Origin of the sequence: Streptomyces sp. NPDC090106, from assembly GCF_044747265.1 — a bacterium.
Classification (GTDB): domain Bacteria; phylum Actinomycetota; class Actinomycetes; order Streptomycetales; family Streptomycetaceae; genus Streptomyces.
Genome location: NZ_JBIVDS010000001.1, coordinates 1 through 55695, shown reverse-complemented (window position 1 = coordinate 55695; position 55695 = coordinate 1). Strand labels below are relative to the sequence as shown.

The 55695-nt window shown below is 71.3% G+C and carries 54 protein-coding genes and 1 tRNA gene; 31 read left to right on the top strand and 24 right to left on the bottom strand.

Going from position 1 to position 55695, the window contains the following annotated elements; all coding sequences use genetic code 11:
- The first annotated feature begins 985 nt into the window (after positions 1 to 985).
- The 6 genes from ACIPSE_RS00275 (at position 986) to ACIPSE_RS00250 (ending at position 8232) form a co-directional block, all read left to right on the top strand.
- Complete coding sequence (locus tag ACIPSE_RS00275) at positions 986 to 2032, top strand: LacI family DNA-binding transcriptional regulator (protein ID WP_401655715.1); 1047 nt, start codon at positions 986 to 988, stop codon at positions 2030 to 2032.
- A gap of 190 nt (positions 2033 to 2222) precedes the next feature.
- Positions 2223 to 3227, top strand: a complete 1005-nt coding sequence (locus ACIPSE_RS00270) for an ABC transporter substrate-binding protein (protein WP_401655713.1) — start codon at positions 2223 to 2225, stop codon at positions 3225 to 3227.
- A 204-nt stretch (positions 3228 to 3431) separates the two neighbouring features.
- Positions 3432 to 4982 (top strand): sugar ABC transporter ATP-binding protein, encoded by a 1551-nt coding sequence (locus ACIPSE_RS00265; protein ID WP_401655711.1) that lies wholly within the window; start codon positions 3432 to 3434, stop codon positions 4980 to 4982.
- Positions 4979 to 6067: an ABC transporter permease gene (locus ACIPSE_RS00260; protein ID WP_401655709.1), complete on the top strand. Its 1089-nt coding sequence runs from the start codon at positions 4979 to 4981 to the stop codon at positions 6065 to 6067. Before ACIPSE_RS00265 ends, ACIPSE_RS00260 begins: the two co-directional genes overlap by 4 nt.
- Positions 6067 to 7092: a galactofuranose ABC transporter, permease protein YjfF gene (gene yjfF / locus ACIPSE_RS00255; RefSeq protein WP_401655707.1), complete on the top strand. Its 1026-nt coding sequence runs from the start codon at positions 6067 to 6069 to the stop codon at positions 7090 to 7092. Before ACIPSE_RS00260 ends, yjfF begins: the two co-directional genes overlap by 1 nt.
- A gap of 156 nt (positions 7093 to 7248) precedes the next feature.
- The gene (locus ACIPSE_RS00250; RefSeq protein ID WP_401655705.1) at positions 7249 to 8232 is read left to right on the top strand and encodes a hypothetical protein; all 984 of its coding nucleotides are present in this window, start codon (positions 7249 to 7251) and stop codon (positions 8230 to 8232) included.
- A 71-nt stretch (positions 8233 to 8303) separates the two neighbouring features.
- On the opposite strand, the gene ACIPSE_RS00245 is transcribed toward ACIPSE_RS00250, so the two are convergent.
- Positions 8304 to 8738: a MarR family winged helix-turn-helix transcriptional regulator gene (locus ACIPSE_RS00245; RefSeq protein ID WP_401655703.1), complete on the bottom strand. Its 435-nt coding sequence runs from the start codon at positions 8736 to 8738 to the stop codon at positions 8304 to 8306.
- A gap of 101 nt (positions 8739 to 8839) precedes the next feature.
- Between ACIPSE_RS00245 and ACIPSE_RS00240 the strand changes: the two genes are divergently transcribed.
- Together ACIPSE_RS00240 and ACIPSE_RS00235 are read left to right on the top strand one after the other, a co-directional pair.
- On the top strand, positions 8840 to 9838 hold the full coding sequence (locus ACIPSE_RS00240) for an NADP-dependent oxidoreductase (RefSeq protein ID WP_401655701.1): 999 nt from the start codon (positions 8840 to 8842) through the stop codon (positions 9836 to 9838).
- 116 nt (positions 9839 to 9954) lie between these two features.
- Complete coding sequence (locus ACIPSE_RS00235; RefSeq protein WP_401655699.1) at positions 9955 to 10374, top strand: organic hydroperoxide resistance protein; 420 nt, start codon at positions 9955 to 9957, stop codon at positions 10372 to 10374.
- A 265-nt stretch (positions 10375 to 10639) separates the two neighbouring features.
- On the opposite strand, the gene ACIPSE_RS00230 is transcribed toward ACIPSE_RS00235, so the two are convergent.
- Positions 10640 to 11791, bottom strand: coding sequence for a serine hydrolase domain-containing protein (locus ACIPSE_RS00230; protein ID WP_401655697.1), 1152 nt, complete (start codon positions 11789 to 11791; stop codon positions 10640 to 10642).
- Between the two features lie 377 nt (positions 11792 to 12168).
- Between ACIPSE_RS00230 and ACIPSE_RS00225 the strand changes: the two genes are divergently transcribed.
- Together ACIPSE_RS00225 and ACIPSE_RS00220 are read left to right on the top strand one after the other, a co-directional pair.
- The gene (locus ACIPSE_RS00225) at positions 12169 to 13032 is read left to right on the top strand and encodes a hypothetical protein (protein ID WP_401655695.1); all 864 of its coding nucleotides are present in this window, start codon (positions 12169 to 12171) and stop codon (positions 13030 to 13032) included.
- 57 nt (positions 13033 to 13089) lie between these two features.
- Positions 13090 to 13899, top strand: coding sequence for an EI24 domain-containing protein (locus ACIPSE_RS00220; protein ID WP_401655693.1), 810 nt, complete (start codon positions 13090 to 13092; stop codon positions 13897 to 13899).
- A gap of 48 nt (positions 13900 to 13947) precedes the next feature.
- Here ACIPSE_RS00220 and ACIPSE_RS00215 read toward each other — a convergent pair whose 3' ends face one another.
- Positions 13948 to 15138, bottom strand: coding sequence for a pyroglutamyl peptidase (locus ACIPSE_RS00215; RefSeq protein WP_401655691.1), 1191 nt, complete (start codon positions 15136 to 15138; stop codon positions 13948 to 13950).
- A 168-nt stretch (positions 15139 to 15306) separates the two neighbouring features.
- The gene (locus ACIPSE_RS00210; RefSeq protein WP_401655689.1) at positions 15307 to 15897 is read right to left on the bottom strand and encodes a TetR/AcrR family transcriptional regulator; all 591 of its coding nucleotides are present in this window, start codon (positions 15895 to 15897) and stop codon (positions 15307 to 15309) included.
- 139 nt (positions 15898 to 16036) lie between these two features.
- Between ACIPSE_RS00210 and ACIPSE_RS00205 the strand changes: the two genes are divergently transcribed.
- Positions 16037 to 18466 (top strand): beta-glucosidase, encoded by a 2430-nt coding sequence (locus tag ACIPSE_RS00205; RefSeq protein WP_401655687.1) that lies wholly within the window; start codon positions 16037 to 16039, stop codon positions 18464 to 18466.
- Positions 18467 to 18603: 137 nt separating this feature from the next.
- On the opposite strand, the gene ACIPSE_RS00200 is transcribed toward ACIPSE_RS00205, so the two are convergent.
- Both ACIPSE_RS00200 and ACIPSE_RS00195 read right to left on the bottom strand, forming a co-directional pair.
- Positions 18604 to 19578: an aldose epimerase family protein gene (locus ACIPSE_RS00200; RefSeq protein ID WP_401655685.1), complete on the bottom strand. Its 975-nt coding sequence runs from the start codon at positions 19576 to 19578 to the stop codon at positions 18604 to 18606.
- Between the two features lie 15 nt (positions 19579 to 19593).
- Positions 19594 to 20499: an SGNH/GDSL hydrolase family protein gene (locus ACIPSE_RS00195; RefSeq protein ID WP_401655683.1), complete on the bottom strand. Its 906-nt coding sequence runs from the start codon at positions 20497 to 20499 to the stop codon at positions 19594 to 19596.
- 283 nt (positions 20500 to 20782) lie between these two features.
- Here ACIPSE_RS00195 and ACIPSE_RS00190 point away from each other — a divergent pair, with 283 nt between their 5' ends.
- Positions 20783 to 21277, top strand: a complete 495-nt coding sequence (locus ACIPSE_RS00190) for a DUF3145 domain-containing protein (RefSeq protein WP_401655681.1) — start codon at positions 20783 to 20785, stop codon at positions 21275 to 21277.
- Positions 21278 to 21358: 81 nt separating this feature from the next.
- Here ACIPSE_RS00190 and fabF read toward each other — a convergent pair whose 3' ends face one another.
- From fabF to fasR, 5 genes are all read right to left on the bottom strand, one after another.
- Entirely contained in the window at positions 21359 to 22630 is a 1272-nt protein-coding gene (gene fabF, locus ACIPSE_RS00185; protein ID WP_401655679.1) for a beta-ketoacyl-ACP synthase II, read from the bottom strand.
- A gap of 82 nt (positions 22631 to 22712) precedes the next feature.
- Complete coding sequence (locus tag ACIPSE_RS00180; protein WP_401655677.1) at positions 22713 to 22961, bottom strand: acyl carrier protein; 249 nt, start codon at positions 22959 to 22961, stop codon at positions 22713 to 22715.
- 59 nt (positions 22962 to 23020) lie between these two features.
- A complete protein-coding gene (locus ACIPSE_RS00175) occupies positions 23021 to 24022 on the bottom strand; it encodes a ketoacyl-ACP synthase III (protein ID WP_401655675.1) in 1002 nt (333 codons plus the stop codon).
- Positions 24023 to 24041: 19 nt separating this feature from the next.
- Entirely contained in the window at positions 24042 to 24956 is a 915-nt protein-coding gene (locus ACIPSE_RS00170) for an ACP S-malonyltransferase (protein WP_401655673.1), read from the bottom strand.
- 89 nt (positions 24957 to 25045) lie between these two features.
- A complete protein-coding gene (fasR, locus tag ACIPSE_RS00165; protein ID WP_401655671.1) occupies positions 25046 to 26251 on the bottom strand; it encodes a fatty acid biosynthesis transcriptional regulator FasR in 1206 nt (401 codons plus the stop codon).
- 74 nt (positions 26252 to 26325) lie between these two features.
- On the opposite strand from fasR, the gene ACIPSE_RS00160 reads away from it, so the two are divergent.
- Positions 26326 to 26976, top strand: coding sequence for a pirin family protein (locus ACIPSE_RS00160; protein WP_401657600.1), 651 nt, complete (start codon positions 26326 to 26328; stop codon positions 26974 to 26976).
- A 30-nt stretch (positions 26977 to 27006) separates the two neighbouring features.
- Here ACIPSE_RS00160 and ACIPSE_RS00155 read toward each other — a convergent pair whose 3' ends face one another.
- A complete protein-coding gene (locus ACIPSE_RS00155) occupies positions 27007 to 27828 on the bottom strand; it encodes a serine hydrolase domain-containing protein (protein WP_401655669.1) in 822 nt (273 codons plus the stop codon).
- Positions 27829 to 27846: 18 nt separating this feature from the next.
- On the bottom strand, positions 27847 to 28317 hold the full coding sequence (locus ACIPSE_RS00150; RefSeq protein ID WP_401655667.1) for a GNAT family N-acetyltransferase: 471 nt from the start codon (positions 28315 to 28317) through the stop codon (positions 27847 to 27849).
- A gap of 98 nt (positions 28318 to 28415) precedes the next feature.
- On the opposite strand from ACIPSE_RS00150, the gene ACIPSE_RS00145 reads away from it, so the two are divergent.
- On the top strand, positions 28416 to 28886 hold the full coding sequence (locus ACIPSE_RS00145; protein WP_401655665.1) for a MerR family transcriptional regulator: 471 nt from the start codon (positions 28416 to 28418) through the stop codon (positions 28884 to 28886).
- A complete protein-coding gene (locus tag ACIPSE_RS00140) occupies positions 28883 to 29899 on the top strand; it encodes an aldo/keto reductase (RefSeq protein ID WP_401655663.1) in 1017 nt (338 codons plus the stop codon). Before ACIPSE_RS00145 ends, ACIPSE_RS00140 begins: the two co-directional genes overlap by 4 nt.
- 10 nt (positions 29900 to 29909) lie before the next feature.
- On the opposite strand, the gene ACIPSE_RS00135 is transcribed toward ACIPSE_RS00140, so the two are convergent.
- From ACIPSE_RS00135 to ACIPSE_RS00125, 3 genes are all read right to left on the bottom strand, one after another.
- The gene (locus ACIPSE_RS00135; RefSeq protein ID WP_401657598.1) at positions 29910 to 30758 is read right to left on the bottom strand and encodes a DUF4429 domain-containing protein; all 849 of its coding nucleotides are present in this window, start codon (positions 30756 to 30758) and stop codon (positions 29910 to 29912) included.
- 58 nt (positions 30759 to 30816) lie between these two features.
- The gene (locus ACIPSE_RS00130; protein WP_401655660.1) at positions 30817 to 32034 is read right to left on the bottom strand and encodes an alpha/beta hydrolase; all 1218 of its coding nucleotides are present in this window, start codon (positions 32032 to 32034) and stop codon (positions 30817 to 30819) included.
- An 82-nt stretch (positions 32035 to 32116) separates the two neighbouring features.
- Entirely contained in the window at positions 32117 to 32743 is a 627-nt protein-coding gene (locus ACIPSE_RS00125) for a TetR/AcrR family transcriptional regulator (protein WP_401655658.1), read from the bottom strand.
- 66 nt (positions 32744 to 32809) lie between these two features.
- On the opposite strand from ACIPSE_RS00125, the gene ACIPSE_RS00120 reads away from it, so the two are divergent.
- Together ACIPSE_RS00120 and ACIPSE_RS00115 are read left to right on the top strand one after the other, a co-directional pair.
- Positions 32810 to 34426: an MFS transporter gene (locus ACIPSE_RS00120; protein WP_401655656.1), complete on the top strand. Its 1617-nt coding sequence runs from the start codon at positions 32810 to 32812 to the stop codon at positions 34424 to 34426.
- 252 nt (positions 34427 to 34678) lie between these two features.
- Positions 34679 to 34954: a small hydrophobic protein gene (locus tag ACIPSE_RS00115; protein ID WP_401655654.1), complete on the top strand. Its 276-nt coding sequence runs from the start codon at positions 34679 to 34681 to the stop codon at positions 34952 to 34954.
- Here the strand turns inward: ACIPSE_RS00115 and ACIPSE_RS00110 are convergent.
- Both ACIPSE_RS00110 and aceE read right to left on the bottom strand, forming a co-directional pair.
- On the bottom strand, positions 34951 to 35784 hold the full coding sequence (locus ACIPSE_RS00110) for a potassium channel family protein (protein ID WP_401655652.1): 834 nt from the start codon (positions 35782 to 35784) through the stop codon (positions 34951 to 34953). The two genes, ACIPSE_RS00115 and ACIPSE_RS00110, sit on opposite strands and share 4 nt — an antisense overlap.
- Positions 35785 to 35870: 86 nt before the next feature.
- The gene (gene aceE / locus ACIPSE_RS00105) at positions 35871 to 38618 is read right to left on the bottom strand and encodes a pyruvate dehydrogenase (acetyl-transferring), homodimeric type (RefSeq protein WP_401655649.1); all 2748 of its coding nucleotides are present in this window, start codon (positions 38616 to 38618) and stop codon (positions 35871 to 35873) included.
- A gap of 386 nt (positions 38619 to 39004) precedes the next feature.
- Here aceE and ACIPSE_RS00100 point away from each other — a divergent pair, with 386 nt between their 5' ends.
- The 6 genes from ACIPSE_RS00100 to ACIPSE_RS00075 all read left to right on the top strand — a co-directional run bounded on the left by ACIPSE_RS00100 (position 39005) and on the right by ACIPSE_RS00075 (position 43604).
- On the top strand, positions 39005 to 39436 hold the full coding sequence (locus ACIPSE_RS00100; protein WP_401655647.1) for a DUF3052 domain-containing protein: 432 nt from the start codon (positions 39005 to 39007) through the stop codon (positions 39434 to 39436).
- A 121-nt stretch (positions 39437 to 39557) separates the two neighbouring features.
- Positions 39558 to 40016: a peroxiredoxin gene (locus ACIPSE_RS00095; protein ID WP_401655646.1), complete on the top strand. Its 459-nt coding sequence runs from the start codon at positions 39558 to 39560 to the stop codon at positions 40014 to 40016.
- A 113-nt stretch (positions 40017 to 40129) separates the two neighbouring features.
- Positions 40130 to 40705: a TerD family protein gene (locus ACIPSE_RS00090; RefSeq protein ID WP_401655644.1), complete on the top strand. Its 576-nt coding sequence runs from the start codon at positions 40130 to 40132 to the stop codon at positions 40703 to 40705.
- Between the two features lie 133 nt (positions 40706 to 40838).
- On the top strand, positions 40839 to 41414 hold the full coding sequence (locus ACIPSE_RS00085) for a TerD family protein (protein ID WP_401655642.1): 576 nt from the start codon (positions 40839 to 40841) through the stop codon (positions 41412 to 41414).
- A 215-nt stretch (positions 41415 to 41629) separates the two neighbouring features.
- The gene (locus tag ACIPSE_RS00080) at positions 41630 to 42772 is read left to right on the top strand and encodes a DUF475 domain-containing protein (RefSeq protein ID WP_401655640.1); all 1143 of its coding nucleotides are present in this window, start codon (positions 41630 to 41632) and stop codon (positions 42770 to 42772) included.
- Between the two features lie 94 nt (positions 42773 to 42866).
- Positions 42867 to 43604 carry a Tellurium resistance gene (locus tag ACIPSE_RS00075; protein WP_401655638.1) on the top strand — a complete coding sequence of 246 codons (738 nt, stop codon included), beginning with the start codon at positions 42867 to 42869 and terminating at the stop codon, positions 43602 to 43604.
- A gap of 15 nt (positions 43605 to 43619) precedes the next feature.
- Here ACIPSE_RS00075 and ACIPSE_RS00070 read toward each other — a convergent pair whose 3' ends face one another.
- A complete protein-coding gene (locus ACIPSE_RS00070; RefSeq protein ID WP_401655636.1) occupies positions 43620 to 44423 on the bottom strand; it encodes a TerD family protein in 804 nt (267 codons plus the stop codon).
- A 196-nt stretch (positions 44424 to 44619) separates the two neighbouring features.
- Here ACIPSE_RS00070 and ACIPSE_RS00065 point away from each other — a divergent pair, with 196 nt between their 5' ends.
- Genes ACIPSE_RS00065 through ACIPSE_RS00055 form a run of 3 tightly spaced genes read left to right on the top strand, consistent with a single transcriptional unit; the run spans position 44620 to position 49064 of the window.
- Complete coding sequence (locus tag ACIPSE_RS00065) at positions 44620 to 45786, top strand: HpcH/HpaI aldolase/citrate lyase family protein (RefSeq protein WP_401655634.1); 1167 nt, start codon at positions 44620 to 44622, stop codon at positions 45784 to 45786.
- A 24-nt stretch (positions 45787 to 45810) separates the two neighbouring features.
- Entirely contained in the window at positions 45811 to 48243 is a 2433-nt protein-coding gene (locus ACIPSE_RS00060; RefSeq protein ID WP_401655632.1) for a phosphoribosyltransferase, read from the top strand.
- On the top strand, positions 48243 to 49064 hold the full coding sequence (locus tag ACIPSE_RS00055; protein ID WP_401655630.1) for an HAD family hydrolase: 822 nt from the start codon (positions 48243 to 48245) through the stop codon (positions 49062 to 49064). The genes ACIPSE_RS00060 and ACIPSE_RS00055 overlap by 1 nt, the downstream gene beginning before the upstream one ends.
- 8 nt (positions 49065 to 49072) lie before the next feature.
- Here ACIPSE_RS00055 and ACIPSE_RS00050 read toward each other — a convergent pair whose 3' ends face one another.
- From ACIPSE_RS00050 to ACIPSE_RS00035, 4 genes are all read right to left on the bottom strand, one after another.
- The gene (locus tag ACIPSE_RS00050; RefSeq protein ID WP_401655628.1) at positions 49073 to 49720 is read right to left on the bottom strand and encodes a DedA family protein; all 648 of its coding nucleotides are present in this window, start codon (positions 49718 to 49720) and stop codon (positions 49073 to 49075) included.
- Positions 49721 to 49775: 55 nt separating this feature from the next.
- Positions 49776 to 49994, bottom strand: coding sequence for a zinc ribbon domain-containing protein (locus ACIPSE_RS00045; RefSeq protein WP_401655626.1), 219 nt, complete (start codon positions 49992 to 49994; stop codon positions 49776 to 49778).
- Between the two features lie 18 nt (positions 49995 to 50012).
- A complete protein-coding gene (locus ACIPSE_RS00040) occupies positions 50013 to 51386 on the bottom strand; it encodes a hypothetical protein (RefSeq protein WP_401655624.1) in 1374 nt (457 codons plus the stop codon).
- A gap of 158 nt (positions 51387 to 51544) precedes the next feature.
- A complete protein-coding gene (locus ACIPSE_RS00035; RefSeq protein WP_401655622.1) occupies positions 51545 to 52312 on the bottom strand; it encodes a DUF4097 family beta strand repeat-containing protein in 768 nt (255 codons plus the stop codon).
- Positions 52313 to 52540: 228 nt separating this feature from the next.
- Here ACIPSE_RS00035 and ACIPSE_RS00030 point away from each other — a divergent pair.
- Positions 52541 to 52612, top strand: a tRNA-Val gene (locus tag ACIPSE_RS00030).
- Positions 52613 to 52703: 91 nt separating this feature from the next.
- Here ACIPSE_RS00030 and ACIPSE_RS00025 read toward each other — a convergent pair.
- Positions 52704 to 53033, bottom strand: a complete 330-nt coding sequence (locus ACIPSE_RS00025; RefSeq protein WP_401655620.1) for a hypothetical protein — start codon at positions 53031 to 53033, stop codon at positions 52704 to 52706.
- A 137-nt stretch (positions 53034 to 53170) separates the two neighbouring features.
- Here ACIPSE_RS00025 and ACIPSE_RS00020 point away from each other — a divergent pair, with 137 nt between their 5' ends.
- The 4 genes from ACIPSE_RS00020 to ACIPSE_RS00005 all read left to right on the top strand — a co-directional run.
- A complete protein-coding gene (locus ACIPSE_RS00020; protein WP_401655618.1) occupies positions 53171 to 53821 on the top strand; it encodes a TetR/AcrR family transcriptional regulator in 651 nt (216 codons plus the stop codon).
- Positions 53818 to 54729: an SDR family oxidoreductase gene (locus ACIPSE_RS00015; protein ID WP_401655616.1), complete on the top strand. Its 912-nt coding sequence runs from the start codon at positions 53818 to 53820 to the stop codon at positions 54727 to 54729. The genes ACIPSE_RS00020 and ACIPSE_RS00015 overlap by 4 nt, the downstream gene beginning before the upstream one ends.
- A gap of 56 nt (positions 54730 to 54785) precedes the next feature.
- A complete protein-coding gene (locus ACIPSE_RS00010; protein WP_401655614.1) occupies positions 54786 to 55370 on the top strand; it encodes a GNAT family N-acetyltransferase in 585 nt (194 codons plus the stop codon).
- An 80-nt stretch (positions 55371 to 55450) separates the two neighbouring features.
- The coding region (locus ACIPSE_RS00005; RefSeq protein ID WP_401655612.1) for a transposase at positions 55451 to 55695 on the top strand (245 nt) is incomplete at its 3' end.

Below are 55695 nucleotides of genomic sequence, written 5' to 3'. Positions count from 1 at the left end.
TCACGTTCGAAATGCTGGCCTGACGGTAAGGATCCGTCGGTCGGGGTGTCAATGGGTCGGGTGGTCGAACGGCGTAACGGTTTCACCCCGCCGACCAGCCCACCCCGCCCCGATGCCCCCTACACGGACCGGGCCCCGACTCTACGGCGCCGTGAACTCGCCCCGGGGTGGCGGGGCTTGGGTTCCTGACGCCGACCGCGATGGCGTGAGGTCGTGGCCGGGGCCGCCGCGCGGGACGTGACTCGGCGCGGGGCGTGGCTCGTTCGGACCGGTCGCCTTCCCCGCGTGCGAGGCCCCGCGCGTGCTCCCCGCGTGCTCCCCGCGGGTCCGGCGGCGCTCCCGAACCGGGTCGCCTCGTCCTGAACCGGCCCGTCCTGAACCGGCCCGTCCTGAACCGGCTCGTCCCGAACCGAGTCGTCCCGAACCGGGGCATCCCGAACCGTCCCGCCCGCCATCCGAGGCGAACCGGCCGTCATCGCGGCCCGCGTCCGGCTCCGCGGAGTGCCCGCGAGCCCGAACTGAGCATATTGCCAAGCGAGTTGTGATGTTCGCCATCGCCGGGCGGGTCCGGGCGGGTCCGGGTCGTCCGAAGCGCCGGAGATCCCTCGCGGGCCAGCGGGCGGGTGGTCGTGATCGGGGCCGTCACGGGTGTGGCCGGAGAGGGCGCGGAGGTCTGCGGTCCGGTCTCGGGAGGCGGGGTGGGGCGGGCGGGTCTCCGTGCTGGTGAGGGGCTGTCCGGGGGTGTCCGCAGTAGGCTTCGGGGGGTGGGCGGAGTGGGGTCATTTGGGCCGGGGTGTTCTCAACTCGCCCGCCACGCTGCGTTATTGAACCGTGACGACTTCCCGATGCAGCCCTCTTGACCGCCATGAATTGTTAGCGCTCACAATGACCTCCGCATTCACCGATCGATGTCGGCCGACCGCCAGGGAGGCGCGGGCGTCGTGCCGGTGGTGCTCCCGTCAGCGAACGCCGAGGAGGTGCGGCCGTGAACCACCTGGAGCTCCGGCCGCCCACCATGGCGGACGTGGCACGCCTGGCCGGTGTGTCCCACCAGACCGTGTCCCGCGTACTGGGCGATCACCCCAACGTGCGGGACGAGACCCGGGCCAAGGTGCTGCGCGCGATCGAGGAGATGGGCTACCGCCGCAACTCCTCCGCACGTGCCCTGGCGACCCGCCGCACCCGCACCCTGGGTGTGGTCGCCTCCAACACCACCCTCTACGGCCCCGCCAGCACCCTGTTCGCGCTGGAGGAGGCCGCCCGCGCCGAGGGGTACACCGTCTCGACGGTCAGCCTGCGCAGGCTGGCGGTGGAGACGCTCTCCGAGGCCCTGGCCCACCTCAGCGAGGGCGGGGTGGAGGGAGTGATCGCCCTCGCCCCCCAGCGCTCGGCGGTCGAGGCGCTCGCCGAACTCCGCCACCCCTTCCCGGTGGTGGTCGTCGGCACCGGGTCCGGTGCGGAGATCCCGAGCGTCAACGTGGACCAGCGGCTCGGCGCCCGGCTCGCCACCGGTCACCTGCTGGCCGCCGGTCACCGCACGGTCTGGCATCTCGCCGGCCCCGAGGACTGGCAGGAGGCGGCCGACCGGGTCACCGGCTGGCGGGCGACCCTCGAAGAGGCGGGCATCGAGCCGCCCGTCCCGCTGCGGGGGGACTGGAGTCCGCTGTCGGGCTACCGGGCGGGCCAGGAACTGGCCGGCTGGGTCGGCCGCGGACTGACCGCCGTCTTCGTCGCCAACGACCAGATGGCACTGGGGGTGTTGCGGGCCCTGCGCGAAGCGGGCGTGCGCACACCCCAGGACGTCGCGATCGTCGGCTTCGACGACATCCCGGAGTCCGAGTTCTTCGCACCGCCGCTCACCACCGTCCGGCAGGACTTCGCGACGGTGGGCAAGCACAGCATCGCCCTGCTGCTGGACCTCATCGAGGGCCGGGCTCCCGCCGGGGCGCCCGGGACGCCCGGCAGGCCGGGGGTGCCGGGGGTCGTCGTCGAACCCCAGCTCGTCGTCCGGGCCAGTACGGCTCCGGACTGATCCGGCACGAGGCCGCCGACGTCGGCACCTGGAGCCGGCGCCGGTACCAGCACCGAACAAGCCAAATTCGCACACCAGTATGACCGAGATTTCGAATAATGATCGACAGGCTGGACGCAGTGTGGTCGGTCCCCGAGCAACCGAGTACCAGCGGTCCTTCCCCGGGCCGGCTCTTCAAAGGAGAAGAAACATGCTCAACAGAAGGAACTTCCTCACTGCGGCGATCGGCGTGGCGGCGGCGGGCACCCTGGCGGCCTGCGCCAAGGAGGACGACAGCTCCTCCGGCTCCTCCTCCGGCGGCAGCAAGGCGATCACCCTCGGTTTCTCGCAGGTCGGTTCGGAGAGCGGCTGGCGCACCGCCAACAGCGACTCGGTCAAGTCCGCGGCCAAGGAGGCCGGTTACACCCTGAAGTTCTCCGACGCCCAGCAGAAGCAGGAGAACCAGATCTCGGCCATCCGCAGCTACATCGCGCAGAAGGTCGACGTCATCGCCTTCTCCCCGGTGGTCGTCACCGGCTGGGACGCGGTGCTCAAGGAGGCCAAGGCCGCGAAGATCCCCGTGGTCCTCACCGACCGCTCGGTGGAGACCTCCGACGAGTCCCTCTACGTCACCCTGGTCGGCTCCGACTTCACCGACGAGGGCCGCCGCGCCGCGAAGATCCTGGAGAAGGTCATCGAGACGGCCGGCCTCAAGGGCGACGTGAAGATCGCCCAGCTGGAGGGCACCACCGGTGCCGCCCCCGCCATCGAGCGCGCCAAGGGCTTCAAGGAGGTCATGGACGCCGACCACGCGGACGACTGGAAGATCGTCGTCACGCAGACCGGCGACTTCACCCGCGCCGGCGGCAAGCAGGTCATGGCGGCCTTCCTCCAGTCCAACCCGGACATCAACGTCCTCTACGCCCACAACGACGACATGGCCATCGGCGCCATCCAGTCCATCGAGGCGGCCGGCAAGAAGCCCGGCAAGGACATCCTGATCGTCTCGGTCGACGGCGTGAAGGACGGCTTCGTCGCCATGTCCGAGGGCAAGATCAACGCCATCGTCGAGTGCAACCCGCTGCTCGGCCCCCAGCTGATGGAGGTCGTCAAGACGGTCCACGAGGGCGGCACGGTCGAGCGCTGGATCAAGACCGAGGAGGGCGACTTCCTCCAGGACCAGGCCAAGGACGCGCTCCCCACCCGCAAGTACTGACCCACGTACCGACCGCACGCACCGGTACCGGCCGCGCACCCGCACCGGTACCGGCCGCACGCACCGATGGGGAGCCTTCGGCGGCCGAGGACACCTCGGCCCAGGAGGCTCCCCGCGGGCCTGTCCCCGTGCGGGTCCGGGCTCCCCGCGGGCCCGGCCCCCGGCGGGCCCGAAGCGAATCGACGATCCAAGAGGAGCGCTGCCATGGCAGAGCCGCGGCCCGTCCTGGAGATGACGGGCATAGTCAAAGAGTTTCCGGGGGTAAGGGCTCTGTCGGGCGTCGACTTCCGGCTCTTCCCCGGCGAGATCCACGCCCTCATGGGGGAGAACGGCGCCGGCAAGTCCACCCTGATCAAGGTGCTCACCGGGGTGCACCCCCTGGACGGCGGCACCGTCACCCTCGACGGCGAGACCGTGCACATCGGCAGCCCGCTCCAGGCGCAGCACGCCGGCATCAGCACGGTCTACCAGGAGGTCAACCTCTGCCCCAACCTGTCGGTGGCGGAGAACATCTTCATCGGGCGCGAACCCACCCGCGCGGGCCGCATCCAGTGGAAGCGCCTGCGCAAGGAGGCCGCCGAACTCGTCGACCGCCTCGGCCTCGACATCGACGTCACCGCCCCGCTCGCCTCCTACCCCCTGGCCGTGCAGCAACTCGTCGCGATCGTACGGTCGGTGGGCACCGGCGACAGCGACGGCGAGGGCTCCGGCACCAAGGTCCTCGTCCTGGACGAGCCGACCTCCAGCCTCGACCGCGACGAGGTCCTCGAACTCTTCCGTCTCATGCGGCGGTTGAGGGACGAGGGGGTGGCGATCCTGTTCGTCTCCCACTTCCTCGACCAGATCTACGAGATCTGCGACCGGATGACCGTCCTGCGCAACGGCGCCCTCGTCGGCGAGCATCTCGTCCGCGACCTCGACCAGGTCCAGCTCATCGAGCTGATGATCGGCAAGGCCCTGGACCAGCTGGAGGAGCTCCACGACCACCAGCTCCACGCGGACGTCGGCGAATCGCTGCTGACGGCGGAGGGCCTCGGCCGGGGCGGCGGCATCGCCCCCTTCGACCTGGACATCAAGAAGGGCGAAGTAGTCGGGCTCGCGGGCCTGCTGGGCTCCGGACGCACCGAACTGGCCAGGCTCCTCTTCGGCGCCGACCAGCCCGACTCCGGCAAGGTGAGCATCGGCGGCAAGCAGATCGCGATGAACGCCCCCAACGACGCCATCGCCGCCGGGGTCGCGTTCTGCTCGGAGAACCGCAAGACCGAGGGCCTGGTCCCCGACCTGACCGTCCGCGAGAACATCATCCTCGCCCTCCAGGCGGCCCGCGGCTGGACCCGCCCCCTGCCCACCGCCCAACGCGACGAACTGGTCGCCAAGTACATCAAGGCACTCGACATCCGCCCCGCCGACCCCGAGGCCCGCGTGGGCCAGTTGAGCGGCGGCAACCAGCAGAAGGTGCTCCTCGCGCGCTGGCTCATCACCCAGCCGAAGCTCCTCATCCTGGACGAGCCGACCCGCGGCATCGACATCGGTGCCAAGACCGAGATCCAGAAACTCGTGGTCTCCCTCTCCGAGGACGGCATGTCCGTCCTCTACATCGCGGCCGAACTGGAAGAGGTGCTCCGCCTCAGCCACACCATCGGCGTCCTGCGCGACCGCAAGCTCGTCGCGCGGCTCACCAACGGCCCCGAGATCACCACCAGCAAGATCCTCGAAACCATCGCGAGCGGAGAGCAGAGCGGAGAACCCCAGTGACCACCACCGACTCCCGCCTGCGAGCACTGACGCGCCACCACCTCTTCTGGCCCGTCGCGGTCCTGGTGGCGCTGCTGCTCGTCAACGTCCCCTTCACGCCGGGCTTCTTCGCCGTCCACATGACGGACGGCCACCTCTACGGCAGCCTCGTCTCGATCGTCCTGTTCGGCTCGCCCCTCATCCTGGTGGCCGTCGGTATGACCCTGGTCATCGCCACCGGCGGCATCGACCTGTCCGTCGGCGCGGTCGTCGCCATCACCGGCGCCCTCACCTGCTCCTACATCAGCGACCAGGCCGATCAGGGCGCCCTGGCCGGCGTCCTGCTGGCGATGGGCCTCGGCCTGGTCGCCGCCGTCGTCTGCGGCCTGTGGAACGGCTTCCTCGTCGCCCGCATGGGCATCCAGCCGATCATCGCGACCCTCATCATCATGGTCGCGGGCCGGGGCGTGGCCCAGCTCATCACCGACGGCCAGATCATCACCGTCAACAGCGAGCCGTACAAGCTGATCGGCGGCGGCTACTGGCTGACCCTGCCCTTCTCCATCTTCGTGGTGGCCGCGGTCGTGGCCGTCACGGTCCTGCTGACCCGCCGCACCGCCCTCGGCCTCCTCGTCGAGTCGGTCGGCGGCAACGCGGAGGCGAGCCGCCTGGTCGGCATCCGCTCCCGCCGCATCAAGATCATGGTGTACGTGTTCTGCGCCCTGTGCGCCGGCATCGCCGGACTCATGATCAGCTCCAACACCTCGGCCGCCGACGGCAACAACGCCGGCCTGTGGATCGAGCTGGACGCGATCCTCGCCGTCGTGATCGGCGGCACCTCGCTGCTGGGCGGCCGGTTCTCCATCGGCGGCACCGTCGTGGGCGCCCTCGTCATCCAGACGCTCACCACCACGATCTACACGATCGGCGTCCCGACCCAGACCAACCTGGTCTTCAAGGCCGCCGTCGTCATCGTCGTCTGTCTCCTGCAGTCCCCGAAGTTCCGCGCCAAGGTCTTCGGCGCCCGCGCCAGGACGACGGCCCCCGCGGACGCGGCGCCGCCCGTGCGCCCCGCCGAGCCCGCACCGAAGATGGAGGTGTCGTGATGAGCACGACGACCGAGACCCCCACGGCACAGCAGCCCCGGCGCGCCCCGTCCAAGGCGGCGCGCCTGCTGGCGGACCGCCGCCTCCCGGTCCTGGTCACCGCGGCCCTGTTCCTGGCGATGTACATCGCGGGCCTCAGCCGCTACCAGAACTACGGCTTCGGCGACTCGCAGGTGTTCCTCAACCTGTTCATCGACAACGGCTATCTGCTGGTCGCCGCCGTCGGCGCCACCTTCGTCATCCTCTCCGGCGGCATCGACCTCTCCGTGGGCTCGGTGATCGGCTTCACCACCATGCTCACGGCGTGGCTGGTGCAGGACGTGGGCCTGCCGCTGCTCGTGGTCATCCCGATCTCGCTGGGCGTCGGCGCGTTCGGCGGCTTCCTCATGGGCTATGTGATCCACAACTTCGAGATCCAGCCGTTCATCGTGACGCTCGCGGGCCTCTTCCTCTTCCGCGGTCTGTGCCTCGTCATCAGCAAGGAGTCGATCGCCATCGACGACTCCTCGGTGAGCAGCCTCGCGGAGACCCGTATCCCGCTGGGGATAGGGGAGTTGTCGATCGGCGCGGTCGTCGCGCTGCTGGTCCTGGCGGCGGCGTTCCACATCCTGCACTACACCCGCTTCGGCCGCCGGATCCACGCCATCGGCGGCAACGAGCAGTCGGCGCTGCTGATGGGCCTCCCGCTCGGCGGCACGAAGATCGCGGTCTACACGCTGAGCGGCTTCTGCTCCGCGCTGGCCGGCCTGTTGTTCATGCTCTACATCCAGTCCGGCGACCCGCTGCACGCCGTGGGCATGGAACTCGACGCGATCGCCGCGGTCGTCATCGGCGGCACGCTGCTGACGGGCGGCTCCGGCTATGTCCTCGGCACGCTGTTCGGTGTCCTGGTGCTGGGCCTGATCAAGAGCATCATCCAGTTCGAGGGCACGCTCAGTTCCTGGTGGACGAAGATCGCCACCGGTGTGCTGCTCTGCGCGTTCATTCTGATCCAGCGTGTGATGACCACTCGCAAGAGCACCTGATCCGTGCCGTGAACGGCCGTTCCGGCGCGATGTCGGGTTGGCGGCGAAGCGTGAGGATCATCCTCAACTCGCCATGCCGGAACGGCCAGTTCCCCACACAACATTCACAGCCGCCTCTAGGATCGTTACGCCCCGGGAACTTAATCTTCCCGCGTCATGGACTACTGCCCCCCGTGCCGAAGGCACCTCAACGGAGCCCTCGCCTGCCCGGGCTGCGGCACCCCGGCCGAACACCTCCACGCCCCGGCGCAGGCCGAGCCGCGCGTCCCGGAGCAGGGAGGCCACGCCCGGACCCACTTCCGGCCCGAGCCGCAACCGCAGCAGGTGAGCGTCACCGCCGGCGCGTACGAGGCACGGCACCAGGAGCACCCCGCACCCGAGCCGCACGAGCCGTACGGCGCGCACCAGCCGTACGCCGCGTACACCCCGCAGGCCGACGACACGGCGTACGACGACGTGAGCGGCGGCGCGGGCGGGAACGAGGACGAGCCCGACGAGGCGACCCCGGCCGAGCCCCCCGTCGGCGGCGGCAGGGCGGCGCGCCGCCGCGCCCAGGGCAGGCGTGGCAGAACCGCGGAACCGGAGGAGCACGACACCTCCGAGGCCGCGGACGACCACGAGGACGACGAGGACGCCGACGACGAGAACGTCGGGAGCCGCCGCGACCGCAAAGCGGCGGCGCACCGAAGACGGCGGCGCCGGACCCTGCTCGTCACGGCGGGATTCATCCTCGCCGCGGGTGGTCTGAGCCTCGCGGAACTCGGCATGGACGCCCCTGGCTCGCCCAGCACCCCCGCCGCCGCGGGCGACGCGTCCGCGGAAGGGTCCGCCACGGCCGAGGCCGGCGGGACGGCGGCCCCGGCCTCCGGCACGAACGGCACCGCCCCTTCGGCGTCCGCCTCCGCGTCGGCCTCGAAGTCCCCGTCCCCGTCGGCGTCCGAGAGCGCCGAGGACGAGGACGACAAGGACGAGGAGGCCCAGTCCGCCACGGCGACGGCCTCCGGCGGCGTCACCACGACGGCCCCCACGGCCACCGCGGACCCCACCACCGAAGCCCCCTCGGCCACCCCCACCACGGCGGACCCGAGCCCGTCCCCCTCGGAGTCGGAGTGCAGCCGCTTCCTGTGGTGGTGCACCTGACGGCCTCGGCGGCGCCCTCCGGGGCGCCCGGCCTCTGACGCCGAGGCCCCTCCGGGGGAGTCCCCGGGCCCCTACTCCGTCAGCATCCGGCGCAGCAGATCCCGCAGAGCGGTCCGCTCGGCCTCCGACAGCCCCGCGAGCGGCTCCCGCGCGAAGCGCAGCCCCTCCCGCAGCTCCCGGGCCAGCGCGCGCCCCTCCTCCGTCACCGCCGCGACCTTCACCCGCCGGTCCCCGGGATCGGCGCGCCGCTCCACCAGACCCCGCGCCTCCAGCCGGTCCACGATCCCGGTCACGTTCGACGGCTCGCACTTCAGCTTCTGCGCGAGCTTGCGCATGGGCAGCGGCTCCAGCGACAGCAGACTCAGCAGCCGCGCCTGCGCCCCGGTCAGCGCGTGCTCGCCGGCCGCCTCCTCGTAGTCCGCGTAGAAGCGGGCCACGACGTCGCCGATCAGCTCGACGACCTCGACGGTCAGCGCGTCGGGACGGGTCCTGGGTGAAGTGGCCATGACCTGATCGTACCCCGATTACTTGACAACATGAAATATTCAGGAGCATGGTTGTTTCAGGTACTGAAGTAAATTGCAGCAGATCCTCGAAAGGTCCCGTCATGATCAACCGCGAATGGCACCTGCTCAGCCGTCCCGTCGGCTGGCCCAAGTCGGAGGACTTCGCCCTGGTCGAGGCGGAGGTCCGGCAGCCCGCCGAGGGTCAGATCCTCGTCCGGAACACGCATCTGTCCGTCGACCCGTACATGCGGGGCCGCATGAGCGCCGCCAAGTCGTACGTCGCCCCCTTCGAGCTGGGCAAGGTCATGCAGGGCGGCGCGGTCGGCGAGGTCGTCGCCTCCGCCGCGGAGGGCTTCGCGCCCGGCGACCACGTCCTGCACTTCGGCGGCTGGCGCGAGTACGCCACCTTCGACGCCCGCACCGCCGTCAAGGTCGACCCCGACGCCGCGCCCCTGTCCGCCTACCTCGGCGTCCTCGGCATGACCGGCCTCACCGCCTACGCCGGCCTCCTGCGCACCGCGTCCTTCAAGGAGGGCGACAGCGTCTTCGTCTCCGGCGCCGCCGGTGCCGTCGGCAGCCAGGTCGGTCAGATCGCCCGGCTCAAGGGCGCCTCCCGGGTCATCGGCTCGGCCGGCTCGGACGAGAAGGTGAAGCTGCTCGTCGAGGAGTACGGCTTCGACGCGGCCTTCAACTACAAGAACGGCCCGGTCTCCCAGCAGTTGCGCGAGGCGGCGCCCGACGGTGTCGACGTCTACTTCGACAACGTCGGCGGCGACCACCTGGAGGCCGCGATCGGCTCCCTGAACGAGCGGGGCCGGATCGCCGTCTGCGGCATGATCTCGGTCTACAACAACACCGAGCCCGCCCCGGGCCCGCGCAACCTCGCCCGTCTCATCGCGACCCGCGGCCGGATCGAGGGCTTCCTCGTCGGCGACCACTACGACCTCCAGCCGCAGTTCGTCTCCGAGGTCGGCCCCTGGGTCGCCTCCGGGCAGCTCAAGTACCGCGAGACGGTCGTCGAGGGCATCGAGAACAACCTGGAGGCGTTCCTCGGGGTCCTGCGCGGCGACAACACCGGGAAGATGATCGTCCAGCTGTAGCCCTCCGAAGGTGTTCAGGGCTTCCGGACCGTTTCCGGGATGCGGTAACTTCTTTCCATAATCCGCCGTCGATCGTGGGCGCGAGTCATGGCGGACCGACGAGGAGAAGACACCGCATGTCCATCCAGCAGTCCGAAGTCCTGTACACGGCCGTCGCCACCGCCGAGAACGGCCGCGACGGCCGCGTGGCCACCGACGACGGCCGACTCGACGTCGTCGTCAACCCGCCCAAGGAGATGGGCGGCAGCGGCGGGGGAACCAACCCCGAGCAGCTCTTCGCCGCCGGGTACAGCGCCTGCTTCCAGGGCGCCCTCGCCGTCGTCGCCCGCCGGACCGGTGCCGACCTCACCGGCTCGACGGTCACCGCCAAGGTCGGCATCGGCAAGAACGCCGACGGGTTCGGGCTGATCGTCGAGATCTCGGCGAGCGTCCCGAACGTGGACCCGGCCACGGCCGCGTCGCTGCTGGCGGAGGCCCACCAGGTGTGCCCCTACTCCAAGGCGACACGGGGGAACATCAGCGTGACGCTGGTCTGACAGCGACAAGGCACGGTGCCACATCCTGCGAAGGATGCGACACCGTGCCCCCTTTTTTTCGCTCGGTCGCCTCCGGGGCGCTCTCTGCCGGTGCCGACAGGCCGACCGTGCTCACCCCTTCGGGCCTCCGCGCGCTCGGCCTGTCGGCACCGGCGCGCCCCTGCGGCTCCCTCGCGGCCGGTGGCCGGGGGTGCGCCTCCGTGACACGGCCTGTGCTGTGGGGCCCGCCTGCGCAGGCACGGATCGTGAGCCGGCGATGGGGCCGTCAGGACTTGAGCGCTGCCCTGTGTACGGCGAGGGCCAGCTTGTCGTTCTCCGGGGCCGCGCCGCCCGGGAAGGCCAGGCGGCGGCGGGTGTAGCCGTAGGCGAGACCGGAGCGGGGGTCGGCGAAGCCCTGGGAGCCGCCCGCGCCGCTGTGGCCGAAGGTGCCCGCGCCGAGGAAGGGGTGCCACACGTCGGCCGTCGCCTGGAAGCCGAGCGCGTAGGAACGGTGGCCGCGGGCGACCAGGTCGTAGCCGGTGGAATGGATCTGCCCGACCTCGGCGATCGTGTCGGGCTTCAGGAGCGGCGGGCGCTCGCCCAGCTCGCTGATCGCCGCCGCGTACATGCCCGCGATGCCGCGCGCCGCCGCCACCCCGCCCGCCGACGCCGGTCCCTTGGCGCGTACGGCACGGGAGTTGATGTAGTCGGTCAGGCTGCCGCTGCCCGGGACATGGGTGTTGAAGGCGATCGACGCGAGGGTGTGCGGGCCGGTCGGGGCCGCGTCCATGAGGGCCTGCTGCTCCGGGGTGGGCAGCATCGGCTGGACGGGACGGTAGCGGTCGTCCAGGGCGGCGGGCAGACCGAGATGGAAGTCGAGGCCGTAGGGCGCCCGGACGCGCTCCTCGAAGAGCTCCTGGATCGTCCGGCCCGTGGCCCGGCGCACGACCTCGCCCGTGAGCGCCCCGATCACCAGCGCGTGGTAGCCGAACGCGGTGCCGGGACGCCAGAACGGGCGCTGGTCGGCGAGGCGTTCGGCCAGGGCGCGGTCGTCGGAGAGCTCGTCGGTGCTGAAGCCCGCGTCCAGACCGATCAGCCCGGCGCGATGGGTGATCAGCTCGCGCAGCGTCAGCGCGCCCTTGCCCTCGGCCGCGAACTCCGGCCAGTAGTAGGTCACCTTGCGGTCCAGCTCCAGCGTGCCGTCCTGCACGAGCAGCGCGACGACGAGATGGGCGGCGCCCTTCGTCGACGAGAACACGGCGTGCAGGGAGTCGGCGTCGTTGCCGTCACCCGTCCACAGGTCGACGACCCGACGGCCGTGCACATGGGCACACAACTGCCCCTCGTAGTCGGGGCGTTCACCGGCCACGAACGCGGCGAACTCCTCGCGCACCGCTTCGAAGCCGTCGGCGACCGTGCCGTGTATCTCCCGCGTCATCCGCTCTCCTCGACCGTTGTCGTACCCATGCCGAACCATGCCGGTGCCGTCCGCCGCGGGACGCCAGTGCCCGGAGAGCAGGAGGTTCCCGGCCGCGTACGCGAAACCGTATCCCGGGGTTCCGGTGGTGACCGCGCCCGCGTTCACCATGCGGACGACCCCGTTCGGCGGTCTCGCGGTGCGCGCGGGGCGTACCTCCTCCGGGAGCTTCCTGAGATCGGTACGGCGACATGTACCTGTTCGACTCAACCGGAACAGGAAGGAGTTGGTGTCACACGATTCGCGAGCCGGGCCGCGAATGCCCTGGACGGACCGGCCGGGAGCGCCCGAAGGGAGCATGCTGAGGGCGTACGAGCCAAGGACGAGGAGAGCCACGCATGGCAGCCATCCCTTCGCTCCCCAGCCGGGACGACGTACTGCGCATGGCCCGCGCCACCACCGACATCACCGGCCAGCTCCTGGACACCGCGGGCAACATCACGAGGATCGCGATCAACACCTTCGACCCCAGGGACGGTTCGGGCCAGGAGGTCCTGCGGGTGCTGCGCCGCACCACGGCCGAACTGGCCGAGGCGAGCGCGTCCCCCGAGGCGCAGGAGGCCTTCTACCGGATCGTCGACACCCTGACGAGACTCGGCACGAGCGGCGCCCCGCTGGCCGTCCACCCGGTCAGCGAACCCGCCCAGGCCCTGCTGACCGCGCTCGGCGACAGCCTGCTGCCCGTCCTGGACGCGGTGGAACCGGCGGTGGAGGAGTTCGCCACCGCCCTCGGGGACCTCGTCGAGGCGCTGTCCCCGCTGCTGCCGGCCGGGGCCGGGCTCGCCGCCGGAGTGCTGCTCGCCCTCACCCCGTTCCTGCGCGCGGCGGCCGGCGTGCTGCGGGACTCCACGCCCGAACTGCGCCGCGCCGCGGACGCGTTGACCGCCGCGCTGGCCCCGCTGATGCCGCTCCAGGTGGCGCTGGCCGAACGGGCCGCCGTCGCGGGCGCCGAGGCCGTCCGGGCCGCCCTTCCTCCGCTCGCCGACCTCACGGAGGCCGCGGCGGCCACCGCGAAGGCCGCGGGACCGGTGCTGATCGCCGGGGAGGAACTGGTCGTCGCGGGCCTCGAACAGCTCCAGCCGCTGCTCCTCGCCTCCGCGTCCCGGGCCGGGCGGGTGGCCCGGGGCGTGGCCGTGCGGGTGTCGGCGGCGGTCAGTCCGGCGGGCGGGCGGGGCACGGTCGTGGCGGTTTTGGCCGGCTGAGCGGGGAGGAGGGAAGCGGGGGAGGGGGCCGATCCGCGCGGCGGATAGAGTGCGGCCATGCGAGATCTCGGGGTGGGCTTCAACTTCCTGCTGAAGGGCCAGCGATGGGTGGCCCGGCACGGCAGACAGTACGGTTTCGGCCTGATCCCGGGCCTGATCACCCTCGTCCTGTACGCGGCGGCGCTCGTCGCGCTCGCGGTGTGGGGCGAGGACTTCGTCACCTGGGCCACCCCGTTCGCCGACGACTGGTCCAGCCCGTGGGCGGGCCTGTTCCGCGGCTTCCTCACGGTGGTCCTGTGGGCGCTGGCCCTGCTCCTGGCCGTCCTCACCTTCACCGCGGTCACGCTCCTGGTCGGCCAGCCCTTCTACGAGAGCCTCTCCGAACGGGTCGACCGCGACGTGTCGCCCGACGGCACGGCCCCCGAGTCCGGGCTGCCGCTCTGGCGGGAGCTGTGGATCTCGGCGCGGGACAGCCTGCGGATCCTGGCCCGGGCGCTGGTGTGGGCGGTGCTCCTGTTCGCCCTCGGGTTCGTTCCGGTCGCGGGCCAGACCGTCGTCCCGGTGATCGGCTTCTTCGTCACCGGCTTCTTCCTCACCGAGGAACTCGTCGCCGTCGCCCTCCAGCGCCGGGGTGTCGAACTCCGCGACCGCCTCGCCCTGTTGCGTTCCCGCAAGCGTCTGGTCTGGGGCTTCGGCACCCCGCTCGGGCTGGCCTTCCTGGTGCCCTTCGTCGCCGTGTTCCTGATGCCGGGAGCGGTGGCCGGGGCGACCCTCATGGCGCGTGAACTGCTGGGCGAGGAGACCCGCGAGCCGGGCGACACGGACCCGGACCAGGAACACGACCACGAGCAGGTGACGGGCGCCTGACCGGGACGGCGGGCATGGCGGCCCGCACCGTCCCGGCCGGCCCCCGCGTCAGCCTCGCGTCCGCTCCGTCGCACCGAGCGCGACACCGACGATCGCCCGTACCTGCGCGATGACGTCGGCCCGGTTCCGCACGAAGACCGGGTCGGTGACCTCGGTGGTGTTGCCGGTGCCGAACTGGAGCACCGGCGTGTGCACATGCCCGCCCGGCAGACGGTCGTGCAGGCCGAGCCGGTCCCGCAGCAGCGTCGCCCGGTAGGCGATCTCGTTCGACAGGTAGTCCCCGCCGCCCCCGGCCCGCGCGGTGGACCCCTCGGTGGGCCCGTCCGGCCGGACGACGGGCGCGGTCGCCCCGGCGGGTATCTCCGTCACGGCGGTGTTGTCGTAGACGGGGAAACGCCCGGTCGTGGCGGCCACGATCGCCTGGTACGGCAGGGTCGTCGTCGTCCACTGCGGCTGCGAGGCCGGGTCGGTGACCGGGATCGTCTCCGTCCGTCCGACGTTGTCGTTGTCCGCGAACCCGCCCCGCCAGGCACCGTTGGTCCGCTCCACGTCGAACCGCCCCACCCGCCCCTGGCTGACGGTCGTGAACAGGTCGACCTTCCCCAGATACGGCCGCAGCGTCCGCTCGACGGTCCCCTCGGCGAAGTCCCGCCAGCGCACCGGGAACACGGCGGTCTCGACGCGCGCCGGACCGTCCGGGGTCTGCACGACCGTCCCGTCGAGCGCGAGCGCCGTCGCCCCCGACGGGTTGGAGATCCGGATGTCCCGGTCCAGGGTGAACGGGTCGAACCCGGTGACGAGCACCCGCTTCTCGCCGCCCTTCGGATACCGGATGTCGCTCTGCCCGCGCGAGGTCCGCTCCAACCGGGCCAGCAGCCAGGCCCGTTGGCGGTCGCTCAGTCCGAACTCCGGCTCCCAGCCGCGCACCTGCCGGGTCATCCCCAACCGGGCCCAGTACAACGGCCGGTCGTCGTCCCGGCTCAGATCCCCGCCCGCGGGCCCCCGCCCCTGCGCCCGCGCCACGGCCCGCTTCCACAACGCGGCCCCCTCGCGTACGACGATCCCGCGGGCCTGCGCGTACGACCGCGCCGCGCCGAGCGCCCGCGCGAACTCCGGTGCCACGTCGTCGAATCCGGAGCGGGCGAGGATCTCCTGCGGCACGGCCCGGTCCAGCCGCAGCTCCTCGGCCGTCGGCGCCTGTCCCGCCTCCGCCAGCGCCGGCTGCGGCACCGCCGTCATCCCGGCCACCACCGCGAACCCGACAAGTCCGATCCGAACACGTAGAGAAACCAAGGGAGTTCAACCTCCGAACGCTGTGGGGGGAGAGACGAGAAGTATCCTGTCCCCACCCGCCCCACACCATGCCGCCCGCCTCCCGCGCCACCCGGGCCGAGGTTGTCGGCGAGGTCAGCTCCGCCGGTCCGGGTCCTCGCCCAGCAGAGCGAGGAAGTCCCGGAAGGCGCCCGGCATGTCCACCGACTCCGGGTCCAGCAGCCACTGGTACTGCAATCCGTCCATCACCGCCACCAGCAGCGGCGCCGTCCGCTCGGGCGTGAGCCCGCTGGGCAGCCGGTCCCCGTACTCGGCGCGCAGCACGCCCGCCATGTTCTCCCGCACCAGCGCGTACCGCTCGGTGAAGTAGCCGCGGGCCGGATGCCCCTCCGTCACGCTCTCGCCGAGCAGCGCGGAGAACGTCTGGATGATCCCGGGCCGCATCGCGTTGTACTCGACGAGCGAGGCGAGCAGATCCACCCGCCACCGGCTGTCCGGCACCGCGTCCCACTGGTCCCGCTCCTCCAGGACGGCCACCAGCAGCGCGTCCTTGGTGGGGAAGTGGTGCAGCAGTCCCTGCTGGGTGAGCCCGACCCGCTCGGCGACCGCGGCGAGGCTCGCCCCCCGGTAACCGCGCTCGGCGATCACCTCCAGGGCCGCCCGCACGATCTCGGCGCGCCGTTCCTCGCTCCTGACCCTGGCGTTCATGAGCTCACGGTACGACATGGCCGGCCGTCAAATATAACGGCAATATAACGAAACCTACCGTTCACCAGGTAATGGATGCACGATGGAGTCACTTGCACGGACCCGAACCCTGCATGGACGCGAAACCCCTGCACGGACCCGAACCCTGGAGGACCCAATGGCGGGCACCCACCCCACCCCGGCCGACGAGGCGCGTGAGGCGGTCGTCGAGGCGGCCCTCGCCGCGCTCGACCTCGACGCGAAGACACGGCTGCTCGCCGGCCAGGACATGTGGAGCCTGCCCGCGCTGCCCGCGATCGGCCTGAAGTCCCTCGTCATGTCCGACGGACCCATCGGCGTCCGCGGTGTGCGCTGGACCGCCGACGACCCCTCGATCGCGCTCCCGTCCCCGACCGCGCTCGGTGCCACCTGGGACCCCGAGCTGGCCCGCCGCGCCGGAGTCCTGCTCGCCCAGGAGGCCCGCCGCAAGGGCGTCCACGTGCTCCTCGCCCCGACCGTCAACCTGCACCGCTCCCCGCTCGGCGGACGCCACTTCGAGGCGTACAGCGAGGACCCGTACCTCACCGGCCTCATCGGGGCGGGCTATGTCACCGGCGTCCAGTCCGGCGGCGTCGGCACCACCGTCAAGCACTTCGTCGCCAACGACGCCGAGACCGACCGCTTCACCGTGAACAACGTCGTCTCCGACCGCGCCCTGCGCGAGCTGTACCTGGCCCCCTTCGAGATCATCGTCGAGAACGCCCACCCCTGGGGCATCATGACCGCCTACAACTCGGTCAACGGCACGACGATGACCGAGCACCAGCACCTGGTGAACGACGTGCTCCGCGCCGAGTGGGGCTTCGACGGCTACAACGTCTCCGACTGGATGGCCGCGCGCTCCACCAAGGGTGCCGTCGAGGGCGGTCTCGACGTCGCCATGCCCGGCCCGCAGACCGTCTACGGTCCCGCCCTCGCCCAGGCCGTCCGGGACGGCGAGGTCGCCGAGGCCACCGTCGACGGGGCCGTGCGCAACGTCCTGCGCCTCGCCGCCCGCGTCGGCGCCCTGGAGGGCGCCGAGCCCGCCGTCACCGACCTGCCCGCCCCCGTGGACGGCGAGGCCCTCGCCCGCGAGATCGCCCGCCGCGCCTTCGTCCTCGTCCGCAACGAGGGCGCCCTGCCGCTCAAGCCCGGCAGCGTCGCCCTCATCGGTGCGGCGGCCCGCGACGCCCGCGTCCTCGGCGGCGGCTCCGCCACCGTCTTCCCGTCCCGGATCGTCTCCCCGCTGGACGCCCTGACCGAGGCCCTGCCGGACCTCACCTACGCCGTCGGCGCCGACCCCAACACCGAACTGGCCGTCGCGGACAAGGGCTTCACGCTCCGCGCGATCTGCCGCGACGCCGACGGCAACGTCCTCGGCACCGGCTCCGCGCCGAGCGGCCAGATCCAGTGGATGGGCGACGACCTGCCCGAGGGCGTCACCCACGACACCCTCCACACCATCGAGCTGACCGGCACCTTCACGCCCCGCGACACCGGCCCGCACACCTTCGGCGTCAAGGGCGTCGGCGCCTTCACCCTGAAGGTCGCCGGCACGACGTACTACGACGGCCTCCAGCTCCCCGCCGACTCCACGGACCCCTTCGAGGCGTTCTTCGGCTCCCCGGTGCCCCGGGCGGAGACCGAACTCACCGCGGGGGAGCCGGTGGAGGTCTCCCTCACCCACGTCTTCCAGCTGCCCGCCGACATCCCCTTCAAGGTCGTCGCCTTCGCCCTGGCCCACCAGGAGCCGCAGCGCGACGCCGACGAGCTCATCGCCGAGGCCGTGGAGGCGGCGCGCGACGCCGAGACGGCCGTCGTGGTCGTCGCCACCACGGACCTCGTGGAGTCCGAGGGCTTCGACCGCAAGGACCTGGCCCTCCCCGGCCGCCAGGACGACCTCGTCCGCGCGGTCGCCGCCGCGAACCCCAACACGGTGGTCGTCGTCAACGCCGGCTCCCCGGTCGAACTCCCGTGGCGCGACGACGTCGCCGCGATCCTCCTGACCTGGTTCCCCGGCCAGGAGGGCGGCGCCGCCCTCGCCGACGTCCTCACCGGCGCCGACGAGCCCGGCGGCCGTCTCCCCACCACCTGGGGCTCCTTCGACGCGGCCCCGGTCACCCAGGTCACCCCGGCCGACGGCGAACTCCCCTACACGGAGGACGTCTTCATCGGCTACCGGGCCTGGGCCAAGGAGAACCGCACGCCGTCCTACCCCTTCGGCCACGGCCTCGGCTACACGGACTGGACGTACGACTCCGTCGAGGTGACCGGCACCACCGTCAAGGTCCGCGTCCGCAACACCGGTGACCGGCCCGGCCGCGAGGTCGTCCAGCTCTACCTGGCCCCCACCCGTCCCGAGGGCCGCCCCGAACGCCTCCTCGCCGGCTTCGCCTCCGTCGAGGCCGCCCCGGGCGAGACCGCCGAAGCCACCATCGAGATCCCCCGCCGGGCCTTCGAGACGTGGGACGAGAAGGAGGGGACGTGGTCGTTTGTGAAGGGTTCGTACGAGATCCAGGCAGCCCGCTCGATCACGGACCGCCGACTCACCACCACGATTAACGTCTGATCCCAAAGACCAGCCCCGGCCCGGGACCTGACCCCTGGGCCGGGGCTTGCTTTTTCAGGGGGCGCCTTCAGGGGCGCGGGGAACTGCGCGACAAGCCCCCACCGGCCCGCGGACTCACCAGCGGCCTGCCCGAGAGGTCAGCGCGCAGAGAACCCGTACACCGTCTCCGACCGGAACACCTCGCCCGGCCGCAGCACCGTGCTCGGGAACTCCGGCCGGTTCGGCGAGTCCGGGAAGTGCTGGGTCTCCAGCGCGATCCCGTCCCCGGGGGAGAACGGTCCGTCCAGGTGGTCGGCGGTGTACAGCTGGATCCCCGGCTCGGTCGTGGACACCGTCAGCACCCGCCCCGACGAGGGATCGTGCAGCTCACCGATCTCGACGGCCACGTCACTCACCCCCTTGTCCAGCGCGAAGTTGTGGTCGTAGCCCGCCCCCACCTTCCGCGCCTCCCGGAAGTCGAACCGCCCGCCCGTGACGTCCTCCATCACCCCCGTGGGGATCAGGTCCGCGTCCACGGGCGTGTACGCCGAGGCGGCGAGCCGCAGTTCGTGCCCGCCCGCGTTCCCGGAACCGGCCAGGTTGAAGTAGCTGTGGTTGGTGAGGTTCACCACGGTGGGCGCGTCGGTCACGGCCTCGTAGCCGATCCGCAGCGCCCCGTCCGCGTCCAGGACGTACGTCGCCGAGACGTCGACCCGCCCCGGGAACCCCTCCTCGCCGTACGGGCTGACCCGCGACAGCCTGAGCCCGTGCTCGCCGAACGGCTCCACGTCCCACACCCGCTTGTCGAAGCCCCGCTCACCGCCGTGCAGTGAGTTCGGCGCGTTGTTGGGCGCGAGCGCGTACGTCACCCCGTCCAGCGGGAACCGCCCGCCCGCGATCCGGTTGGCGAACCGGCCGATCAGCGCGCCGAAGTACGGCCCGGTGTGGGTGAGATAGCCGTCCAGGTCGGCGAACCCCAGCACCACGTTCTGGACGCGCCCGTCCCGGTCCGGCACCTCCACCGACTGCACGATCCCGCCGTACGACAGCACCCGGACCCGGACCCCGGCCCGCTCAAGGGTCCAGCGGTGGACCGGAGTGCCGTCCGAAAGTGTGCCGAAGAGTTCGTTCATGTGCGGAACTCTAGGTCACGTGCCGCCGGCGGTGACCTTCCGGTAGGCGATCTCGGCCAGCCGGGCCTGTCCGTCCACGCTCGGATGGAACCAGTCGATATGGCTCAACTGGGCCGTGCCGAAGTCGTACGCGTACACCGCGCCCCCGTCGAAACGGCACCGCCGGTCCTTCGCGCACACCTCCTCCAGCACCGAGTTGTAGTCCTCCACCCGCTGCTGCACGGTGTCCCGCCGCTCGGTCGCCGCCGCGTCCAGCGCGTCCGCGTCCCCGAGCATCGACGGGCAGATCCCCAGCTTCCACACCTGCTTGCCGAGCGCGTTGGTCCGCCCCTGGGACCACAGCCGCTTCAGGTTCGGCACGCTCGCCACGTACACCTGCGCCTTCGGCGCCGTGGCCCGCAGGGTGCTCAGCGCCTTCTGGAACTGGGCGCGGAAGTCCGCCACGGACGTCATCGCCGACACCGAGTTCCGGCAGGCGTCGTTGGCGCCCGCCATCACCGTCACCAGCTCGGGCCCGCGCGCCGCCGCCTTGGCCATCTGACCGGCCACATCGGCCATCCGCGCCCCGGTGACGGCGTAGTTCCAGCTGTGCGACGCCGCCTTCGCCGTACCCATCAGCCGGACGGCGAGCGAGTCGACGTCCGCGCGGGCGCCGGTCGCCCAGGACACCTCCGGGCAGTCCTGGAGCAGCGAGCACGCGTCGAAGCCGCGGGTGATGGAGTCCCCGACGGCGGCCAGCGACGCCGGAGCGGTGTCCCAGACGGGAGTGGGCGAGGGCTTCGCCCGGTGCGCCGCGGATCCGGACGGCGCGGACTCGGCGCCCCCGACCGCGTCACATCCCGCGAGCGCCACGACGGCGGCCGTCACAGCGGCCAGCGCGGCGGCGGGCACGGCACGCGAGCGGTCGCTTCGCTTCCCCATCCCTTGCAGGTCCCCTCGGTTGCCGGACAGTCAGGTCCGTACGCGGATGCGTACTTTCTCCCCCTCCATGACAACGCGCGGGAGTTCCCGGCCGCCGCCGACGGGCCCCGCGATGCAACGCATCACCCCCTTCCCCGCATCCTGCCGGGTGAATGGCGGGTGTTTCACGGCACCGGGAGGGACGGTACGTCACACTCCTTGCGCCGCCGCACGGTAGCCTCGCCCTCAAACGTAGCCGCCGCTCACCCCAGCCCAAATGGTCCCGCTCTGCCCGGAGGTCCCGGTGACGACACGTGGAGTTCTGTACGTGCACTCCGCTCCGCGCGCGCTGTGCCCGCACGTCGAGTGGGCCGTCGCCGGAGTGCTCGGCACGCGCGTCAACCTCGACTGGATCCGGCAGCCGGCCGCCCCCGGCACCTGGCGCTCGGAGTTCTCCTGGCAGGGCCAGGTCGGCACCGCCTCCAAACTCGCCTCCGCGCTGCGCGGCTGGCATCTGCTGCGCTTCGAGGTGACCGCCGAGCCGTGCGCCACGGCCGAGGGCGAGCGCTACAGCTGCACCCCCGACCTCGGCATCTTCCACGCCGTCACCGGCATCCACGGCGACATCCTCATCCCCGAGGACCGGCTGCGGGCCGCGCTGACCCGCTCCCAGCGCGAGGAGACCGACCTGGAGGCCGAGATCGCCAAGCTCCTCGGCAAGCCCTGGGACGACGAGCTGGAGCCGTTCCGGTACGCGGGCGAGGGCGCCCCGGTCCGCTGGCTCCACCAGGTCGTCTGACACCCGCTCACGAGAGCCTGCGCGCACGGCGAAGGGCCCCCACCGTCCGGTGGGGGCCCTTCGGTGTCACGGGGACGGTTCTCAGACCGTCCGGAACGCCAGCACCACGTTGTGGCCGCCGAAGCCGAACGAGTCGTTCAGCGCGGCGATACGGCCGTCCACGGGCAGCTTGCGGGCCTCGCCGCGGACGACGTCGGCCGCGGCCTCCGCCTCCGGGTCGAGGTTCTCGATGTTGATGGTCGGCGGCGCCAGCCGGTTGTACAGCGCGAGGACCGTCGCGACGGACTCCACGCCACCGGCGCCACCGAGGAGGTGACCGGTCATCGACTTGGTCGCGGAGACCGCCATGTGGTCCGCGTCGTCGCCGAAGACCTTGCGCAGCGCCTTCAGCTCGGCCACGTCACCGGCCGGCGTCGAGGTGGCGTGCGCGTTGACGTGCACGATCTCCGCCGGGTCCAGGTCGCTGTTGGCCAGCAGGTTGCGCAGGGCCTGCGAGATGCCGTTGCCCTCGGGCTCCGGCTGCACGATGTCGTGCGCGTCGGCGGAGATGCCCTGGCCGACCGCCTCCGCGTACACCCGGGCGCCGCGCCGCTCGGCGTGCTCGGCGGACTCCAGGACCAGGACGCCGGCGCCCTCACCGAGGACGAAGCCGTCCCGGCCGGTGTCGTAGGGGCGCGAGGCACCCTGCGGGTCGTCGTTGTTCTTGGACATCGCCATCATGTTGCCGAACGCGGCGATGGGCAGCGGGTGGATCGCCGCCTCCGTACCACCGGCGACGACGACGTCGGCGCGGCCGGAGCGGATCATCTCGATGGCGTAGCCGATGGCCTCCGCGCCCGAGGCGCAGGCCGAGACCGGGGTGTGCACACCGGCACGGGCGCCCACGAGGAGACCCACGTTGGCGGACGGGCCGTTCGGCATCAGCATCGGGACGGTGTGCGGGGAGACGCGGCGGACGCCCTTCTCCTTGAGCACGTCGTACTGGTCGAGGAGGGTCGTCACACCACCGATGCCGGAGGCGATGACGGCACCGAGGCGGTCCGGCTCGACCGAGGTGTCCTCACCGGCCCGGGCCTCGAACCCGGCGTCCTTCCAGGCCTCCTGGGCGGCGATCAGCGCGAACTGCGCGGAACGGTCCAGCCGGCGGGCCTGCGGGCGCGGGATGACCTCGGTGGGCTCCACGGCCACCGGGGCCGCGATACGGACGGCCTGCTCGGCCGCCCACTCCTGCTCCAGGGGCTTCACACCGGACTTGCCGGCGATCAGACCCTCCCAGGTAGAGGCTGCGTCGCCACCCAGCGGTGTGGTTGCGCCGATACCGGTGACGACCACGGTGCGATTGGTCGGGCTCACGGGAAATCTTTCTCCAACGATGACGAGGATTCAGCGGCGCCACCGCCGGGTGGCGGGGCATGCATCCGGGCTAGAGGGTGACTCAGGCCTGGTGCTTGAGGATGTAGTCGGTCGCGTCGCCGACGGTCTTGAGGTTCTTGACGTCCTCGTCCGGGATCTTGACGTCGAAGCGCTCTTCGGCGGCGACGACGACCTCGACCATGGACAGCGAGTCGACGTCCAGGTCGTCGGTGAACGACTTGTCCAGCTCGACGTCCTCGACCGGGATGCCGGCGATCTCGTTCACGATGTCGGCGAGACCGGCGACGATCTCTTCCTGAGTGGCGGCCATGGAGGCGCTCCTTCGTAGATATCCAGAGGGTGTGGCACGTACCGCGGCAGCGGCGGTGCCTAGGGGAGGGTAACGACAGTCGCGGCGTAGACGAGACCCGCCCCGAAGCCGATGACGAGCGCGGTGTCGCCGCTCTTCGCCTCGCCGGTCGCCAGAAGCCGCTCCATCGCGAGCGGGATCGAGGCGGCCGAGGTGTTGCCGGTGGTGCGGACGTCACGGGCGACCGTGACGTGCCCCGGCAGTTTCAGCGTCTTCACCATCGAGTCGATGATCCGCTCGTTGGCCTGGTGGGGAATGAAGACGTCCAGGTCGTCCGGGCTGATTCCGGCCGCGTCCAGCGCCTGCTGGGCGACCTTCGCCATCTCGAACACGGCCCAGCGGAAGACCGCCTGGCCCTCCTGCGTGATCGCAGGGAACTTGTCGACCGCGCCGTCGCGGTAGTCCGTCCACGGGACGGTCTGCTTGATCGTCTCGGACTTGTCGCCCTCGGAGCCCCAGACCGTGGGGCCGATCGCCGGCTCCTTGGCCGGGCCGACGACGACCGCGCCCGCGCCGTCACCGAACAGGAAGGCCGTCGCGCGGTCCTCCAGGTCGGTCAGGTCCGAGAGCCGCTCGACGCCGATGACGAGGACGTACTCGGCGGAGCCCTCGACGATCATGCCCTTGGCGAGGGTCAGGCCGTAGCCGAAGCCCGCGCAGCCGGCCGAGATGTCGAAGGCGGCGGCCTTGTTCGTGCCCAGCTTGTCGGCGATCTCCGTCGCGACGGCCGGGGTCTGCTTGAAGTGCGAGACCGTCGAGACGATCACGCCGCCGATCTGCTCGGCGGAGATCCCGGCGTCGGCGATCGCCTTGCCGGAGGCCTCCACCGACATCGCGGCGACGGTCTCCTCGTCGGAGGCCCAGTGCCGGGTCTCGATGCCGGAGCGCGAGCGGATCCATTCGTCGGAGGAGTCGATCGTCTCCAGGATCACCTCGTTGGGCACGACCCGGGTCGGACGGTAACCGCCGACGCCCATGATCCGCGCGTACGGGGCGCCCTTGCTCGGCTTGATCTTCGACATTGCTCGGAGCCTCCTTGTTTCAGGCGCCCTGCTCGGCGATGAGCTCGCGAGCGGCGTCGAGGTCTTCTGGGGTCTTCAGGGCCAGCGTCTTCACGCCGGGCAGGGCGCGCTTGGCGAGGCCGGTGAGGGTGCCGCCGGGGCATACCTCGACGAGCGCGGTGACGCCGAGCTCCTTGAACGTCTCCATGCACAGGTCCCAGCGGACCGGGTTGGCGACCTGTCCGACCAGCCGCTGGAGCACCTCGGCGCCGCCCGCGACGGCCCGGCCGTCCTTGTTGGAGACGTAGGTGAGCCTCGGGTCGGCCGGGGTCAGCTCGGCGGCGGCCTTGGCGAGGGCGTCGACCGCGGGGGCCATGTGGTGCGTGTGGAAGGCGCCGGCGACCTTGAGCGGGATCACCTTGCGGACGCCCTCGGGCTTGTCCTCGTTCAGCGCGGCGAGCTGCTCCAGCGTGCCCGCGGCGACGATCTGGCCGGCGCCGTTGACGTTCGCCGGGGTCAGGCCGAGCTTCTCCAGGTGCGCGACGGAGACCTCGGGGTCGCCGCCGAGCAGGGCCGACATGCCGGTCTCGGTGATCGCGGCGGCGTCGGCCATGGCCAGACCCCGCTTGCGCACGAGGGTCAGCGCGGCGCTGTCGTCGAGGACACCGGCGAGGACGGCGGCGGTGATCTCGCCGACGGAGTGGCCGGCGACGGCGCCCGGCGTGATGTCACCGAGTGCCGCGGCGGACAGCAGACCGGCCGCGACCAGCAGCGGCTGGGCGACGGCGGTGTCCCGGATCTCGTCCGCGTCGGCCTGGGTGCCGTAGTGGGCGAGGTCCAGGCCGATGGCGTCCGACCACGCGGCGACGCGGTCGGCGGCACCGGGGAGTTCGAGCCAGGGGGTCAGGAAGCCGGGCGTCTGGGCGCCCTGGCCGGGAGCGACGAGTACGAGCACTCTCACACTCTCTCTTGAGGGCGGCCCAAGCCGCCCGTGGGGACAGGGACGAAGAACACGAAGGGGTTTTGTGGGCCCCCGACAAAAGCCTAGAGCTGAGGTTCGCCGTCGGCCAGACGCCCGAGGATCAGCGCGATCCGCAATGTGAACGCCGAACGTACATCCGAGGGCGACCAGCCGGTGACGTCAGTCACACGTCGAAGCCGGTAGCGCACGGTGTTCGGATGGACGAAGAGCATCCGGGCCGCGCCCTCCAGACTGGACGCCTGTTCGAGGTAGACGGAGAGCGTCTCCAGGAGGGCCGACCCGGCTTCCTCCAGTGGTCTGTAGATCTCCTCCACCAACTGCTCGCGGGCGCTCGGGTCACCGGCGATCGCGCGCTCCGGAAGCAGATCGTCCGCCAGCACCGGGCGCGGCGCGTCCTGCCAGGCCGTGCACGCCTTCAGCCCCGCCGCGGCGGCCTGCGCGGACCGGGTCGCGGTCAGCAGATCCGGTACGACGGGCCCTGCGACCACCGGTCCGGCCGCGTACGGCCCGATCAGCGACTTGGCGACCGCGATCGGGTTGTCGCTGCCGCCCGCGATGACGACGAGCCGGTCCCCGAGCACCCCGGTCAGCACCTGGAGCTTGGCGTGCCGCGCGGCCCGCCGGATCGCCTCCACCGTCAGCTCCGAGTCACCCTCGGGCGCGGTGCCGAGCACGACGCACACGTGCTCGGGGGAGTTCCAGCCGAGCGCGGCGGCCCGGGACACGGCCCCCTCGTCGGCCTCGCCGCTCAGCACGGCGTTGACCACCAGCGACTCCAGGCGCGCGTCCCAGGCACCGCGTGCCTCGGCGGCCTGGGCGTACACCTGGGCGGTCGCGAAGGCGATCTCCCGGGCGTAGACGAGGAGGGCCTCGCGCAGGACGGACTCGTCACCGGGCGCGGCGACCTCGTCGATGGCCGACTCCATGACCTCGATGGTCGTGCGCACCATCTCGACGGTCTGCCGCAGGGTGATCGCCCGGGTCAGCTCCCGCGGCGCCGTCCCGAACACGTCGGTCGAGATCGCCTGGGGCGCGTCCGGGTGCCGGAACCACTCGGTGAACGCGGCGATACCGGCCTGGGCGACCAGCCCGATCCAGGACCTGTTCTCCGGCGGCATGACCCGGTACCACGACAGGGTCTCGTCCATGCGCGCGATGGCCTGCGCGGCGAGCGAGCCGGAGGACTGCTCCAGCCTCTTCAGCGTCGCGGAGTGCGGGTGGACGGCGCGCGCGGCGGCTTCGGCATGGGTTGTTTCGGGTTCGGGCACGGGGACAAGACTGCCTTATCCGGACCTCGGGGCGTGCCGCCGGGGGCCTTCGGAGGTCTACCGTGGTGGACGTGATGGACGTACGGCGCGCCGCGGAGCGCTACCTGGGCGGGGACCTCGACGCCGGCATCGAGTCCTGGCACGCCTTCTCCTTCGGTCCCCACTACGACCCCGACAACCTCCGTTTCGGCGCGGTCATCGCCTGCAACGAGGAGCGTCTGGCGCCCGGCGCGGGCTTCGCGGAGCACCCGCACAGCCACACCGAGATCGTGACCTGGGTGGTCGAGGGCGAGCTGACCCACCGCGACTCCACCGGCCACCAGTCCGTCGTCCGCCCCGGTGACGTCCAGCGCCTCAGCTCCGCGGGCGGCGTCCGGCACACCGAACGCAACGACGGCCTGGAACCGCTCACCTTCGTCCAGACCTGGCTGGCCCCCCTCACCCCCGGCGGCGAGCCCGCCTACGAGGTGGTCCACGGCATCGCCGACTCCACGCCCTACGACGTCCCCGAGGCCGGCGCGATGCTCCACGTACGCCGCCTGGCGGCCGGGGAACGCACCGAACTGCCCACCGCCGCCCATCTGTACCTCCACGTGGTCCGCGGCGAACTGCGCCTCGGCGACACCGGTCTGACGACGGGCGACGCGGCCCGCCTGGTCAAGGAGGCGGCCATGGAGGTACGGGCCGTGACGGCGGCGGAGCTGCTGGTGTGGGAGATGTCCTGAGGCCCCGCGCCGCCGTCCGGCCGCCCGGCGTCAGCCCCGCAGCTCCCCGAGCACCGCGTCCGTGAACGCCGGCCATGCCTCGACCGCCCACGGGCCGAACGCCCGGTCCGCCAGGGCCACACAGGCCGCGCCCGCGTCCGGGTCGATCCACAGGAACGTGCCCGACTGACCGAAGTGGCCGAAGGTGCGCGGCGAGGACGAGGCGCCCGTCCAGTGCGGCGACTTGGCGGCCCGGATCTCGAAGCCGAGCCCCCAGTCGTTGGGGTTCTGGTGCCCGTACCCCGGCAGCACCCCCTTCGTCCCCGGGTACTGCACGGTCATCGCCTCCGCGACCGTGCGCGGGTCGAGCAGCCGGGGCGCCTGCACCTCGGCCGCGAACCGGAGCAGATCCTCCACGGTGGACACCCCGTCCTTGGCGGGGGAGCCCTCCAGGGACGTGGACGTCATGCCGAGCGGCTCCAGCACGGCCTGCCGCAGGTACTCCGCGAACGGGATGTCCGTGGCCTTCGCGACATGATCGCCGAGCTGCTCGAACCCGGCGTTGGAGTACAGCCGCCGCTCCCCGGGCGGCGCCATCACCTTGTGCTCGTCGAAGGCCAGCCCCGAGGTGTGCGCGAGGAGATGACGGACCGTCGACCCCGCGGGCCCGGCCGGCTCGTCGAACTCGATCGCCCCCTCCTCGTACGCGACGAGCGCCGCGTACGCCGCGAGCGGCTTGGTGACCGAGGCCAGCGGGAACCGGTGGGCGACGGCCCCGTGGGTGCCGAGGACGGTGCCGTCGGCCCGCACGACCCCCGCCGAGGCGTGGGGAACCGGCCAGTTCCCGATCAACGCGAGACTCTTCAGCGACATGCCGTCGAGCCTAAGTGGTCAGAGCCGCAGCTCCAGCAACGGGTCGGGCTTGGGCCGGAAGCCCAGGGAGTCGTACAGGGGTCGGGCGTCGGTGGACGCGGTGAGCTGGACGCGGCGGGCGCCGCGCTCGCGGAACCAGCCCAGCAGGGCGGTCATGCACCCGCGCGCGTACCCGCGGCGCCGGGCCCCGGGGTCGGTGGCGACGCTGAAGACGAAGCCCACGACGCCGTGCGGGTCGCCCGGCTTGCCGATGCGGTAGTCGATCGTCCCGCACACGAGCGTCGCCAGCGCCCCGGGCCGCTCCGGATGGTCCACCACGAAGGCGGCGAAGTCCCCGTCCGGCTCCGCCAGGCGCCGCCGCAGGACCGGCAGGGATTCGGTGTGCCACTCCGTGGAGGGGTCGGAGCCCGGCATCGAGTCGATCATCACCTGGCGCAGTCGCAGCACTTCGGCGGCGTCCTCGGGCCCAGCCCGTCGTACGGCATTCATGGTCCCGTACGTTAGGGACGCCGCCCGCCCCGCGTCCTGTGGATTTCTTACCGGTTCCGCTTGCTTGGAGTGCACTTCAAGGCCATAGCGTTGAGGTCATGACGGTGATGGAGACCACCACGACGGGTACCAGGACCGACAGCTGCGCCGCCCCGCCGCACGCGCACCGGCGTCCCGAGGGGCAGGACAGCTACACGATCAGCGAGGTCGTCGCCTTTACCGGCCTGACGGCGCACACGCTGCGCTGGTACGAACGCATCGGCCTGATGCCGCACATCGACCGCTCGCACACCGGCCAGCGCCGCTACAGCAACCGCGACCTGGACTGGCTCGACCTCGTCGGCAAGCTCCGGCTCACCGGCATGCCCGTCGCCGACATGGTCCGCTACGCGGAACTGGTCCGCGAGGGCGACCACACCTTCGGCGAGCGCTACGCGCTGCTCGTCGACACCCGCCGCGACGTCCTGGCCCGCATCGCCGAACTCCAGGACACCCTGGCCGTGCTCGACCGGAAGATCAGCTTCTACGGCGACGCCGGCCACGCCTACGAGAGGGAGAAGGCCGGATGACCGACCGCAGGATCCCCACCGCACGCCTGGGCACCGACGGGCCCGAGGTCGGCGTCCAGGGGCTCGGCTGCATGGGCATGAGCTTCGCGTACGGCCCCGCCGACGCGGGCGACTCCCGGGCCACCCTGGAGCGCGCCCTGGAGCTGGGCGTCACGCTGTACGACACGGCGGACGCGTACGGCGCGGGCGAGAACGAGCGGTTCCTCTCCCCGTTCTTCCGGGCCCACCGCGACGAGGTGGTGATCGCCACCAAGTTCGCCCTGTCGATCCCGCCCGGCGAGCCGACCCGGCGCGTCATCCGCAACGACGCGCCCTACGTCCGCCAGGCCGTCGAGGCGAGTCTGAAGCGCCTCGACGTGGACGTCATCGACCTCTACTACATGCACCGGCGCGATGTGAACGTGCCGATCGAGGAGACCGTCGGCGTGATGGCCGAGCTGGTCCGCGAGGGCAAGGTCAAGCAGCTGGGCCTGAGCGAGGTCACCGGCGACGAGCTGCGCGCGGCCCAGGCGGTCCACCCGATCGCCGCGGTGCAGTCGGAGTGGTCGCTGTTCAGCCGGGACATCGAGGCGGGCGTGGTTCCGGCGGCCCGGGACCTGGGCGTCACGCTCGTGCCGTACTCGCCGCTCGGCCGGGGCTTCCTCACCGGTTCCTTCGCCGACGCCGACAGCGATCTGAGCTCCGGTGACTTCCGCCGTCAGCAGCCCCGCTTCACCGGGGAGAACGCCGCCTCGAACGTGGCCCTGCTGGAGCCGGTCCGCACCGTCGCCGGGGCCCATGGCGCGACCCTCGGCCAGATCGCCCTGGCCTGGGTCCAGCAGCGGGCCGCCGTGCACGGACTGCCGGTCGTCCCGATCCCGGGCACCAGCAAGCCGCACCGGGTGGAGGAGAACACGGCGGCGGCCGGGATCGTCCTCACCGAGGACGAGCTGACGCTCCTGGAACCCATCGCGGGCAAGGTCGCGGGGGACCGCTACGCGGACATGACGTTCACGTCCGCCGGACGGGAGTGAGCCGGGCCGCTCACAGCTCGGAGAGCAGTTCCGCCTTCTTCAGGGAGAACTCCTCGTCGGTCACCAGCCCGGCCTGATGGAGTTCGCCGAGGTGGCGGATGCGTTCGGCGATGTCGGCCGGGTCCCTGCGCGGGGCCGCGGCCGGCACCGCCGGGCGCCCCTTGACGCGGACGGCGTCCAGCACCGCCGCCGCGAACGGCAGCGACTCGTGCACCGGCCCGTACCCGAGACCGAACACCACGGCCGCCGGGTCCTGGTCGGGCTGGACCGACGGGGAGTCGCCGCGCAGCAGCCGCAGATGCCCCTCGAAGACCTCGGGGGAGCGCCACTCCACGCCGGTGAGGTCGGCGATCGGGAAGCTCTGGTCCCCGGCCTTCCACTTCGCGGAGGACGCGCCCGTCCAGAACCAGCGGAACCGCACGGTCTTGCTGTCGAAGGACGCCTTGCCGTCGTACGCCTTGAAGGACTGCGGCAGGTCGGGGGCGGGGACGAGGAAGCGGTCGGCGGGCTCGTCCGAGGTGAGCCCGGCGCGCAGTTCGTCGGCGTAGTACTCGGCGAGCACCTCGCGCTCGGCGGGCAGCACGAGCCGGTAGGGATCGCTGCCCTCCTTGAGCTGACCGGCCGCCGCCTCCATCAGAGGGTCGGCGCCGGGCCGGGGCTCGGCACGCAGGACCACGGTGCCGCGCCTGCCGGGGGTCAGTGTCACGCCCGCCAGGGCGCTCAGGGGGATCCTCCGCTCTCCCAGCGCCTGGAAGAGCTTGGGTGTTCGAATCCCCCTTTCGTAACGGATGAGCACGGAGTCGGACTCGAACTCCCAGGCGGCATGAAATCCGGCCAGTACGTCACCCATGCGGCTCATCGTATGCGGCACGAGCTCCTCCGTCGCCTCCCCGCGCAGACCGCGATTTCTCCGGCTTCTACGCGCGTCCGTCGGTCGAGCTGCCGGACAGACCGGCCTGGCAGCTCTCGTCCTCGTCGGCACAGGCCACCGAGCGGTATGCGCCAACGCCGATCTCCGCGAAGTTGACCAGGCTGTCGGTACCGGGCTCGAAATAGCCGCTGTGCCCCTTCGCGCTCCGCGCCGACAGCACCCGGGCCCCGAACGCGGAGGAGACCGGGTCGGCTCCGTGGCCCAGACCGCCGAGCTCCAGGTACGGCACGTCCTGGATCCAGTCGTCGGCGTCCCGCATCGCCCACACCTGGGCCGAGGTGTGCAGCTGCGCCGCCTTCTCCACCCGCATCCCCGGACTGCCGGCCACCGCTATGTCGGCCACCCGCCCCGGCAGGTCGCGCGCGGCGACACCGCACACCACCGATCCGTAGCTGTGGCAGAACAGCGAGACCGGCGCGGTGCCGGGCAGCGCCCGCAGCAGCGCGTTCAGCCGGACGGCGCCCTGCTCGGCGCGGGTCGCGGTCGCCGAGTCGAGGCCGAGCCCGCCGGGCGCGGTGTAGTCGGCCCAGGCGATCACGGCCGTACGCGTCGACGGGCTCGCCGTCCGCTCCGCCTTGTACAGCGACTGGGCCATGCCGACCGGCGCCGAGTACTTGCGGTTGGTGCGCTGGAAGGTCAGCAGGTCCGTGTCGACGCCGGGGACGACGATCGAGATCCGCTGCGCCCTGCCCAGGTCGCCGAAGACCTCCGCGATCCGCCCGGAGCCCTCGGGGTCGAAGGCGAGGATCTTGCGCTTGTCGCTCGCCAGCGCCTCGAAGCGGTGCATGAGACGCCCCGCCTCCCGCTGGCCGTCGGGCGAGAGCCGGCTGTCGTGCATGCGTTTGAGCTCGACCTTGCGGGCCTGCTGGAGCGCGACCCGGTTGGCGCGGTAGCGCAGCTCCACGGGGGCGCCGTTCATATTGCCGACCGCGAGCGGGTACCGGCGCACCAGCGCGGCGCGCTGCGAGACGGTGAGCGAGGCGAAGAACCCGGCGAGCCGGGCGGGGGGAGCGTCCGGGTCGGGCAGCGCGTGGCCGCCTATGCGGCCGTGCTCCCAGGCGGTGAGCGAGGCATGCAGGGGGGTCGTGCTCCGGTGGCTGCGCAGGGCGGTCCACCCGGTGGTCGCCAGCATCACGAACACCACGGCCAGCGCGAGCAGTGCGCGCCAGACGTTCAGTTGGGGAGAGGTGTCGAAGGAAGTCACTGAAAGGACACACTAGGAGAACGAGAGGGTCTCGCGTCAACCGAGTGACGGGGATCACGTTTCGCCGGATGTGACGGTGACCTCAGTGACTCCGCCAGTCCTCCGTCAGCGCCGGACCGAGCTGTTCGAGATACGAGACGGTCAGCGTCCGCATCGCGTCGAGGCTGTGGTCCGTGGCCGTGTGCCACTGCCGTTCGGTCACCCGCATCACCCCGCTGAACACGGCCACCGCGAGCCGCGGCCGGGGATCGGCGTCGACGTCCAGCCCCTCGCGCCCGGCGATCACCCGCGCGAGGGTCTCCTCGACCTCCATGGAGTGCCGCAGATGCGCGGCGAGCAGCACCGGCGTCGACTCCACCACCCGGTACATCCGCAGGTACAGCTCGACCGGTACGACGGTGCCGATCGCGTCGGCGAGCGTGTCCCAGCCCTCGACGACGGCCTGGCGCAGCGCCTCCATGGGCGCCTCGTGCGGCGGGCGCGCCCGTACCGCGTCCACGAAGTGGGCCACCGCCAGGTCCATGACGGCGAGGGCGGCCTCCTCCTTGTTGGCGAAGTAGCGGAAGAAGGTGCGCTGCGAGACGTCGACCGCCGCGGCGATGTCGTCGACCGTCGTCCGCTCGTACCCGCGCGTGGTGAACGACTCGAGGGCCGCTCGGAGCAGGGCCTCACGGGTGCGCTGTTTCTTGCGTTCGCGCAGGGTTTCCATACCGTGTCAGTTACCGACTAGTGAATTTGTTTGTCAAATGTCAGAGGCTGTCACTAGCTTGGGCGCATGACTAGTCAGACCACGCTCGACAAGACGGGGCCGGGGGATGACGCGACATCCGCCCCGTCCGCGTCGCCGGCCTCGGGGCTGCGCGGCCACCCCTGGTTCACCCTGATAACCGTGGCGGTCGGCGTCATGATGGTCGCCCTGGACGGCACCATCGTCGCGATCGCCAACCCGGCCATCAAGGACGACCTCGGCGCCACCTTCGCCGACGTCCAGTGGATCACCAACGGCTACTTCCTCGCCCTCGCGGTCGCCCTGATCACCGCGGGCAAGCTCGGTGACCGCTTCGGCCACCGGCAGACCTTCCTCATCGGCGTGACGGGCTTCGCCGCCGCCTCCGGCGCCATCGGCCTCTCCGACAGCATCGCGCTCGTGGTGACCTTCCGGGTCCTCCAGGGCCTGTTCGGCGCGCTGTTGATGCCGGCCGCGCTCGGTCTGCTGCGGGCGACCTTCCCGGCCGAGAAGCTCAACATGGCCATCGGCATCTGGGGCATGGTCATCGGCGCCTCCACCGCGGGTGGCCCCATCCTCGGCGGTGTGCTGGTCGAGCACGTCAACTGGCAGTCGGTCTTCTTCATCAACGTGCCGGTCGGTCTGCTCGCCCTCGCGCTCGGCGTGGTCATGCTGGTCGACCACCGTGCCGAGAACGCGCCCCGTTCCTTCGACCTGCCCGGGATCGCGCTGCTCTCCGGCGCGATGTTCTGTCTGGTCTGGGCCCTCATCAAGGCGCCCACGTGGGGCTGGGGCGACGTCCAGACCTGGGGCTTCATCGGCGGGTCCGTGCTGCTGTTCGCGCTCTTCGCGTTCTGGGAGACCAAGGTCGCCGAGCCGCTGATCCCGCTCGGCCTCTTCCGTTCCGTCGCGCTCTCCGCGGGTGTGGTGCTGATGGTCATGATGGCCATCGCCTTCATGGGCGGTCTGTTCTTCGTGACGTTCTACCTCCAGAACGTCCACGGGATGAGCCCGATCGACGCGGGCCTGCACCTGCTCCCGCTCACCGGCATGATGATCGTCGGCTCCCCGCTGGCGGGCTTCCTGATCACCAAGCTCGGCCCGCGCCTTCCGCTGGCCGGCGGCATGGCGGCCACCGCGCTCGCCATGTACGGCATGTCCACGCTGGAGACGGACACCGGCAGCGGGGTCATGTCCCTCTGGTTCGCGCTGCTGGGCCTCGGTCTCGCCCCGGTGATGGTCGGCGCCACCGAGGTCATCGTCGGCAACGCGCCCATGGAGCTGTCCGGGGTGGCCGGCGGGCTCCAGCAGGCCGCCATGCAGATCGGCGGCAGTCTGGGCACCGCCGTCCTCGGCGCGGTGATGGTCTCCAAGGTCGACAGCGACCTCGCCGGCAACTGGAAGGCCGCGGGCCTGCCCGACCTCACCCCCGAGCAGCTCGGCCAGGCCTCCGAGGCCGTCCAGGTCGGTGTCGCCCCGGTCGCCGAGGGCACCCCCGCACAGATCGCCGCGAAGATCACGGACGTCGCCCACGACACCTTCATCTCCGGCATGAGCCTCGCGTCGCTCGTCGCCGCGGGCGTGGCCGCCGTGGCGATCTTCGTCGCGCTGCTCACCAAGCGCGGGGCCAACGCGGAGGCGGGCGCGGGCGTAGGCCATATCTGACGGGAGTTCAAGCCGATTTCCCCTATCCGGGTGAAGCGGCTAAAGATTCCTCGCCCACGGTCCGCAGCGCACGTCACAGTAGGTGAAGCCCTCCGGTACGGAATGTTCCACCGGCACATGCGTACCGGGGGCGACCGGTGTTGCGGCGCGCTGCCGGAGGGGGGCGGCGCGCCGTGAGCCCGGTGGATGGACGGGCGATTCGGGGGTACCCGCATCCCAGGGTCAACAGGTCCAGGGATTACGGGAGTTGAGATGGCGGCGTTCGGACACCGCACACGCAGGCACCCCCGCTCACGTGGCCGGACGTGGTCACGGACCGGGACGGATCGCACAACGCTCGGAATCATCGGACTCGTCTGCGCCGTCGCGGGCTTCTTCGTGCTGGGCATCCTGCTCGGCCCCGTCGCGATCTTCTGCGGCTGGCTGGCCCTCGGCCGCAGGTGGGCCGGCGCCCATCCGGTCACGGGCCTGGTGGCCGTGATCCTCGGCGCGATCGACACCCTCGCCGCCGTGATGTGGCTCTTCTAGGAGCGTTCCGGCGTCACTTCGGTGCGGCGGGCCCCGGCACCGGGGCCCGCCGCACCGAAGTGCCCCGCGGCCCCCTGAGCGCCCGCTCCCACGGCCGTGTCGGCCCGCTCCCGGTGCAGGGCCGCAACCTGTGACCGCAGCGCCCGCACCTCCTCCGTGAGCGCCAGGATCGCCTCCGTCTGCCGGCGCTCCTCGACGTCGTCCTTCTCGAAGCGGGCGATGAACCAGGCGGCGATGTTCGCGGTGACCACACCGAGCAGGGCGATCCCGGAGAGCATCAGCCCGACGGCGATGATCCGGCCCAGTCCGGTGGTCGGCGCGTGGTCGCCGTACCCCACGGTCGTCATCGTGGTGAACGACCACCACACCGCGTCACCCAGTGTGCGGATGTTCCCGTCGGGCGAGTCCCGCTCCACGGAGAGCACGGCCAGCGAGCCGAACATCAGCAGCCCGACCACGGCCCCGGCGACATAGGTCGTCAGCCGGATCTGCGAGGCCATCCGCGCCCGCCGCTGCACCAGCATCAGGGTCGCGACGAGCCGCAGCAGCCGCAGCGGCTGGAGCAGCGGCAGCACCACCGCGCACAGGTCGAGCCAGTGCTCGCGCACGAACCGCCGCCGGTCGCGCGCGAGCGAGAGCCGCACCAGGTAGTCGACGGCGAACGCGCCCCACACCACCCACTCGGCCGCCGTGCACACGGCCGTCAGCGACCGGCCCGCCGCACCGTCCACGATCGGCACGGCGTAGGCGACGGCGAACAGCACCGCGAGTGCCATCAGCGGCCGCTGGGTGAGGTGCTCCCAGCGGTCCTGCGCGGATTGCTCCTTCATGCCCGCATCGTAGGGACACGACCCCGCGGGCACAGGAAAAGGGCGGCGGAGCCGTGAGGCCCCACCGCCCTACCGAAGGCCGGGTGCTACGCGTCGCCGCCCGCCGCGCCAGGGTCGGCCGCCGCCACGTCCAGCAACTGGTACCGGTCGATGGCCTGCTTCAGCGCCGACCGGTCGACCTTGCCCTCCTTGGCCAGCTCGGTCAGCACGCCCAGCACGATCGACTGCGCGTCGATGTGGAAGAAACGCCGCGCCGCGCCCCGGGTGTCCGCGAAGCCGAACCCGTCGGCGCCCAGGGACTGGTACGTCCCCGGCACCCAGCGGGCGATCTGGTCCGGAACCGACCGCATCCAGTCGGACACGGCCACGAACGGACCCTGCGCGCCCGACAGCTTCTGCGTCACATACGGCACCCGCTGCTCCTCCTCGGGGTGCAGCAGGTTGTGCCGCTCGACGTCGACCGCCTCGCGCCGCAGCTCGTTCCAGGAGGTCGCCGACCAGACGTCCGCCCTGACGTTCCACTCCTCGGCGAGGATCCGCTGCGCCTCGATGGCCCACGGCACGGCCACGCCGGAGGCCATGATCTGCGCCGGGACCGAGCCCGACGTGCCCTCGCTGAGCCGGTGGATGCCCTTGAGGATGCCCTCGACGTCCACGTTCTCCGGCTCGGCCGGGTGCTGGATCGGCTCGTTGTAGACGGTCAGGTAGTAGAAGACGTCCTCGCCCGGCTCGCCGTCGGCGGTCGGCCCGTACATCCGGCGCAGACCGTCCTGCACGATGTGCGCGATCTCGTACGCGTACGCCGGGTCGTAGGCGACACAGCCCGGGTTGGTCGAGGCGAGCAGCTGCGAGTGGCCGTCGGCGTGCTGAAGGCCCTCACCGGTCAGTGTCGTCCGTCCGGCGGTCGCACCCAGGACGAAACCGCGCGCCAACTGGTCGGCCATCTGCCAGAACTGGTCACCCGTGCGCTGGAAACCGAACATCGAGTAGAAGACGTAGACCGGGATGAGCGGTTCGCCGTGCGTGGCGTACGCGGAGCCCGCCGCGATCAGCGAGGCCGTGCAGCCGGCCTCCGAGATGCCGTCGTGCAGCATCTGACCCGTCGGCGACTCCTTGTAGGCGAGCAGCAGATCACGGTCGACGGCCTCGTACTGCTGGCCGAGCGGGTTGTAGATCTTCGCGCTCGGGAAGAACGAGTCCATGCCGAAGGTGCGGTACTCGTCCGGCGCGATCAGCACGAACCGCTTGCCGAGCTCCTTGTCCCGCATGAGGTCCTTGAGCAGTCGCACAAACGCCATGGTGGTGGCGATGGACTGCTGGCCCGACCCCTTCTTCACACTCGCGTACGTCTTGTCGTCCGGCAGCGCGAGCGGCTGCGCGCGCACCACACGGGTGGGGACGTACCCGCCGAGCGAGCTGCGGCGGTCGTGCATGTACTGGATCTCTTCGGAGTTCCGGCCCGGGTGGTAGTACGGCGGCGCGCCGGACTCCAGCTGCTGGTCGGTGACCGGGATGTGCAGCCGGTCGCGGAAGCCCTTGAGGTCGTCGACCGTGAGCTTCTTCATCTGGTGGGTGGCGTTGCGGCCCTCGAAGTTGGGGCCCAGCGTCCAGCCCTTGACCGTCTTGGCGAGGATCACCGTCGGCTGGCCCTTGTGCGCCTTGGCCGCCGCGAACGCCGCGAAGATCTTCTTGTGGTCGTGCCCGCCGCGGCCCAGGTGCAGGATCTGGTCGTCGGACATGTTCTCGACCATCGCGCGCAGCCGGTGGTCGTCGCCGAAGAAGTGCTCGCGGATGTAGGAGCCGGGCTCGGTCGCGTACGTCTGGTACTGGCCGTCCGGGGTGGTGTTCATCCGGTTGACCAGCACGCCGTCGCGGTCCTGGGCGAGCAGCGAGTCCCAGGAGCGGTCCCAGACCAGCTTGATCACGTTCCAGCCGGCGCCGCGGAAGACGGACTCCAGCTCCTGGATGACCTTGCCGTTGCCGCGCACCGGGCCGTCGAGGCGCTGGAGGTTGCAGTTGACGACGAAGGTCAGGTTGTCGAGGCCCTCGCGGGCGGCGATGGTCAGCTGGCCGAGCGACTCCGGCTCGTCCATCTCGCCGTCGCCGAGGAACGCCCACACGTGCGACTTGGTGGTGTCGGCGATCCCGCGCGCGTTCATGTAGCGGTTCATCCGGGCCTGGTAGATCGCGCCGATCGGGCCGAGGCCCATCGACACGGTCGGGAACTCCCAGAAGTCCGGCATCAGACGCGGGTGCGGGTAGCTGGAGAGCCCGTAGGGCGCCTTGGACTTCTCCTGGCGGAACGCGTCGAGGTTCTGCTCGCTGAGCCGGTCCAGGAGGAACGCGCGGGCGTAGATGCCGGGGGAGGCGTGCCCCTGGAAGAAGACCTGGTCGCCGCCGTCGCCCTCGTCCTTGCCGCGGAAGAAGTGGTTGAAGCCGACGTCGTAGAGCGAGGCGGAGGAGGCGAAGGTGGCGATGTGCCCGCCGACCCCGATACCCGGGCGCTGGGCCCGGGAGACCATCACGGCGGCGTTCCAGCGGGTCGCGTTCAGGATCCGGCGCTCGATCTCCTCGTTGCCGGGGAAGAACGGCTCGTCCTTGGTGGCGATCGTGTTGACGTAGTCCGTGCTGCGCATCTCGGGCACGGCGACGCGCTTCTCACGGGCCCGCTCGATCAGCCGCAGCATCAGATAGCGGGCCCGCTCACGGCCCCGCTCGTCGACGGCGGCGTCGAGCGAGTCGAGCCACTCCTGGGTTTCCTCGGGATCGAAGTCAGGAACCTGACTCGGAAGGCCGCCAATGATGATCGGATTGCGATCGGATCCGGAAGCCACGCTGTTCCTTCGCTGTCAGAGGGCTGTTCTCGAGAGGGTCTTCGCCGGCTGTCTAGACGGATGTACGGGTGTCCGCACCGCTCCCCATCGTGTACCTCGGGAACGCAAACGTCATCTCTACCGAAAGGTAACCAGGCCTTCTTACAGCCCTGCTCGAACCCCACCCGGGTTCCCAACCGTGCAAAGCGGGCAGAAAGGTGTGGTGTAGGTCACTGGGGCACGTAACCACGTGCCTGGAGTTGGGGTGACACGGCCAGGAACGTCACCGTTTCGGCGGTCTGAACGGCCGGGTACTTGCGCGATCCGCCCCGCCCGTGTGGACTACGGCCAATGCTTCGCGCACGCGCGTGGCTGAGTTATTCCCAAAACATGATCAGGAGGAGACCGTGAGCGCGACCGCGGACCACGCGGAGACGAGCCTGGCCGTCAGGCTGGGGTTCCAGCCCGACCAGGTGGTCCAGGAGATCGGCTACGACGACGACGTCGACCAGGAGCTGCGCGAGTCCATCGAGGAAGCCATCGGCAGCGAGCTGGTGGACGAGGACTATGACGACGTGGCCGATGCCGTGTTGCTGTGGTTCCGTGAGGACGACGGCGACCTGGCGGATGCGCTGGTCGATGCCATCGGGCTGCTCGAAGAGGACGGCCAGATCCTCCTTCTCACGCCGAAGACGGGCCGGGACGGCTACATCGAGCCCAGCGACATCAACGACGCGGCCCAGACGGCCGGTCTCTCGCAGACCAAGAGCGTCAACGTGGGCAAGGACTGGAACGGCAGCCGGCTGCTGACTCCGAAGGCGGCAAAGTCCAAGCGGTGACCTCCACCGTGCTGTGAACCGGACGGGCCGACGGAAGTCGGCCCGTCCGTCGGCATGTCGTGATCGCTGCGTAGGGTGGGGGTTCTCACCCGAACAGTCCCAGCGAGAGGGATTCACGACGATGGCGATCCAGGTCGGCGACAAGGCCCCCGACTTCGAGCTCAAGGACAACCACGGCCGGTCCGTGAAGCTGTCGGACTTCCGCGGCTCCCAGAACGTGGTCCTGCTCTTCTACCCCTTCGCCTTCACGGGCGTGTGCACCGGCGAGCTGTGCGAGGTGCGCGACAACCTGCCGCGCTTCTCCGACCGCGACACCCAGGTGCTGGCCGTCTCCAACGACTCGGTCCACACCCTGCGCGTCTTCGCCGAGCAGGAGGGCCTGGAGTACCCGCTGCTGAGCGACTTCTGGCCGCACGGCGAGGTCTCCCGCGCCTACGGCGTCTTCGCCGAGGACAAGGGCTGCGCGGTGCGCGGCAGCTTCGTCATCGACAAGGAGGGCGTCGTCCGCTGGACCGTCGTCAACGCGCTGCCCGACGCCCGGGACCTGAACGCGTACGTGGCGGCCCTCGACACCCTGTGATTGTTCGGTTCCAAGCCCTGCGGGGTACGGGAACCCGTCACTAGGATCGACACGTTGATCCGGTATCAAACGCATGGCGGGGCTCCCCGCCCCTGGACACCAATGGAGGACTCGTGGGAGTCAGCCTCAGCAAGGGCGGCAACGTCTCGCTCAGCAAGGAAGCCCCGGGCCTGACCGCGGTCATCGTCGGCCTCGGCTGGGACGTCCGCACCACGACGGGCACGGACTTCGACCTGGACGCGAGCGCACTGCTGCTGAACACGGCCGGCAAGGTCGCCAGCGACGGCAACTTCGTCTTCTTCAACAACCTCAAGAGCCCCGACGGCTCGGTCGAGCACACCGGTGACAACACCACCGGTGAGGGCGAGGGCGACGACGAGGCCATCAAGGTCAACCTCGCGACCGTCCCGGCGGACGTCGACAAGATCGTCTTCCCGGTCTCGATCTACGACGCCGAGAACCGCCAGCAGTCCTTCGGCCAGGTCCGCAACGCGTTCATCCGCGTGGTGAACCAGGCCGGCGGCGCGGAGATCGCCCGCTACGACCTGTCCGAGGACGCCTCGACCGAGACCGCGATGGTCTTCGGCGAGCTGTACCGCAACGGCGCGGAGTGGAAGTTCCGCGCCATCGGCCAGGGGTACGCCTCGGGTCTGCGCGGCATCGCCCAGGACTTCGGCGTCAACGTCTGAGATCCGCGCACGGCGGGGCCCCGCGCCTCGCCGGGTCCGTCCCGTTCCGTCCGGCGCCGCACGGTTGCGTGCGGCGCCGGCGGGACAGGACCACCACACAGAGCAAGCCGTACTACGGGGAGGGACCAGCAACATGGGCGTCACGCTCGCCAAGGGGGGAAACGTCTCCCTGTCCAAGGCCGCACCCAACCTCACCCAGGTCATGATCGGGCTCGGCTGGGACGCGCGCTCCACCACGGGAGCCGACTTCGACCTCGACGCCAGCGCGCTGGTCTGCGCCGGCGGCCGGGTCATGGGCGACGAGTGGTTCGTCTTCTACAACCAGCTCACGAGCCCGGACGGCTCGGTGGAGCACACCGGCGACAACCTCACGGGCGAGGGGGACGGCGACGACGAGTCGATCCTGATCGACCTCTCCAGGGTCCCGGCCCAGTGCGACAAGATCGTCTTCCCGGTCTCGATCCACGACGCCGACAACCGGGGGCAGACCTTCGGCCAGGTCTCCAACGCGTTCATCCGCGTGGTGAACCAGGCGGACGGCCAGGAACTCGCCCGCTACGACCTGTCCGAGGACGCCTCCACCGAGACCGCGATGATCTTCGGCGAGGTCTACCGCTACCAGGCCGAGTGGAAGTTCCGGGCCGTCGGACAGGGGTACGCGTCCGGTCTGCGCGGTATCGCCCTGGACTTCGGGGTCAACGTCTCATAACGGTGGCCGGGCGTCCGGCGTCCGACGTTCGCGCTGGTCAGGCTCAGGTCGCCGTTCCGCCGGGGGTCCGGGGGCCGCGCCCCGGAGCGACGCAGTATGAGCAAAATCCGGTCCCCTCTGGGCTGCCAAGGGGGCGGGGCTAGACTCGGCCTTCAAAAGTTCGTAAAGCCGAGTACGGCACGGGGGAGACCCGTACATACAGGATTGGGTAGCCAGTGGTTCTGAAAACCTTCGGCTGGTCGTTCGCGATCACCGCGCTCGGCCTCGTCGCAGCGGTCTTCTACGGGGGGTGGGAGGCCTTCGGCATCGTGGCGATCCTCTCCATCCTGGAGATCTCGCTGTCCTTCGACAACGCGGTGGTCAACGCCGGGATCCTGAAGAAGATGAATGCCTTCTGGCAGAAGATCTTCCTCACCATCGGTGTCCTGATCGCCGTGTTCGGCATGCGACTGGTGTTCCCCGTCGTCATCGTCGCGGTCAGCGCCAGCATGGGCCCGATCGAGGCGGTCGACCTCGCGCTGAACAACAAGGACAAGTACCAGGAACTGGTCACCGACGCGCACCCGTCGATCGCCGCGTTCGGTGGCATGTTCCTGCTGATGATCTTCCTCGACTTCATCTTCGAGGACCGTGACATCCAGTGGCTGCGCTGGATCGAACGCCCGCTGGCCAAGCTCGGCAAGGTCGACATGCTGTCGGTCTGCATCGCGCTGATCGTCCTGCTGATCACCGCGTTCACCTTCGCCGCCAACGCCCACCAGCACGGCGGCGCCCATGTCGACAAGGCCCAGACCGTCCTGATCTCCGGCGTCGCGGGTCTGATCACCTACATGATCGTCGGCGGACTCTCCGGCTACTTCGAGGACAAGCTCGAAGAGGACGAGGAACGCGAGCACGAGGAGGAGGAAGAGGCCGCCCGCAGCGGCAAGCAGCGCTCGGCCGTCGCCCTGGCCGGCAAGGCCGCCTTCTTCATGTTCCTCTACCTCGAGGTCCTGGACGCCTCCTTCTCCTTCGACGGCGTCATCGGCGCGTTCGCCATCACCAACGACATCGTCCTGATGGCGCTCGGCCTGGGCATCGGCGCCATGTACGTCCGTTCGCTCACCGTCTACCTGGTCCGCCAGGGCACCCTGGACGACTACGTCTACCTGGAGCACGGCGCGCACTACGCGATCGGCGCCCTCGCCGTGATCCTCATGGTCACCATCCAGTACGAGATCAACGAGATCATCACCGGCCTCGTCGGCGTGGTCCTCATCGGCTGGTCCTTCTGGTCCTCGGTGCGCCGCAACAAGGCACTCGCGGCGGCGGAGGGCGAGGGCTCGGACGCCAAGGCCGAGGTCTCCTCGGGGGTGTGACACCCCCGTAGGCGAGGAACGCTCTGAGCGGGGCGGCGTCGAGGCGACACCTCGGCGCCGCCCCGCCGGTCTTTGACATGAAGGTGGGGCGGGAATGGGCTTCTTCGACGGGCTCTGGCCTGGACGCGCGGCCGAGTTCGACTCGGGCAGCGCGGCGAGCAACGCGATCGAGCTGACCAAACGGCACGACCGGGTCTCTCTGACCAAGCAGGGCGCCGAGCACGGGCATCTGCGCATCAACCTGGCCTGGCGGATGCGGACGTCCGACATCGGCGGCTCCCAGCGGGAGTCCCTGCTGCGCCACCCCTTCAAGGCGCTGAAGCCGCCGGAGGTCATAGGACACAGCCAGAGCATGGTCAACGTCGACCTCGACCTGGGATGCCTGTACGAGCTGACGGACGGCTCCAAGGGCGTCGTCCAGCCCCTGGGCGGCCTGTTCGGCGACGTCAACACCCCGCCGTACGTGAAGCTCAGCGGGGACGACCGGTTCGGGTCCGCGTCCGGCGAGACGATCTACGTCAACCTCGACCATCGCGAGTCGATCAAGCGGATCCTGGTGTTCGTCTACATCTACGACCAGACCCCGGCCTTCGACCGCACCCACGCCGTCGTCACGCTCTACCCGAGCAACGGGCCCCGGATCGAGATCGGCCTCGACGAACGCCACCAGCAGGCCCGTTCCTGCGCGGTCGTCATGATCGAGAACGTGAAGGGCGAGATCGTCGTCCGCCGCGAGGTGAAGTTCGTCTACGGCTTCCAGGCGGAACTGGACCGGCTGTACGGGTGGGGGCTCCAGTGGGGGCGGGGCTACAAGTCGAAGGCCGACCGGTAGCCCCGGCGCCCGGGCTCAGCGTCCGATGAACTGCGGTCCCTGCGGCGGCAGCCGGAAGTTCGGGTCCAGGGCCGGCGGGGCGGCGGCGGTCGTGGCCGGCTGCGGATAGCCGTAGGCGGGCTGGCTCGTGGGCTGCGGGTAGCCGTAGGCGGGCTGGGTCGCCGGGGCCGCCTGCGGATAGCCGTACGCCGGCTGGGTCGGGAACGTCGCCGGCTGCTCCGGGGGCAGCGGCCGGGAGATCTCGGGGGCCGGCTCCTGGGCCGCCGCGGCTGCCGCCGCCTCGTCGACCGTGATGCCGAAGTCGCTGGCCAGCCCCTTCAGGCCGTCCGAGTAGCCCTCGCCGAGCGCGCGGAACTTCCAGCCCTCGCCGCGCCGGTACAGCTCGCCGCAGATCAGCGCGGTCTCGCTGCCCGTCTCGGGCTTGACGTCGAAGTACGCCAGCGGCTCGCCGTCGGCGACGCCCGCGTCGTACAGCAGGATGCGCAGGCCCTGTACGCGGTCGAAGGTCACGTCGTCCGCCGAAGCGACCAGGAGAATCTGGCTGACGTCGGGCTCGACACCGGCCAGATCTGTCTGGATCGTGTCGGTGGGGCCGTCGGCGCCTCGTTTCATGCCGAGGCGCCTCACCTTCCCCGAGGGGTGTCGGGGCTGGTTGTAGAAGACGAAGTCCTCGTCGGAGCGCACACGACCGTCGGGGCCGAGGAGCAGCGCCGAGGCGTCGACATCCGGGACCCCCTGCCCGGGCGTCCAGCGCACCACGGCTCGTACCGTGGTGATCTCCAGCGGGACGTTCGACCCCTTCAGCATCGCGCGCGTCATGCGGTCATCCTGCCTTCTCGGTCCTGGTCACGACAACGCGGGGGTACCGGTTCCGTTCCCGGATCCGAACGGTTTTCCCCCGCCCCCGTTACCTGAAATTCATGCCCGGCGGGAACCCCTGACATGGGTCTGTACGTACTATTACCGGCCACCTGTGAACCGTTCACAGGAAGCCCAGCCGCCACGGGGGAGTCATATGCGTCATTTCGGGCACATCGCCCCTGAGGTGCGTCAGCGTCTCTTCCACCAGGAGCCGTGCGAGTTCACTCCCGGTTCCCCGGCCAGGGTGCTCTCCGCGGCCCTGGGCGCCACCCTGTACAGCCCGGCCACCCGGCCGCGGCTCGCCGACGACATCGTCAAACAGGTCGGTCGTGGCGTGGTCTCGATGGTGCTGTGCCTGGAGGACTCCATCGGCGACGAGGACGTCGAGCACGGCGAGGAGAACCTCGTCCGGCAGTTCGCCGACCTGGACGGCCGCAACCCGGCCGACCTGCCCCTGCTCTTCATCCGCGTCCGCACCCCCGAGCAGATCCCCGACCTGGTCCGCCGCCTCGGACCCAGCGTGCGGCTGCTCTCCGGGTTCGTGTTCCCCAAGTTCACCGAGGAGCGCGGCATCCCCTTCCTGGAGGCGCTCGCCGGCGCCGAGGCGGCCAGCGGGCACCGGCTGTTCGGCATGCCGGTCCTGGAGACCCCCGAACTCATGTACCGCGAGTCCCGGGTCGACGCCCTGGAAGGCATCGCCCGCGCCGTCGACAAGTACCGCGACCGCGTCCTCGCCCTGCGCCTCGGCGTCACCGACTTCTGCTCCTCCTACGGCCTGCGCAGAGCCCCCGACATGACGGCCTACGACGTGCAGATCGTCGCCTCCGTCATCGCCGACGTGGTGAACATGCTCGGCCGCGCCGACGGCACCGGCTTCACCGTGACCGGCCCCGTCTGGGAGTACTTCCGCGTCCAGGAACGCATGTTCAAGCCCCAGCTGCGCCGCAGCCCCTTCCTGGAGGGCCAGGCCGAGGAACTGCGCGAGGCCCTCATCGAGCACGCCATGGACGGCCTGCTCCGCGAGATCACCCTCGACCAGGCCAACGGCCTCCTCGGCAAGACCTGCATCCACCCCTCGCACGTCCTGCCCGTGCACGCGCTGTCCGTGGTCAGCCACGAGGAGTTCAGCGACGCCGTCGACATCCTGCGCCCCGAGCGGGGCGGCGGAGGCGTCCTGAGGTCGCAGTACACGAACAAGATGAACGAGGTGAAGCCGCACCGCGCCTGGGCCGAGCGCACCATGCTGCGCGCCGAGGTGTTCGGGGTGGCCAACGAGGACATCGGCTTCGTGGAACTGCTCGCCGCCGGAATAACCGGCTGAACCTCAGTGGACGACAAGGGACGTATGAACAAGGCTGTGAACGGCGACGTCTGGTCCGGGACCTGGGTCGCCGAACGGCTCGGTGTCGCGCTCGTGGGCGACACCCGGCTGACCGGACTGCTGGGCCTGGCCCTGCGCCGCAACCCCAAGCGGGCCCATCTGCTCGTCTCCAACGTCCTCGGCAAGCACGTGCCGCAGTCGCCGTCCGTGGTCTACGGCCACGGCTTCGCCCTCGGCCGCCGCGTACGGGAACTGCTGGGAACCGACGAGGCCGCCCGCGCCGTCGTCCTCGGCTACGCCGAGACCGCGACCGGCCTCGGCCACTCCGTCGCCGACGGCATCGGCCTCGCCCCCTACCTCCACTCCACCCGCCGCCCCGTCGAGGGCGTCGCCCAGGCCGGCGGCTTCGAGGAGTCCCACTCCCACGCCACCTCCCACCTCCTGCTGCCCGAGGACTCCGCGTTCCTCGCCGGGAGCGGCCCCCTGGTCCTCGTCGACGACGAGTTCTCCACCGGCAACACCGTCCTGAACACCATCAGGGACCTGCACGAGCGCTACCCCAGGCGCCGGTACGTCGTCGTCGCCCTGGTCGACATGCGCTCGCCCGCCGACGCCGGACGCCTGGACGCCTTCGCCCGCGAGGTCGGCGCGCGCGTGGACCTGGTGGCGGCGGCCTCGGGCACGGTGTCCCTCCCGGAGGGCGTGCTGGAGGCCGGGCAACGGCTCGTCGCCGAGCACGAGGCCCCCGCACCGGAGCGGGCCCCCGCACCGCACGGCGCCCGGACCCGCGTCGAACTGTGCTGGCCCCGCACCCTGCCCGACGGCGCCCGGCACGGCTTCACCCCCGGTCACCGAATACGCCTGGAGACGGCCCTCCCGGCGATGACCGCCCGTCTCGCGGAAGCGCTCCCCGAGGACGCGCACCGCGTGCACGTCCTCGGCTTCGAGGAGCTGATGTACGCCCCGCTGCGCCTGGCCCGCGAACTGGAACAGGTCACCGACGCCGAGGTCACGTACTCCACCACCACCCGCTCACCCGTCCTCGCCGTGGACGACCCCGGCTACGCCATCCGCAGCCGCCTCGTCTTCCCCGCGCACGACGACCCCGCCGACGGCCCCGGCGAGCGCTACGCCTACAACGTGGCCGGTGCCGGCTTCGACGCCGTGATCGCGGTGGTCGACTCCACCGCGGACACCCCCGCACTGCACGCCCCCGACGGGCTCCTCGCACAACTGGCCGCCCACACCCCGCACGTCGTCCTCGCGGTCATCCCCTCGTACGTCCCCGAAAGGCCCGCCATGCTGCCCGAGCCCCTTCGCGGCCCCGCCTTCTCCTCGTACGCCCCCGAAGAGGTCGGCTGGCTGCTCCAGGACCTCTCGGACGTCACGCTGGAGGCGCCGACCGAGGAGCGCGAGGAGGCCATCCAGAGCGGCGGCGCCCACTACGCGGAGTCCCTGCCGGTCGAGTACCAGCCCAGCGAGCACTACCAGGAGCTGTTCCAGGCGGCCCTGGACGCCTCCGCCGACCGGCTCGCGCAGGCCGTGGGAGCGGTCACCGAGATCGTGCTCGCCGAACGGTCCCCGCGCCCGGTCCTGGTGTCGCTGGCCCGCGCCGGCACCCCGGTCGGCGTCCTGATGCGCCGCTGGGCCGCCTTCCGCCACGGCCTCGAACTGCCCCACTACGCCGTGTCGATCGTCCGCGGACGCGGCATCGACGCCAACGCCCTGCGCTGGCTCGCCGCCCACCACGACCCCACCGACGTCGTGTTCGTCGACGGCTGGACCGGCAAGGGCGCCATCACCCGCGAACTGGCCGCCGCGATCGAGGAGTTCGAGGCCGACGGCGGCGCCGCCGGATTCTCCGCCGAGATCGCCGTGCTCGCCGACCCCGGCTCCTGCGTCCGCACGTACGGCACCCGCGAGGACTTCCTCATCCCCTCCGCCTGCCTCAACTCCACGGTCTCCGGCCTGATCTCGCGCACGGTGCTGCGCGCGGACCTCGTCGGCCCGCACGACTTCCACGGCGCGAAGTACTACCGCGAACTCGCGGGCGCCGACGTCTCCGTGGCCTTCCTCGACGCCGTCTCCGCCCGCTTCCCCGACGTCGCCGAGGAGGTCGACGGACAGGTCAAGGAGCTCCTGTCCGGCGACCGGGCGCCCACCTGGGAGGGCTGGGCGGCCGTCGAGCGCATCAGCGAGGAGTACGGCATCCACGACGTCAACCTCGTCAAGCCCGGCGTCGGCGAGACCACCCGCGTCCTGCTGCGCCGCGTCCCCTGGAAGATCCTCGCCCGGGCCGGAGCGGGCGCCGACCTCGACCACGTACGCCTGCTCGCCGAGCAGCGCGGCGTCCCCGTCGAGGAGGTCGCCGAACTCCCCTACACCTGCGTCGGGTTGATCCACCCCAAGTTCACGCGCGGCGCGACCGGTGCCGACGGCAAGGCGGTGACCGTCTGATGTCCGCGCCCGTGCTCGTCGCCAGCGACCTCGACCGCACCCTCATCTACTCCTCGGCGGCCCTCGCCCTCACCATGCCCGACCCCCGGGCGCCCCGGCTGCTGTGCGTCGAGGTCCACGAGAGCAAGCCGCTGTCGTACATGACCGAGACCGCCGCCGCCCTGCTCTCCGACCTCGGGGACGCCGCGGTGTTCGTCCCCACGACCACCCGCACCCGCAAGCAGTACCAGCGCATCAACCTCCCCGGGCCCGCGCCGACGTACGCGATCTGCGCCAACGGCGGCCATCTGCTCGTCGACGGTGTCACCGACGCCGACTGGCACGCCCGCGTCCAGGCCCGCCTCGCCGCCGAGTGCGCGCCCCTGGAGGAGGTGCGCCAGCACCTGTTCGACACCGCCGACCCCGCCTGGGTCCGCAAGCACCGCATCGCCGAGGACCTGTTCGCCTACCTCGTCGTCGAGCGGGAGCTCCTGCCCGAGGAATGGGTCAAGGAACTCGCCGTCTGGGCGGAGAACCGCGGCTGGACCGTGTCCCTCCAGGGCCGCAAGATCTACGCCGTGCCCAAGCCGCTCACCAAGAGCGCCGCGATGCGCGAGGTGGCCCGGCGCACCGGTGCCGTCCTCACCCTCGCCGCCGGCGACTCCCTCCTCGACGCCGACCTCCTCCTCGCCGCCGACCAGGGCTGGCGCCCGGGCCACGGCGAACTCGCCGACGAGGCCTGGACGGCACCGGCCGTCGTCGCCCTGCCCGAACGCGGCGTCCTCGCCGGGGAGCGCATCCTGCGGGAGTTCCTGCGCACCACGCGCGCCACGGCGGGCTGAGCCCCGGCCTAGGAACCGGCGTGGGCGTCCTGCCCGCGCCGGCGCCGTCCCGACCCCGGCCGCCGCAGCAGCCGTACGACGACGAAGGCGGCCACCGCGAGGGCGGCCAGCGCCAGGACCACCTTGGAGTACGCGGAGACCAGGTCGGTGACCTCGGCCCAGTTGTCGCCCAGCAGATAGCCCGCCAGCACGAACAGCGTGTTCCACACGGCGCTGCCCAGCGTGGTCAGCCCCAGGAACACCGGCAGTGGCATGCGTTCGACGCCCGCCGGGACCGAGATCAGACTGCGGAAGATCGGCACCATCCGCCCGAACAGCACCGCCTTGGTGCCGTGCCGCAGGAACCACGCCTCGGTCCGCTCCACGTCCGAGACCTTCACCAGCGGCAGCCGCGCCGCGATCGCCAGCGTCCGCTCCCGGCCCAGCAGCGCCCCCACGCCGTACAGCGCGAGCGCGCCGATCACCGAACCGGCGGTCGTCCACAGCAGCGCCGCCCACAGGTCCATCCGGCCGGTGCTCGCGGCGAACCCCGCCAGCGGCAGGATCACCTCGCTGGGCAGCGGCGGGAAGAGGTTCTCCAGCGCGATGGCCAGACCGGCGCCGGGCGCGCCCAGCGTGTCCATGAGCCCGTTGATCCACTGCGGTGCGGCTGTCATGCCGTCACGCTAGAGAGCCGTTCCTGAAGGTTTCCTGAACCGCCCCCGTCAGCCGTCAGCCGCAGCAGCCCCCGCCGCAGCAGCCGCCACCGCCACCGCCCCGGGGAGCCGCGGCCGGAGCCGACGCGGCGCCGCCGACGGCGACCGTCGACAGCAGCTTCACCGTGTCGTCATGGCCCACCGGGCAGGACGCGGGGGCGGCGGACTCCGCCATCGGACGGCTCAGTTCGAACGTGTCGCCGCAGGTCCGGCAGCGGTACTCGTAGCGAGGCATGCGGACAGGTTAACGGGCTCACTGCCCGGCGGCGCCGCGCTCCTCCCGGATGCGCGCGACCACCCGTGCCACGCTCTGCCGCACCCCCTCCGTCTCCAGCAGGAAGTGCCAGTAGTCCGGGTGCCGCCCCTCCAGGGTGCCGATCGCCCGATCCAGCCGGGCCACCGCGTCGTCCAGCGGCCGGGCGTCCTGCGGATCAGGGGTGTTGCGGCCCGTCATCGCCAGCCGCTGGGCGTCCCGGATCGCGAACCGGGTGCGGTCGATCTCCTGCTGGGGGTCCTTCTGCACGGCGTTCAGCCGCCGCAGCCGGTCACCGGCCGCGGACACCGACTCGTCCGTCGCGTTCAGCAGCGCCCGCACCGTCGAGAGCAGGGCCGTCGCGTCCGGCCAGCGCTGGGTGTCGCGCGCCGCCCGCGCCTCCTTCAGCTTCAGCTCGGCCTGCCGGACGTTCTCCTCCGCCTGCCCCGGCACCTGCTGGAGGTCCTGCCAGCACGCCGCCGCGAAGCGTCGCCGCAGCTCGCTGAGGACCGGGTCGACCTGGCCCGCCCGGGTCGTCAGGGCCTGCGCGCGGGTGCGCAGCGACACCAGCCGGTGGTCGATCTCGGCGGCCTGCTCGGGCAGCCGCTCCGCCTCCGCGCGGACCGCCCCGGCCTCCCGCGCGACCCGCTCGGCACGCTCCAGGGTCTGCGCCACGCCGTGCTGCCCGGCGCCCTGGTTCAGCTTCGTCAGCTCCGGGGCCAGCGCCGCGAGCCGGGCGGCGAGGCCGTCGGCCTTCAGCCCCGACTCCCGTACCGCGTCCAGGGCGTCGGACGCGGCGCGCAGACCCTGCCGGGCCCGCTCGACGGCCGGGGCGAGCCGGGCCAGCCGGGTCTCCGCCTTGTCCAGCAGGGGGCCCAGGCTGTCCGCGAAGCGGTCCAGCTCCCGTTTGACGTTGCCCAGCTCGTCCTTGGCCCGGGTCAGTTCGGTGCGCGCCGCCGCCGCGACGGACGCCTCCAGGTCGTCCCGGTCGAGGTCGTGGGCGTCCACCGCCTCGATGTACTGGTGGCTCGCCTCGTCGATCCGCCGGCTGATCGCCTCGAAGTCGGTGACGGCGCGCCGGGCGGCGGGCGAGTCGTCGACGGCCGTGATCGTCTCGATCGAGATCCGCAGATCCCGCTGGGCGGTGTCGAGTTCGTAGAAGGCGGCGGCAGCGGCGTCCTTGGCCGCCTGTGCCTCCGCCCGCTGGTTCTCCGCGCGGCCCCCGAACCAGCGCCGGGTACCGCCGCCGGCGAACGCCGCGGGCAGTGCCAGCGCCGCCACCAGGGGCAGGGCGACGAGGGTGAACGTGTCGCGGAGCGCTCCGCGCGCACGCGGCACCGACGGCGAGTGCGGCTGCGCTGGTGTCGCCGTCACATCCCTCTCCCGTGCTGTCGTCCGTCCTGCCCGGTGTGTCATTCTCCCACCGGTTAATGACGAACACACGGGCCCGATAGTTCGCGGTCGGGGCGGTGACTTGGCTGTGAGCCGGCGAGGACTTCGCGGGACGGGTCCGCGAGGGGCCGGCGCGCCGCCTACCCGGCGAGGCGGACGGTGATGCCCCCGTCGCCCGTGCGGGCGGATATGACGTGGGGGCTGGACGCGTCCCGGGGGACCGACACGTGCACGCCGCCGTCACCGGTGTCGGTGCTGACCCGGTAGGCGGCCCTCGGCAGCTCCACGGTCACGGACCCGTCGCCGCTGGTGGACTCCACCTTGTCCGGCACCACGCCCAGGGCGACATGGACGGAACCGTCGCCCGTCCGCGTGCGCACCTCGCGCGAGGTGACGTCGGCGCGCACGGAGCCGTCGCCGGTCCGCAGGTCGAGCGGTCCGCTGGAGTCCGTGACCCTGACCGAGCCGTCGCCCGTGCTGATGGTCAGCGCCTCCTCGAACCCGCTGGCCCGCACGCTGCCGTCGCCGTCCTCGACCTTCACGGCGACCCCGCGCGGCACCTCGATGCGGTGCTTGGCCGCGCAGTCGGCGACGACGCCGGAGCACTTCATGCGCAGCTTCAGCCGGTCGCCGTCCATCGACCACGTCACCTCGGGGTCCCGCCCGATGGCGACCGTCCCCTGGAACCAGCGGGTCACCTCCACCGTCCCCGCCTTCACCCCGTCCGAGGCGACGATCTCCAGCGCCGAGTCGTCCGAGTCCACGGTGAGCGTGTCCCCCCGCAGGGCGAACGTCCGCTCGTCCGGGTCCTTGTCGTCCCCCGCGGACGCCCCGCAGGCGCTGACGGCCGCGATGAGCACCACGGCCCCCGCGGCGAGGACCACACGAGCGGTGACGGTACGAGCCATGACGTTTTCCCCCTGAGCCGGATCGCTGACGTTCCCTCGACCGTACGGAGCGCGCGGCCCCCGGGGGATCCGGGACGCTCCCGGATCCGGGGTGGGGAAAACCCCCGGGAAACCCCGAGGCCGACCCCCGGGTTCCCGGAGCCGTCGCCGCCCGTGAAACGGGTTTGCGGGACTGAGCCCCGGGCAATGTAGGCTGTCGACTCGTCCTGGCCCGACGGCTCGGGGCACGGGTGCGTAGCTCAGGGGTAGAGCGCCTGCCTTACAAGCAGGATGTCGGCGGTTCGAAACCGTCCGCGCCCACCCACGTCAAAGGCCCCTCGCGCGATGAGCGAGGGGCCTTTCTCGATCGCTCAGGGGATGTCCGGGAGATCGACTCCCGACGGCCGCCGTGCTACTCCGTTCCGCGCGCGTGCTTCAACCCCATCCGGGCGTCGACCCGTTCCGGTGTCGCGACCTCGGTCCAGAAGCGGTGCCCGCTGACGAAGACCGCGAGTTCGTGCTCGCGCTGTCTGAGCTTCTCGACCTCGGCCTGTTCGTCGCTGGTCCAGCCCGGGGACGCGGGGCGCTCCACCTTGCGCCAGGCCGCCGTGTCGCTGAAGGCGTCCAGGGGCTCGACCGACCAGGGGAGCCGCTTGAGCAGGGCGGACAGCTCGGCCCGGACCTGGTGCAGCTCCTCCTGGCCTGCGAGGAGGTCGCTCGGGAAGTCATAGGTCGTCGCCACGCGGGTAATGCTACGCCTGTTCGAATTAGGGGTGCGAGTTTCTTCGGGGGGTTCATGTGTTCGATCCGGGTGGGATCGGGGCGGCCGGGTGGTTTAATAAATGAACCTCCATTCATTAACCCGGAAGGTGGCCGCCGATGGCACGACCCCGAGGTGTCGACGACATCGTGATCCTGCGGGCCACGGCCGAGGTCATGGGCCGTGTGGGCCCCGCCGGGCTCACCCTGGCGGCCGTCGCGCGGGAGGTCGGGCTGGTGCCCGGCACCCTCGTGCAGCGGTTCGGCTCCAAGCGGGGCCTGCTGCTGGCACTCGCCGACCGGTCCGTACGGGACGCCGCCGAGTGGACCGGGCAGGTGCGCCGGACCCACGATTCCGCGCTCGCCGCCCTGACGGCCCTGGTGACCCGCTCGGCGGCCCCGCTCGCCACTCCGCAGAGCTACGCCCACCACCTCGCCTTCCTCTGCCTGGACCTCACCGACCCGGAGCTCTACGAGCACGCCCTGACCGTCCACCGCGCCCACACCCGCGCCGTCGGGGACCTCCTGGCCGAGGCGGCCGACACGGGCGAGCTGCGCCCCGGCACGGACGTCGCCGCGCTCACCCGCACCGTCCGCGCGGTCACCGCGGGCGCGGGCCTGACCTGGGCCCTCGAACGCGAAGGGACCCTCGCGCAGTGCCTGAGCGCCGAACTGGACGCCGTGCTCGCCCCGCACGTCACGTCGACATCCCCATCCCCATCCGCATCCCCATCTCCATCTACATCCGTATCCGCACCGGAGGGACCATGACCGTCGTCGCACGCCCCCTGACCGGGAAGGTCGCCCTCGTCGCCGGTGGTACCCGGGGCGGTGGCCGGGGGATCGCCGTCCAGCTCGGTGCCGCGGGAGCCACCGTGTACGTCACCGGCCGCAGCGGCGCCGGCGAGCGCTCCGAGCTGGACCGGCCCGAGACCGTCGAGGAGACCGCCCGGCAGGTCACCGCCGCCGGCGGCACCGGGATCGCCGTCCGCACCGACCACAGCAGCCCCGGCCAGGTGCGCGCCCTCGTCGAGCGGATCGCCGCGGAGCAGGACGGACGGCTCGACGTCCTGGTCAACTCCGTATGGGGCGGCGACCCGTTGACGGACTGGGAGCATCCGCTGTGGGAGCAGGATCTCGACACCGGGCTGCGGCTGCTGCGGCAGGCGGTCGAGACGCACATCGTCACCAGCCGTTACGCGCTCCCGCTCATGGTCGCCCGGCGCGGCGGGCTGGTCGTCGAGGTCACCGACGGCAACACCGCCCGCTACCGGGGCAGCTTCTTCTACGACCTCGCCAAGTCGTCCGTCATCCGCCTCGCCGTCGCCCAGGCCGCCGAACTCCGGCCGTACGGGGTCGCCGCCGTGGCGCTCACCCCGGGCTTCCTGCGCTCGGAGGCGATGCTGGACCACTTCGGCGTCACCGAGGACACCTGGCGCGAAGGAGCCGCCCAGGACCCGGACTTCGCCCACTCCGAGAGCCCCGCCTACCTGGGCCGCGCGGTCGCCGCGCTCGCCGCCGACCCGGACGTCATGGCCAGGACCGGCCGGGCGCTCGCCACCTGGGACCTGTACAAGGAGTACGGCTTCACCGACGCGGACGGCTCCCGGCCGGACTTCGCCGCCCACTGGGCCAGGAACCTCCAGGAGCGGTACGGTCCGCTGGGCGAGCCGCTGTAGACACTAGGGCGTGTCCGTAAAGTCCGCCTGCCCCGGACACGCCCTAGGGTCCTGGCATGACCATCGAGGTGCGCCCGGCGTCCGTCTTCGAGGACGTCCGCGCCGTCATCGGACCCAAGTCGCCCACGTCCACCGTCTGTTACTGCCTGAGCCACCGCATCCCCGGCAAGGTCGCCGACCGGTTGCGCGGGCAGGACCGCGCCGAATACGTAGCCGGGCTGTGCGCCGCCGACCCGCCTCCGGGCGTCCTCGCCTACGACGACGGCGTGCCCGCCGGATGGGCCGCGGTGGCGCCGCGCGAGGAGACCACGTTCGCGCGCAGCCGCAAGATCCCGCACGTCGACGATCTGCCGGTGTGGTCCCTGTGGTGCGTGCGGGTCCGGGCCGGCCACCGCGGACAGGGCATCTCGCACGCCCTGATCGCCGGGGCCGTCGACCTCGCCCGCGCCCACGGCGCCCCCGTCGTCGAGGCGTACCCCCTCGACAACCGGGGCGCCAAGGTCGACCTGACCATGGCCTACGCCGGGCTCCGCGCGAACTTCGAGCGGGCCGGGTTCGTCCACGCGGCCGACACGGACTCGGTGCTTGCAGGGCACCCCCGTGTCCTCATGCGGCTCGAACTCGGCCCGCACACCCCCTAGTAGGGCTTGGTCATCTTCACTCGTGAGTGGCGTGTCCGTTTGCTGGTGGGTGTTGTTGAGGTGGTGTGACTCCTGAGGAGATGACTGAAGTCCGGGAGGACTTGGAGGCTTTCGCGGCGGTGTTGTTCGACGGGTTCTTCCGTGCGGATCAGCGGCGCTGGGGGCAGGCGTATGTGCGCGGGCTGCTGCTGGATGGGAGACGCAAGTCGGTGGAGCCGATGGCGGCTCGGCTGGGCGAGGACGGCAACCGTCAGGCGCTCGCCCACTTCATCACTTCCAGTCCGTGGGATCCGGCGCATGTACGAGCCCGGCTGGCTTGGCGGAT

Bases quoted from the DNA above. Each gene is read 5' to 3' on its own strand.
- ACIPSE_RS00150 (WP_401655667.1), bottom strand. From the start codon at position 28,317: ATGAATGCCGTACGACGGGCTGGGCCCGAGGACGCCGCCGAAGTGCTG.
- ACIPSE_RS00035 (WP_401655622.1), bottom strand. From the start codon at position 52,312: ATGGCTCGTACCGTCACCGCTCGTGTGGTCCTCGCCGCGGGGGCCGTG.
- ACIPSE_RS00065 (WP_401655634.1), top strand. From the start codon at position 44,620: ATGCGTCATTTCGGGCACATCGCCCCTGAGGTGCGTCAGCGTCTCTTC.
- ACIPSE_RS00085 (WP_401655642.1), top strand. From the start codon at position 40,839: ATGGGCGTCACGCTCGCCAAGGGGGGAAACGTCTCCCTGTCCAAGGCC.
- ACIPSE_RS00235 (WP_401655699.1), top strand. From the start codon at position 9,955: ATGTCCATCCAGCAGTCCGAAGTCCTGTACACGGCCGTCGCCACCGCC.
- ACIPSE_RS00055 (WP_401655630.1), top strand. From the start codon at position 48,243: ATGTCCGCGCCCGTGCTCGTCGCCAGCGACCTCGACCGCACCCTCATC.
- ACIPSE_RS00095 (WP_401655646.1), top strand. From the start codon at position 39,558: ATGGCGATCCAGGTCGGCGACAAGGCCCCCGACTTCGAGCTCAAGGAC.
- ACIPSE_RS00195 (WP_401655683.1), bottom strand. From the start codon at position 20,499: ATGGGGAAGCGAAGCGACCGCTCGCGTGCCGTGCCCGCCGCCGCGCTG.
- ACIPSE_RS00200 (WP_401655685.1), bottom strand. From the start codon at position 19,578: ATGAACGAACTCTTCGGCACACTTTCGGACGGCACTCCGGTCCACCGC.
- ACIPSE_RS00155 (WP_401655669.1), bottom strand. From the start codon at position 27,828: ATGTCGCTGAAGAGTCTCGCGTTGATCGGGAACTGGCCGGTTCCCCAC.
- ACIPSE_RS00240 (WP_401655701.1), top strand. From the start codon at position 8,840: ATGATCAACCGCGAATGGCACCTGCTCAGCCGTCCCGTCGGCTGGCCC.
- ACIPSE_RS00110 (WP_401655652.1), bottom strand. From the start codon at position 35,784: ATGAAGGAGCAATCCGCGCAGGACCGCTGGGAGCACCTCACCCAGCGG.
- ACIPSE_RS00070 (WP_401655636.1), bottom strand. From the start codon at position 44,423: ATGACGCGCGCGATGCTGAAGGGGTCGAACGTCCCGCTGGAGATCACC.
- ACIPSE_RS00120 (WP_401655656.1), top strand. From the start codon at position 32,810: ATGACTAGTCAGACCACGCTCGACAAGACGGGGCCGGGGGATGACGCG.
- ACIPSE_RS00175 (WP_401655675.1), bottom strand. From the start codon at position 24,022: ATGTCGAAGATCAAGCCGAGCAAGGGCGCCCCGTACGCGCGGATCATG.
- ACIPSE_RS00045 (WP_401655626.1), bottom strand. From the start codon at position 49,994: ATGCCTCGCTACGAGTACCGCTGCCGGACCTGCGGCGACACGTTCGAA.
- ACIPSE_RS00020 (WP_401655618.1), top strand. From the start codon at position 53,171: ATGGCACGACCCCGAGGTGTCGACGACATCGTGATCCTGCGGGCCACG.
- ACIPSE_RS00060 (WP_401655632.1), top strand. From the start codon at position 45,811: ATGAACAAGGCTGTGAACGGCGACGTCTGGTCCGGGACCTGGGTCGCC.
- ACIPSE_RS00270 (WP_401655713.1), top strand. From the start codon at position 2,223: ATGCTCAACAGAAGGAACTTCCTCACTGCGGCGATCGGCGTGGCGGCG.
- ACIPSE_RS00050 (WP_401655628.1), bottom strand. From the start codon at position 49,720: ATGACAGCCGCACCGCAGTGGATCAACGGGCTCATGGACACGCTGGGC.
- ACIPSE_RS00245 (WP_401655703.1), bottom strand. From the start codon at position 8,738: ATGGCCACTTCACCCAGGACCCGTCCCGACGCGCTGACCGTCGAGGTC.
- ACIPSE_RS00180 (WP_401655677.1), bottom strand. From the start codon at position 22,961: ATGGCCGCCACTCAGGAAGAGATCGTCGCCGGTCTCGCCGACATCGTG.
- ACIPSE_RS00075 (WP_401655638.1), top strand. From the start codon at position 42,867: ATGGGCTTCTTCGACGGGCTCTGGCCTGGACGCGCGGCCGAGTTCGAC.
- ACIPSE_RS00220 (WP_401655693.1), top strand. From the start codon at position 13,090: ATGCGAGATCTCGGGGTGGGCTTCAACTTCCTGCTGAAGGGCCAGCGA.
- ACIPSE_RS00250 (WP_401655705.1), top strand. From the start codon at position 7,249: ATGGACTACTGCCCCCCGTGCCGAAGGCACCTCAACGGAGCCCTCGCC.
- ACIPSE_RS00135 (WP_401657598.1), bottom strand. From the start codon at position 30,758: ATGAGCCGCATGGGTGACGTACTGGCCGGATTTCATGCCGCCTGGGAG.
- ACIPSE_RS00140 (WP_401655663.1), top strand. From the start codon at position 28,883: ATGACCGACCGCAGGATCCCCACCGCACGCCTGGGCACCGACGGGCCC.
- ACIPSE_RS00115 (WP_401655654.1), top strand. From the start codon at position 34,679: ATGGCGGCGTTCGGACACCGCACACGCAGGCACCCCCGCTCACGTGGC.
- ACIPSE_RS00015 (WP_401655616.1), top strand. From the start codon at position 53,818: ATGACCGTCGTCGCACGCCCCCTGACCGGGAAGGTCGCCCTCGTCGCC.
- ACIPSE_RS00010 (WP_401655614.1), top strand. From the start codon at position 54,786: ATGACCATCGAGGTGCGCCCGGCGTCCGTCTTCGAGGACGTCCGCGCC.
- yjfF (WP_401655707.1), top strand. From the start codon at position 6,067: ATGAGCACGACGACCGAGACCCCCACGGCACAGCAGCCCCGGCGCGCC.
- ACIPSE_RS00215 (WP_401655691.1), bottom strand. From the start codon at position 15,138: ATGACGGCGGTGCCGCAGCCGGCGCTGGCGGAGGCGGGACAGGCGCCG.
- ACIPSE_RS00145 (WP_401655665.1), top strand. From the start codon at position 28,416: ATGACGGTGATGGAGACCACCACGACGGGTACCAGGACCGACAGCTGC.
- ACIPSE_RS00225 (WP_401655695.1), top strand. From the start codon at position 12,169: ATGGCAGCCATCCCTTCGCTCCCCAGCCGGGACGACGTACTGCGCATG.
- ACIPSE_RS00160 (WP_401657600.1), top strand. From the start codon at position 26,326: ATGGACGTACGGCGCGCCGCGGAGCGCTACCTGGGCGGGGACCTCGAC.
- ACIPSE_RS00125 (WP_401655658.1), bottom strand. From the start codon at position 32,743: ATGGAAACCCTGCGCGAACGCAAGAAACAGCGCACCCGTGAGGCCCTG.
- ACIPSE_RS00265 (WP_401655711.1), top strand. From the start codon at position 3,432: ATGGCAGAGCCGCGGCCCGTCCTGGAGATGACGGGCATAGTCAAAGAG.
- ACIPSE_RS00205 (WP_401655687.1), top strand. From the start codon at position 16,037: ATGGCGGGCACCCACCCCACCCCGGCCGACGAGGCGCGTGAGGCGGTC.
- ACIPSE_RS00230 (WP_401655697.1), bottom strand. From the start codon at position 11,791: ATGACGCGGGAGATACACGGCACGGTCGCCGACGGCTTCGAAGCGGTG.
- ACIPSE_RS00210 (WP_401655689.1), bottom strand. From the start codon at position 15,897: ATGTCGTACCGTGAGCTCATGAACGCCAGGGTCAGGAGCGAGGAACGG.